This is a genomic window from Streptomyces sp. NPDC102437, from assembly GCF_044765565.1.
In the GTDB taxonomy this organism is placed as follows: domain Bacteria; phylum Actinomycetota; class Actinomycetes; order Streptomycetales; family Streptomycetaceae; genus Streptomyces.
Genome location: NZ_JBIWKI010000006.1, coordinates 225012 through 280651, shown reverse-complemented (window position 1 = coordinate 280651; position 55640 = coordinate 225012). Strand labels below are relative to the sequence as shown.

At 71.6% G+C, this 55640-nt stretch carries 54 protein-coding genes and 2 pseudogenes (2 of these 56 cut by a window edge); 27 read left to right on the top strand and 29 right to left on the bottom strand.

Going from position 1 to position 55640, the window contains the following annotated elements; translation table 11 throughout:
- A protein-coding gene (locus ACIRJP_RS11025; RefSeq protein ID WP_383772335.1) for a cold-shock protein crosses the window boundary here: on the top strand, positions 1–254 show its 3' portion. The gene continues 130 nt to the left of window position 1, outside the view; only the last 254 of its 384 coding nucleotides appear in the window; its start codon lies off the left edge, out of view; the stop codon is at positions 252–254.
- A gap of 22 nt (positions 255–276) precedes the next feature.
- On the opposite strand, the gene ACIRJP_RS11020 is transcribed toward ACIRJP_RS11025, so the two are convergent.
- From ACIRJP_RS11020 to ACIRJP_RS11005, 4 genes are read right to left on the bottom strand one after another with little or no spacing between them, the layout of a single operon-like run.
- A complete protein-coding gene (locus tag ACIRJP_RS11020) occupies positions 277–1137 on the bottom strand; it encodes a 1,4-dihydroxy-6-naphthoate synthase (RefSeq protein WP_404171082.1) in 861 nt (286 codons plus the stop codon).
- Positions 1118–1825, bottom strand: coding sequence for a futalosine hydrolase (locus tag ACIRJP_RS11015; RefSeq protein ID WP_404171079.1), 708 nt, complete (start codon positions 1823–1825; stop codon positions 1118–1120). Before ACIRJP_RS11015 ends, ACIRJP_RS11020 begins: the two co-directional genes overlap by 20 nt.
- Positions 1826–1853: 28 nt before the next feature.
- Positions 1854–2333, bottom strand: coding sequence for a DUF2771 domain-containing protein (locus tag ACIRJP_RS11010; RefSeq protein ID WP_404171076.1), 480 nt, complete (start codon positions 2331–2333; stop codon positions 1854–1856).
- A gap of 27 nt (positions 2334–2360) precedes the next feature.
- Entirely contained in the window at positions 2361–3779 is a 1419-nt protein-coding gene (locus ACIRJP_RS11005) for an MFS transporter (protein WP_404171073.1), read from the bottom strand.
- Positions 3780–4247: 468 nt separating this feature from the next.
- Between ACIRJP_RS11005 and ACIRJP_RS11000 the strand changes: the two genes are divergently transcribed.
- The 4 genes from ACIRJP_RS11000 (at position 4248) to ACIRJP_RS10985 (ending at position 10898) form a co-directional block, all read left to right on the top strand.
- Positions 4248–5183: a DUF3027 domain-containing protein gene (locus tag ACIRJP_RS11000; protein ID WP_404171070.1), complete on the top strand. Its 936-nt coding sequence runs from the start codon at positions 4248–4250 to the stop codon at positions 5181–5183.
- A gap of 439 nt (positions 5184–5622) precedes the next feature.
- Positions 5623–8889: a sacsin N-terminal ATP-binding-like domain-containing protein gene (locus tag ACIRJP_RS10995; RefSeq protein ID WP_404171173.1), complete on the top strand. Its 3267-nt coding sequence runs from the start codon at positions 5623–5625 to the stop codon at positions 8887–8889.
- Positions 8890–9096: 207 nt separating this feature from the next.
- Complete coding sequence (locus ACIRJP_RS10990) at positions 9097–9981, top strand: DUF5707 domain-containing protein (protein ID WP_404171068.1); 885 nt, start codon at positions 9097–9099, stop codon at positions 9979–9981.
- Between the two features lie 143 nt (positions 9982–10124).
- On the top strand, positions 10125–10898 hold the full coding sequence (locus ACIRJP_RS10985; protein WP_404171065.1) for a DUF5707 domain-containing protein: 774 nt from the start codon (positions 10125–10127) through the stop codon (positions 10896–10898).
- A 16-nt stretch (positions 10899–10914) separates the two neighbouring features.
- Here the strand turns inward: ACIRJP_RS10985 and ACIRJP_RS10980 are convergent, their stop codons facing one another.
- A complete protein-coding gene (locus tag ACIRJP_RS10980; RefSeq protein WP_404171062.1) occupies positions 10915–13407 on the bottom strand; it encodes an HAD-IC family P-type ATPase in 2493 nt (830 codons plus the stop codon).
- Between the two features lie 110 nt (positions 13408–13517).
- Complete coding sequence (locus tag ACIRJP_RS10975; protein WP_404171059.1) at positions 13518–13838, bottom strand: DUF2530 domain-containing protein; 321 nt, start codon at positions 13836–13838, stop codon at positions 13518–13520.
- Positions 13839–14048: 210 nt separating this feature from the next.
- On the opposite strand from ACIRJP_RS10975, the gene ACIRJP_RS10970 reads away from it, so the two are divergent.
- Positions 14049–15503 carry an NCS2 family permease gene (locus ACIRJP_RS10970; protein ID WP_404171056.1) on the top strand — a complete coding sequence of 485 codons (1455 nt, stop codon included), beginning with the start codon at positions 14049–14051 and terminating at the stop codon, positions 15501–15503.
- Here the strand turns inward: ACIRJP_RS10970 and ACIRJP_RS10965 are convergent.
- Positions 15496–15711 (bottom strand): ribbon-helix-helix protein, CopG family, encoded by a 216-nt coding sequence (locus tag ACIRJP_RS10965; protein ID WP_072485765.1) that lies wholly within the window; start codon positions 15709–15711, stop codon positions 15496–15498. The two genes, ACIRJP_RS10970 and ACIRJP_RS10965, sit on opposite strands and share 8 nt — an antisense overlap.
- A 145-nt stretch (positions 15712–15856) precedes the next feature.
- On the opposite strand from ACIRJP_RS10965, the gene ACIRJP_RS10960 reads away from it, so the two are divergent.
- Positions 15857–16297 (top strand): MarR family winged helix-turn-helix transcriptional regulator, encoded by a 441-nt coding sequence (locus ACIRJP_RS10960; RefSeq protein WP_072485764.1) that lies wholly within the window; start codon positions 15857–15859, stop codon positions 16295–16297.
- A gap of 95 nt (positions 16298–16392) precedes the next feature.
- A complete protein-coding gene (locus ACIRJP_RS10955; RefSeq protein ID WP_404171053.1) occupies positions 16393–17727 on the top strand; it encodes an MFS transporter in 1335 nt (444 codons plus the stop codon).
- Between the two features lie 74 nt (positions 17728–17801).
- Here ACIRJP_RS10955 and ACIRJP_RS10950 read toward each other — a convergent pair whose 3' ends face one another.
- Positions 17802–18386: a Uma2 family endonuclease gene (locus ACIRJP_RS10950; RefSeq protein WP_404171050.1), complete on the bottom strand. Its 585-nt coding sequence runs from the start codon at positions 18384–18386 to the stop codon at positions 17802–17804.
- Positions 18387–18486: 100 nt separating this feature from the next.
- Here ACIRJP_RS10950 and thpR point away from each other — a divergent pair, with 100 nt between their 5' ends.
- A complete protein-coding gene (gene thpR, locus ACIRJP_RS10945) occupies positions 18487–19062 on the top strand; it encodes an RNA 2',3'-cyclic phosphodiesterase (RefSeq protein ID WP_404171047.1) in 576 nt (191 codons plus the stop codon).
- A 160-nt stretch (positions 19063–19222) separates the two neighbouring features.
- On the opposite strand, the pseudogene ACIRJP_RS10940 reads toward thpR, so the two are convergent.
- The 3 genes and pseudogenes from ACIRJP_RS10940 to ACIRJP_RS10930 form a co-directional block, all read right to left on the bottom strand.
- Positions 19223–19417: pseudogene (locus tag ACIRJP_RS10940) on the bottom strand (alpha/beta fold hydrolase); the annotation flags it as partial.
- Positions 19418–19516: 99 nt separating this feature from the next.
- The gene (locus ACIRJP_RS10935; protein ID WP_404171044.1) at positions 19517–20512 is read right to left on the bottom strand and encodes an aldo/keto reductase; all 996 of its coding nucleotides are present in this window, start codon (positions 20510–20512) and stop codon (positions 19517–19519) included.
- 96 nt (positions 20513–20608) lie between these two features.
- The gene (locus tag ACIRJP_RS10930; RefSeq protein WP_404171170.1) at positions 20609–22684 is read right to left on the bottom strand and encodes an N-acetylmuramoyl-L-alanine amidase; all 2076 of its coding nucleotides are present in this window, start codon (positions 22682–22684) and stop codon (positions 20609–20611) included.
- 424 nt (positions 22685–23108) lie between these two features.
- Here ACIRJP_RS10930 and ACIRJP_RS10925 point away from each other — a divergent pair, with 424 nt between their 5' ends.
- Positions 23109–23612, top strand: coding sequence for a hypothetical protein (locus ACIRJP_RS10925; RefSeq protein WP_404171041.1), 504 nt, complete (start codon positions 23109–23111; stop codon positions 23610–23612).
- 133 nt (positions 23613–23745) lie between these two features.
- On the top strand, positions 23746–25728 hold the full coding sequence (locus ACIRJP_RS10920; protein WP_404171038.1) for a serine/threonine-protein kinase: 1983 nt from the start codon (positions 23746–23748) through the stop codon (positions 25726–25728).
- A 21-nt stretch (positions 25729–25749) separates the two neighbouring features.
- On the opposite strand, the gene ACIRJP_RS10915 is transcribed toward ACIRJP_RS10920, so the two are convergent.
- The 3 genes from ACIRJP_RS10915 to ACIRJP_RS10905 all read right to left on the bottom strand — a co-directional run bounded on the left by ACIRJP_RS10915 (position 25750) and on the right by ACIRJP_RS10905 (position 26787).
- The gene (locus ACIRJP_RS10915; RefSeq protein WP_404171035.1) at positions 25750–26157 is read right to left on the bottom strand and encodes a hypothetical protein; all 408 of its coding nucleotides are present in this window, start codon (positions 26155–26157) and stop codon (positions 25750–25752) included.
- Positions 26158–26225: 68 nt separating this feature from the next.
- Entirely contained in the window at positions 26226–26504 is a 279-nt protein-coding gene (locus ACIRJP_RS10910; RefSeq protein ID WP_404171032.1) for a type II toxin-antitoxin system RelE/ParE family toxin, read from the bottom strand.
- 4 nt (positions 26505–26508) lie between these two features.
- Positions 26509–26787, bottom strand: coding sequence for a type II toxin-antitoxin system Phd/YefM family antitoxin (locus ACIRJP_RS10905; RefSeq protein ID WP_404171029.1), 279 nt, complete (start codon positions 26785–26787; stop codon positions 26509–26511).
- 114 nt (positions 26788–26901) lie between these two features.
- Here ACIRJP_RS10905 and ACIRJP_RS10900 point away from each other — a divergent pair, with 114 nt between their 5' ends.
- Both ACIRJP_RS10900 and ACIRJP_RS10895 read left to right on the top strand, forming a co-directional pair.
- Positions 26902–27486, top strand: coding sequence for an isochorismatase family protein (locus ACIRJP_RS10900; RefSeq protein ID WP_404171026.1), 585 nt, complete (start codon positions 26902–26904; stop codon positions 27484–27486).
- Positions 27487–27606: 120 nt separating this feature from the next.
- Positions 27607–28257 (top strand): hypothetical protein, encoded by a 651-nt coding sequence (locus ACIRJP_RS10895; protein ID WP_351261811.1) that lies wholly within the window; start codon positions 27607–27609, stop codon positions 28255–28257.
- 147 nt (positions 28258–28404) lie between these two features.
- On the opposite strand, the gene ACIRJP_RS10890 is transcribed toward ACIRJP_RS10895, so the two are convergent.
- Positions 28405–29340, bottom strand: coding sequence for an oxidoreductase (locus ACIRJP_RS10890; RefSeq protein WP_404171023.1), 936 nt, complete (start codon positions 29338–29340; stop codon positions 28405–28407).
- Positions 29341–29444: 104 nt separating this feature from the next.
- On the opposite strand from ACIRJP_RS10890, the gene ACIRJP_RS10885 reads away from it, so the two are divergent.
- Entirely contained in the window at positions 29445–30047 is a 603-nt protein-coding gene (locus tag ACIRJP_RS10885) for a TetR family transcriptional regulator (protein ID WP_404171167.1), read from the top strand.
- 27 nt (positions 30048–30074) lie between these two features.
- Here the strand turns inward: ACIRJP_RS10885 and ACIRJP_RS10880 are convergent, their stop codons facing one another.
- Positions 30075–30851 carry a class I SAM-dependent methyltransferase gene (locus tag ACIRJP_RS10880; RefSeq protein ID WP_404171020.1) on the bottom strand — a complete coding sequence of 259 codons (777 nt, stop codon included), beginning with the start codon at positions 30849–30851 and terminating at the stop codon, positions 30075–30077.
- Between the two features lie 330 nt (positions 30852–31181).
- On the opposite strand from ACIRJP_RS10880, the gene ACIRJP_RS10875 reads away from it, so the two are divergent.
- A complete protein-coding gene (locus ACIRJP_RS10875; RefSeq protein WP_404171017.1) occupies positions 31182–31817 on the top strand; it encodes a TetR/AcrR family transcriptional regulator in 636 nt (211 codons plus the stop codon).
- A 47-nt stretch (positions 31818–31864) separates the two neighbouring features.
- Complete coding sequence (locus tag ACIRJP_RS10870) at positions 31865–32491, top strand: helix-turn-helix domain-containing protein (RefSeq protein ID WP_358944661.1); 627 nt, start codon at positions 31865–31867, stop codon at positions 32489–32491.
- A 23-nt stretch (positions 32492–32514) separates the two neighbouring features.
- On the opposite strand, the gene ACIRJP_RS10865 is transcribed toward ACIRJP_RS10870, so the two are convergent.
- Both ACIRJP_RS10865 and ACIRJP_RS10860 read right to left on the bottom strand, forming a co-directional pair.
- A complete protein-coding gene (locus ACIRJP_RS10865; protein WP_404171014.1) occupies positions 32515–33144 on the bottom strand; it encodes a histidine phosphatase family protein in 630 nt (209 codons plus the stop codon).
- 22 nt (positions 33145–33166) lie between these two features.
- Positions 33167–33913: a GDSL-type esterase/lipase family protein gene (locus tag ACIRJP_RS10860; protein WP_404171011.1), complete on the bottom strand. Its 747-nt coding sequence runs from the start codon at positions 33911–33913 to the stop codon at positions 33167–33169.
- Here ACIRJP_RS10860 and ACIRJP_RS10855 point away from each other — a divergent pair.
- Complete coding sequence (locus tag ACIRJP_RS10855) at positions 33912–34907, top strand: WD40 repeat domain-containing protein (RefSeq protein ID WP_404171008.1); 996 nt, start codon at positions 33912–33914, stop codon at positions 34905–34907. The two genes, ACIRJP_RS10860 and ACIRJP_RS10855, sit on opposite strands and share 2 nt — an antisense overlap.
- A gap of 90 nt (positions 34908–34997) precedes the next feature.
- Complete coding sequence (locus tag ACIRJP_RS10850; RefSeq protein ID WP_404171005.1) at positions 34998–35402, top strand: DUF4259 domain-containing protein; 405 nt, start codon at positions 34998–35000, stop codon at positions 35400–35402.
- On the opposite strand, the gene ACIRJP_RS10845 is transcribed toward ACIRJP_RS10850, so the two are convergent.
- From ACIRJP_RS10845 to ACIRJP_RS10810, 8 genes are all read right to left on the bottom strand, one after another.
- On the bottom strand, positions 35403–36014 hold the full coding sequence (locus tag ACIRJP_RS10845) for a Uma2 family endonuclease (RefSeq protein WP_404171002.1): 612 nt from the start codon (positions 36012–36014) through the stop codon (positions 35403–35405).
- A 155-nt stretch (positions 36015–36169) separates the two neighbouring features.
- Positions 36170–37288 (bottom strand): phosphoserine transaminase, encoded by a 1119-nt coding sequence (gene serC, locus ACIRJP_RS10840; RefSeq protein WP_351261792.1) that lies wholly within the window; start codon positions 37286–37288, stop codon positions 36170–36172.
- Positions 37289–37384: 96 nt separating this feature from the next.
- Positions 37385–38593: a cytochrome P450 gene (locus ACIRJP_RS10835; protein ID WP_404170998.1), complete on the bottom strand. Its 1209-nt coding sequence runs from the start codon at positions 38591–38593 to the stop codon at positions 37385–37387.
- Complete coding sequence (locus ACIRJP_RS10830; protein WP_404170995.1) at positions 38590–39870, bottom strand: cytochrome P450; 1281 nt, start codon at positions 39868–39870, stop codon at positions 38590–38592. The genes ACIRJP_RS10835 and ACIRJP_RS10830 overlap by 4 nt, the downstream gene beginning before the upstream one ends.
- Entirely contained in the window at positions 39867–40520 is a 654-nt protein-coding gene (locus ACIRJP_RS10825) for a GTP-binding protein (RefSeq protein WP_404170992.1), read from the bottom strand. Before ACIRJP_RS10825 ends, ACIRJP_RS10830 begins: the two co-directional genes overlap by 4 nt.
- A complete protein-coding gene (locus ACIRJP_RS10820; RefSeq protein WP_404170989.1) occupies positions 40501–40866 on the bottom strand; it encodes a DUF742 domain-containing protein in 366 nt (121 codons plus the stop codon). Before ACIRJP_RS10820 ends, ACIRJP_RS10825 begins: the two co-directional genes overlap by 20 nt.
- The gene (locus tag ACIRJP_RS10815; protein WP_404170986.1) at positions 40863–41285 is read right to left on the bottom strand and encodes a roadblock/LC7 domain-containing protein; all 423 of its coding nucleotides are present in this window, start codon (positions 41283–41285) and stop codon (positions 40863–40865) included. Before ACIRJP_RS10815 ends, ACIRJP_RS10820 begins: the two co-directional genes overlap by 4 nt.
- Positions 41282–42826, bottom strand: coding sequence for a sensor histidine kinase (locus tag ACIRJP_RS10810; RefSeq protein ID WP_404170983.1), 1545 nt, complete (start codon positions 42824–42826; stop codon positions 41282–41284). Before ACIRJP_RS10810 ends, ACIRJP_RS10815 begins: the two co-directional genes overlap by 4 nt.
- A gap of 294 nt (positions 42827–43120) precedes the next feature.
- On the opposite strand from ACIRJP_RS10810, the gene ACIRJP_RS10805 reads away from it, so the two are divergent.
- Positions 43121–46024, top strand: coding sequence for an FAD-binding and (Fe-S)-binding domain-containing protein (locus tag ACIRJP_RS10805; RefSeq protein WP_404170980.1), 2904 nt, complete (start codon positions 43121–43123; stop codon positions 46022–46024).
- Here the strand turns inward: ACIRJP_RS10805 and ACIRJP_RS10800 are convergent, their stop codons facing one another.
- A complete protein-coding gene (locus ACIRJP_RS10800; protein WP_404170977.1) occupies positions 46025–46435 on the bottom strand; it encodes a VOC family protein in 411 nt (136 codons plus the stop codon). It lies immediately after the preceding gene.
- Between the two features lie 101 nt (positions 46436–46536).
- Between ACIRJP_RS10800 and ACIRJP_RS10795 the strand changes: the two genes are divergently transcribed.
- Positions 46537–47565 (top strand): helix-turn-helix transcriptional regulator, encoded by a 1029-nt coding sequence (locus ACIRJP_RS10795; RefSeq protein WP_404170974.1) that lies wholly within the window; start codon positions 46537–46539, stop codon positions 47563–47565.
- A 102-nt stretch (positions 47566–47667) separates the two neighbouring features.
- Positions 47668–47839, top strand: a pseudogene (locus ACIRJP_RS10790) (MarR family transcriptional regulator); the annotation flags it as partial.
- Positions 47840–47921: 82 nt separating this feature from the next.
- Here the strand turns inward: ACIRJP_RS10790 and ACIRJP_RS10785 are convergent.
- The gene (locus tag ACIRJP_RS10785) at positions 47922–48824 is read right to left on the bottom strand and encodes a LysR family transcriptional regulator (protein WP_404170971.1); all 903 of its coding nucleotides are present in this window, start codon (positions 48822–48824) and stop codon (positions 47922–47924) included.
- Between the two features lie 196 nt (positions 48825–49020).
- On the opposite strand from ACIRJP_RS10785, the gene ACIRJP_RS10780 reads away from it, so the two are divergent.
- Positions 49021–50001 (top strand): EamA family transporter, encoded by a 981-nt coding sequence (locus ACIRJP_RS10780; RefSeq protein ID WP_404170968.1) that lies wholly within the window; start codon positions 49021–49023, stop codon positions 49999–50001.
- Positions 50002–50083: 82 nt separating this feature from the next.
- Entirely contained in the window at positions 50084–50515 is a 432-nt protein-coding gene (locus ACIRJP_RS10775; protein WP_404170965.1) for a DUF3592 domain-containing protein, read from the top strand.
- Positions 50516–50543: 28 nt separating this feature from the next.
- On the opposite strand, the gene ACIRJP_RS10770 is transcribed toward ACIRJP_RS10775, so the two are convergent.
- Positions 50544–51062: a hypothetical protein gene (locus tag ACIRJP_RS10770; protein WP_404170962.1), complete on the bottom strand. Its 519-nt coding sequence runs from the start codon at positions 51060–51062 to the stop codon at positions 50544–50546.
- Between the two features lie 194 nt (positions 51063–51256).
- Between ACIRJP_RS10770 and ACIRJP_RS10765 the strand changes: the two genes are divergently transcribed.
- The 4 genes in view from ACIRJP_RS10765 to ACIRJP_RS10750 are tightly spaced (at most 54 nt apart) and all read left to right on the top strand, a layout consistent with a single transcriptional unit that may run on beyond the window.
- Entirely contained in the window at positions 51257–52054 is a 798-nt protein-coding gene (locus ACIRJP_RS10765) for a TIGR03084 family metal-binding protein (protein WP_404170959.1), read from the top strand.
- A complete protein-coding gene (locus ACIRJP_RS10760) occupies positions 52051–53766 on the top strand; it encodes an acyclic terpene utilization AtuA family protein (protein WP_404170955.1) in 1716 nt (571 codons plus the stop codon). The genes ACIRJP_RS10765 and ACIRJP_RS10760 overlap by 4 nt, the downstream gene beginning before the upstream one ends.
- 54 nt (positions 53767–53820) lie before the next feature.
- Positions 53821–55428: an acyl-CoA carboxylase subunit beta gene (locus ACIRJP_RS10755; RefSeq protein ID WP_404170952.1), complete on the top strand. Its 1608-nt coding sequence runs from the start codon at positions 53821–53823 to the stop codon at positions 55426–55428.
- A 7-nt stretch (positions 55429–55435) separates the two neighbouring features.
- Positions 55436–55640, top strand: the beginning of a protein-coding gene (locus ACIRJP_RS10750) for a biotin carboxylase N-terminal domain-containing protein (protein WP_404170950.1). Its footprint extends 1772 nt past the window's final position; only the first 205 of its 1977 coding nucleotides appear in the window; it begins with the start codon at positions 55436–55438; its stop codon lies off the right edge, out of view.

The window sequence follows — 55640 nt, the reverse complement described above, 5'->3', positions numbered from 1 at the left end:
AGCGGGTCGAATTCGGGGTCGTCGCAGGTCAGCGTGGTGACCAGGCGCTCTCGGTGGCGGTCTTGGACCCGACCCCGTCCGTCGCGGCCGCGCAGCGCCGCAAGCCGGACGAGCTCGCGTCCATCGTGCAGGACCTGACCACCCTGCTGGAGAACATCACGCCGATGCTGGAGCGCGGCCGCTACCCCGACAAGGCGGCCGGGAAGAAGATCGGCGGTCTGCTGCGCGCGGTCGCCGACCAGCTCGACGTCTGAGAACCAACAAAAAGAGCGAAGCTCAGACGAACGACAGTGCGTCGGGGCCGAGGGGCGGTACCAACCCCTCGGCCGCCGCGCGGGTCAGCAGTCCGCGGATCGCCGCGTAGCCGTCCTCGCCCAGGTCGGCGGTGAACTCGTTGACGTACAGCCCGATGTGCTGATCCGCCACCGCCGGGTCCATCTCCTGGGCGTGGGCCAGCACGTAGGGCCGGGACGTCTCCGGGTCGTCCCAGGCCATCCGTACCGAGGTGCGCACCGAGTCGGCGAGCAGCTTCAGCGTGTCCGCGCCCAGCGAGCGCTTGGCGATGATCGCGCCGAGCGGGATCGGCAGCCCGGTCGTCTCCTCCCAGTGCCGGCCCATGTCGGCGAGGTTGTGGAGCCCGTAGTTCTGGTACGTGAACCGCGCCTCGTGGATGACGAGACCGGCGTCCACCTTGCCGTCGCGCACGGCCGGCATGATCTCGTCGAACGGCATCACGACGATCTCGCCGACACCGCCCGGCACCACCTCGGCAGCCCAGAGGCGGAACAGCAGATACGCGGTGGAGCGCTCGCTCGGTACGGCCACGGACCGGCCGGTCAGGTCCGGGTCCGCGCCCTGCCTCGTGAGGACGAGCGGGCCGCAGCCCCTGCCCAGCGCCCCGCCGCACGGCAGCAGCGCGTACTCGTCGAGCACCCACGGCAGCACCGCGTACGACACCTTGAGGACGTCGAGCTCGCCGCGCTCGGCCATCCCGTTGGTGATGTCGATGTCCGCGAAGGTGACATCGAGGGCGGGCGCACCGGGGACCCTTCCGTGCGCCCAGGCGTCGAAGACGAAGGTGTCGTTCGGGCAGGGCGAGAAAGCGATCCGCAGCGGGTCAGGATTCGTGTCGGTCATGGTGGGTCCAACCTTCCAGTACGGGTACGAGCTTCCCGAACGCCTCGGTGAGCGCCGCCAGCGCGTCGCCGATGCGCCAGGCGTCCCGGTCGCGCGGGCCCACTGCGTTCGAGACCGCCCTGACCTCCAGGACGGGCAGGCCGACGCGCTCGGCGGCCTCCGCGACCCCGAAGCCCTCCATGGCCTCGGCGGCGGCCCGCGGGTGCGCGGCGAGCAGGGCGGCGGCGCGGTCGGCGGAGCCGGTCACGGTGGAGACGGTGAGGACGGCGCCGGTGACCGCGCCGGTGGCGGCGGCCACCTCCCGTACCAGCGACCGGGGCGGGAAATGCCAGGCGCGGCCGAAGCCGAGCTCGGTGACCGGCACGAAGCCCGTCGCGGTCTCGGCGCCCAGATCCGCCGCGCCGATGCGGTCGGCCACCACCAGGGAGCCGACCGGTGCGACGCCGGCGAACCCGCCGCCGATGCCGGCCGAGATCACCAGGCCGTAGCGGTCCGAGGCCAGACCGAAGGCGGCCGAGGCCGCCGCGGCGGCCGGCCCCGCACCGCCCGCCAGGACGTCGAAGGGGCCCGCGCGGTGGATCTCCGCGCCCGGAACGGAGAAGACCGACGACGCCCCGGAAATGTCCCCGAACGCGCGCGTGACCGCGTCCCGTTCTGCTGGGACAGCGGTCACGACGAGCACACGCACGGGGAGAGCCTCCGAGGTCAGGAGGGGATCAGGAGGTCTTCTTCAGCTCGAAGTGCCAGATGCCGACGAGCTTCTTGCCCTTCGTCTCCACGATGCTGATCTGCGTCTTGTTCGTGGTCTCGCCGGTCTGGCTGGAGAAGAAGGCGCTGCCCGGGATGGACCGGTAGGTCTTCTTGTACGGCTCCTGCTCGGCCTGCTGACCGTTGATGAACAGGGTCCAGCCGTTCTCCGCGACCTCGGGGTCGACGCCGAAGCGGACCTTGTCGTCCATCGCGACCTCGACGGACTTCTCCGCCTTCTTGTTCAGGCAGCTCTGGTACACGGACGGCTTGAGCGCCTTGCCGTCGTTGTAGCAGGACGCCTCGGCGCTCACCGAGTTGCCGCCGACCGTTACGGTCGCGAGCGGCGTCGGCTTGTCGCAGGCGGAGAGGACAAGGAGTCCCGCGGACACGGCACCAAGAGCGACGCCGATTCGGCGGCCCTTACCGGAGAAGAACGCAACGGTCATGGGCCGAAGGCTATCGGTCGCTCCGGTTCATGCCACGCGGGGGTGCGGCGAGCCGCGGCGCGCCGCGCCCAGCAGACCCCGTACGGACGTTGCGGCGCCGAGGGCGAGGATGCCCGCGGCGACCGACATGCCCAGTACGCCGTTGAGGGGGAGGGCGATGCCGATGCCGCCGCCGATCACCCAGGCCATCTGGAGCACGGTCTCGGACCGGGCGAACGCGGAGCTGCGCACCTCCTCGGGTACGTCGCGCTGGATCATCGCGTCCAGCGAGAGCTTCGACAGGGCCAGCGCGAAGCCCGCGGTGGCGCTGAGCGCGGCGACCATGACCGTGCCGAAGAGGAGCGCGGCGAGCACCGCGACCCCCAGGGCCAGGGCCAGCACCGAGACGACGATCGCCTCGGGGGCGCGGGCCCGCAGCCAGGAGCCGACCGCCGTACCGGACGCGTTGCCCACACCGGCCGCGACGCCGGCGATGCCGAGCGAGACGGCGGCGCTCTGCCCGGCGAGCGGGTGCTCGCGCAGCAGGAACGCCAGGAAGAAGATCAGGAAACCGGAGAGCGCGCGGTGCGCGCAGTTTGCCTGGAGCCCGTTCAGCACGGACGGGCCCACGGACCGCAGACCGGGCCGCTTCTCCCCGTTCCCGTCCCGGCGCCGCGCCTGCCCGCCCGCGCCGCGCCCCGAGTCGCCCCGCGAGACCGCCACGCCGTGCGGCGGCACCAGCTGGGCCTTCCGCTCGCCCTTCGCCGAGTCGACCTTCGGCGGCAGCGTGAAGGCCAGCACGGTCCCGCCGAGGAAGATCGCGCACGCACCGTACAGCGGCCAGCCGGGCCCGACGGTCTGCAGAGCCGCCCCGACCGGGGCCGCCACCCCGGTCGCCAGGAGGCCGGCCAGGGTGACCCGGGAGTTCGCCTTCACCAGGGAGAAACGGGGCGGCAGCAGACGCGGTACGACGGCGCTGCGCACCACCCCGTACGCCTTCGAGCAGACCAGGACGCCCAGCGCGGCCGGATAAAGCTCCAGGCCGCCGGTGGCGACCGCGCCCGACATGGTGATCGCGAGCACCGCGCGGGCCAGCATCGCGCCGGCCATCGCGGCGCGGCGGCCGTGCGGCAGCCGGTCCAGGAGCGGGCCGATCACGGGCGCCAGGAGCGTGAAGGGTGCCATGGTGACGGCGAGGTAGAGGGCGACACGGCCGCGGGCCTCGTCCGTCGGCACGGAGAAGAACACCGTCGAGGCGAGCGCGACCGTGATCATCACGTCGCCCGCGCCGTTCACGGCGTGCAGCTCGATCAGTTTGCCGAGCCCGGACTCCCCGGCGCCATGGGCGTGCGTCGCTTTCCGGATGCCCTTGGCGGTTTCGGTGAACGGTTTGTGGAGGGCATGACCGACCGCCCGGCCCGCCCTGCGGAGCGGGCCGGAGTCCTTGTGCGACCTGGCGGAAGTCACTTCGTCATAGTGCCCCAGCCACGGTGGCGGCGAACCGGTGACGGGGCAGGGCGCGGCGCACTCCGCCCCGTCGGGCCAGTGATCCGCGCCGCCCGGCCGGGGGCTCCCCGGGGCGGCCCGCGCTGGCGGCACGGCACCGGATGCGGTGATCGCGACACCGGATACGACGACGTCACAGCACCGGATACGGCGATGTTCGGCACGGGATCCGGTGCTGTTTGGGACGGGCAGGTGGGCGGGGGGCGGCGGAGAGGGTAGCGTGCGTAGCGCGCCACCGGCGGTTGTTCTCGGCCGCGCGCCTCTCGGCGATCCCGCAGAATGGGTTGCAGAAGGTGTGCCCGAGGCAGGCAGTAACGGGTGTGGACGTCGACGCGGCCCCCAGGTCCGCTCCGCCCCCACCCGTCATGGCCGAAACCGATGGATGTGCTGGCGCGCTCGTGAGACTGGCGTAGGAGAGAAGCGAGACCTGTGAGTGCTGCGACGACGCGAAGCCGTACGGCCCGTACCCCTGTTCCCGACCGTCTGTGCGCCGAGGCGGTAGACCTGGCCCGCGCGGCGGCCGAGGAGGCAGCCGCGCCGGGCGCCGTCGGTGAGCATGTGGCCGTGGTCTCCGAGGGGGACCGGGTCGTCACGCACTTCTTCGAGTGCGAGGAGCCCGGCTACCGGGGCTGGCGCTGGGCGGTGACGGTAGCCCGCGCCTCCCGCGCGAAGAACGTCACCCTCGACGAAACGGTGCTGCTGCCCGGCAGCGACGCGCTCCTCGCCCCGGAGTGGGTGCCGTGGAGCGAGCGGCTGCGCCCCGGCGACATGGGGCCGGGCGATCTGCTGCCCACCGAGGCGGACGACATCCGCCTGGAGCCCGGCTACACCGGTGAGGACGAGCCGCCGCCGAACTCCGCGGTCTCCGAGATGTCGCAGGAGATGGCCGATCTCGTCGACGCGGAGGACGCGGAGCTGACGACCCGCCCCGCGACGACGAGCCGGGGCTCGATCGCGGCGGTCGCGGACGAGCTCGGCATGCGGCGGGCGCGGGTGCTGTCCCGGTACGGGCTGCACGCGGCGGCCGACCGGTGGGACGAGGCGTTCGGTGCGAAGACGCCCATGGCGCAGGCGGCCCCGGCCTCGTGTGTCACCTGTGCGTTCCTGGTGCCTCTGGCGGGCTCGCTCAAGCAGGCCTTCGGGGTGTGCGCGAACGAGTTCGGTCCGGCGGACGGGCGGGTCGTGTCGCTGTCGTACGGGTGCGGTGGGCACTCGGAGGCGGCGGTGATGCCGAAGCCGCCGAAGCCGACGCCGCACGCGCTGGACACGATGCAGGCGGACGAGTACCCGTTGCGGCCGGCCCGGGACTCCGGCTCCGTCCCGGTGGAGGCGGACGCGCCGACGGAGGACCTCGGGCACTCGTAGGGCCCGGCCGGGCGGTGTGGCTTCCCCGTTCCGCGGGGTGCGGGTCGCTCCGGCGAGCCGATTCCGTCCTCGAACACCGGACGGGCCGGGTGGGTGCCGCGCGGGCATGAGCGGGATGCCGGGCGGCCTCGGCGAGCCGCTTTGTCCTCAATCGCCGGACGGGCGTGATTTTCCCGCTCGTCCGGCGATTTTCCCGAGGGGCTCGGGGCTTCCCACGGGCCCGGGTCAGCCGGGCAGACCCAGCCCGTCCGGCGATCGAGGGCGCAATCCTTGCTGTGGTGGGCGGTGCGGCAGCCAAGCGCCCGGAGGCGGCAGCCAAGGGCCCGGTGACGGACGCCGGGCCGCGAACCCCGTCCGGTGTGAGGACCCGGTACCTTCGGGCGCACACTTGGCGGCACGGGCAGTGCGCAACCGGAAAGAGCGGAGTCAGAGCGTGAGCATGAATGCGACCGAGGGGGCCGATCCGTTCGGGACCGCACGGCTCCGGCGCGGAGTGCTCGACGCCTGGGGCGCCGGCCCCGCCAGGTTCCGCGAGGACGCCAACGCCGAGGAGGACCTCGCGCTCGGCGGCTACCGCGACCGCCTCGTCGTCGAGCTCGCCCAGAACGCCGCCGACGCCGCCGCCCGCGCCCAGGTCCCCGGCCAGCTCCGCCTCACCCTGCACCCGGCGACCCCGGACACCCCCGCGCTCCTCGCCGCCGCCAACACCGGCGCACCCCTCGACGCCACCGGCGTGGAGTCGCTCTCCACGCTGCGTGCCTCCGCCAAGCGCGAAGGGCACGAAGGCGCCGTCGGCAGGTTCGGCGTCGGGTTCGCCGCCGTGCTCGCGGTGAGCGACGAACCCGCCGTCGTCGGCCGGCACGGCGGTGTCCGCTGGTCCCTCGCCGAGGCCCGCGACCTCGCCGCGCGGGCGGCCGTCGCCAGCCCCGGACTCGGCGACGAACTGCGCCGCCGCGACGGCCACGTACCGCTGCTCCGGCTCCCGCTGCCCGCCGAGGGCACCGCACCCGAGGGGTACGACACCGTCGTGGTCCTCCCGCTGCGCGACGGCGGCGCCGAGGACCTCGTGGTCCGGCTGCTCGACGCGGTCGACGACGCCCTGCTGCTCACCTTGCGCGGCCTGGACGAGATCGTGATCGAGACCCCGGACACCGTACGGACGCTGCGCCGCTCCCAGCACGGCCCGTACACCCACGTCGAGGACTCCGCGCGCGGCACGAACCGCTGGCGCACCGTCACCCACCACGGCCCCGTCGAGGCCGCCCTGCTCGCCGACCGCCCCCGCGAGGAACGGCTGCGCCCGCACTGGTCGGTCACCTGGGCGGTCCCGGTCGACACGGAGGGCGCCCCGGTCCGCCCCCGCACCCTCCCCGTCGTCCACGCCCCGACCCCCACCGACGAACCCCTCGGCATCCCCGCGCTGCTCATCGCCTCGCTGCCGCTCGACACCGCCCGCCGCCACTTCGCGCCGGGACCGCTCACCGACTTCCTGGTGCAGCGCGCCGCCGACGCTTACGCCGAACTGCTCGCCGGCTGGCAGCCGGTGTCCGTCGACACCATCGACCTCGTACCGGGGCCGCTCGGCAAGGGCGAACTGGACGGGGCGCTGCGCGGAGCGATCCTGGAGCGGCTGCCGCGCGTCGCGTTCCTGGCGCCCGCCGCCCCGCGCGACACCACCGCCGAGGCGGACCGGTGGGACACCTGGGACGTGCAGGCGGAAGGCGTCCCCCAGGCGGCCACCACGGCGCTGCGGCCCATCGAGGCCGAGGTGCTGGAAGGCGTCGGCGCCGAGACGGTACGGGTGCTCGCAGAGGTCCTGCCGTGTCTGCTGCCCGCCGGGCTGGAACGCCGCAGCGAGCTGCGTACGCTCCAGGTCGCCCGGGTCCCGCTGACCGAGGCGATCGACCGCCTCGCCGGTCTGGAGCGTGCCCCCGGCTGGTGGCGGAGGCTGTACGACAGCCTGTCCGGCATCGACCCGGACCGCCTCTCCGGCCTGCCCGTACCGGTGGCCGGAACAACGGAGGCCACGGACTCCGCGACCGGGACCCCGGCCCTGCCCCGCACCACCATCGGCCCCCGCCAGGTCCTCCTCCCGCTCCCCGGCGCGACTGCCGGACCGGTGCTGGAACGCCTCGCCCGGCTCGGGCTGAAGGTCGCCCACCCGGACGCCGCCCACCCGCTGCTGGAGAAGCTGGGCGCCCTGCCCGCCACCCCGCGCGCCGTGCTGACGACCCCGCAGGTGCGGGCCGCCGTCGCCGGATCGCTGGACGCGGGCGAGATCTGGGACGAGGACGCGCTGGACGCCGACGAGCTCGCCGAGACCGTCCTCACCCTCGTCCGGGACGCCGAACTGGCACCCGGCGACGAGCCCTGGCTCGGCGCGCTCGCCCTCCCCGACGAGGACGGCGAACCGGCCCCCGCCGGAGAACTCGTGCTGCCCGACAGCCCGTTCGCGGCCGTCATGCGGGAGGGTGAACTCGCCCTCTGCGACCAGGAGCTGGCCGACCGCTGGGGCGAGCAGCCGCTCACCGCCTGCGGCGTGCTCGCCACCTTCGCCCTCGTACGGACCGCCGATGTCGTACTGGACCCGGACGAACTGGAGCCGCGCGAGGGCGACTTCGCCGAGCCCGACGACGCCGGTCTGCTGGACGCCGTGGACGTGTGGTGCGAGGACATCCTCGACCAGCTGCAATTGAATCTGCCGCCGCGCAGCGGTGACGATGAGGGGTGGTGGTCGGGTGGCGGGCGGGCCCCCGTACCGCCGGTCGCCACCGAGATCGTCGCCGTCCGCGATCTGGACCTGGTCGACGACGACGCCTGGCCGCAGGCGCTCGCCATGCTCGCGCAGCCACCGCTGCGCGACGCGCTGACCCAGCCGGTGCGGGTGCTGTTGCCGGACGGCACCACCCAGTCGGTACGCCCGTACACCGCCTGGTGGCTGCGCGACCATCCGGTGCTCGACGGCCGCCGTCCCGCCGGGCTGCGGGCCGCGGGCGGCGACCCCCGGCTGGCCGGGCTGTACGACTCCGCCGACGCGACCGGGTTCGACGACGCGCAGGTGCTGCGTGCCCTCGGCGTACGGACCTCCCTCGCCGCCCTGCTCGACGAGCCGGGCGGCGCCGCCGAACTCCTCGGCCGGCTCGCGGACGAGGACCGCCCGGTGGGACCCGTACAACTGCACTCGCTGTACACGGCCCTCGCCGATCTCGACCCGGAACAGGTCACGCTGCCGGACGAGCTGCGAGCCGTGGTCGACGGCGAGGTACGGGTCGTCGACGCGGCGGACGCCGTGATCGCGGACGCCCCCGATCTGCTGCCGCTCACCGAGGGGCTCCCGCTGCTCCCGGTCGCCCCGACGCGGGCGGCGGACCTGGCCGAGCTGTTCCAGGTGCGCCGGCTCGGCGAGAGCGTGGAGGCGGAGGTGTCGACGGAGGGCGAAGAGCACCAAGTGCCGGACGCGGTACGGGTACTGCTCGGCGCCGGGACCCCGGACGTGTACGTCGAGCACGCCGAACTGCGCGCGGGCGGCGTCGAACTGGACTGGCGCCGCACCCCCGACGGCACGGTGCACGCCGCCACCCTGGAGGGCGTCGCGGCGGGCCTGGCCTGGGCGGCGGGGCAGTGGCCGCGCCGCTTCGAGGTCGCGGCGCTGCTGGAGGACCCGTCCCGTACGGAGGAGCTCGCCCGGGACCGCTGGTTCGACTGACGGACGGTCGCGGGCAGGCAGGGCGTCGGCGCTCGCGGGCGTCCGGCTGCGCCCTCCGAGGGGATCTTCGCAAGAAGTTCATCTCGGCGTACAACCCTTCACATGCGTTGCGGGTCTGGTTTGGCGAGTCAGCAGACTCACAGTCCGAACCAGCCCCGCCCGTGGCGCCTCACGTGCCCGCGGGGCCTTTCTCCACTGGGGAAACACATGCGAATTCGTGCCACCGTGGCCGCCGTCTCCGGCGCCCTGGCCCTGTCTGCTCTGGCTGTCCCGGCCGCCCTCGCGGGGGACCACTCCGTTCCGAACCTGAACAAGCCGACGTCGGGCGCCGAGGTCTTCGGCACCGCCGCCGCGCCGGGTGCCTCGAAGGCCGCCGCGGCCACCGCCGCCGACGCCTCGGAACCCGTCATCTCCAAGGTCGTCGTCAACGGCGGCAAGGACATCGTCCTCGGCACCACCGCCAAGAAGACGATCTCCGTCTCCGTCACCGCCTCGCACCCCTCCGGGGTCGTCGACGCCTACGCCGACCTGTGGCACGGCACCAACCCGAACTCGCCGGACACCATCGACGGCGCGATCCTGCCGAACGAGGAAGCGGCGACGTGCACCAAGGTCAACGCGACGACCTCGACATGCAAGCTGACGTTCACGATCGACCCGCGCTACGACCTGTACAAGAACGCCCTGGCCGGCACCTGGCACGTCAGCGGGGCCGCGCTCGCCGGTAGCGGGGACATGGCGTGGAACGACTTCTTCGGCACCGCCCGGGTGCAGCGGCTGTCGAAGCTGACGGTCAACGCCGCTCCGGAGCCGGTGAAGAAGGGCGGGACCATCACGGTCACCGGGAAGCTGTCGCGGGCGAACTGGGAGGACCACGCGTACCACGGTTACGCGACGCAGCCCGTGAAGCTCCAGTTCCGCAAGAAGACCAGCTCCACGTACACCACCATCAAGACGATCAAGTCGAGCAGCGTCGGCAACCTGAAGACCACGGTCAAGGCCTCGGTCGACGGCTACTGGCGCTACAGCTTCGCGGGGACGTCCACCACCCCGGCCGTCACCACCGCCGGTGACTTCGTCGACGTGAAGTAGCCCCACCCGGGCCCACGCGGACCCATCGAGGCCACCCGTGGCCACCGTGAGCAGCGGGATCCCTCCACGAGGGGTCCCGCTGCTCACGCATCCGCCCTGTGCATCCCATCCGGCCCCCAAGGCCTTTCTCCACGGAGAAATCCATGCGCATTCGTGCCACTGTCGCCGCAGTCTCCGGCGCGCTGGCCCTGTCCGCCCTCGCCGTTCCGGCGGCGCACGCGGCAACGGCCGATCCCGTCATATCCAAGATCACCGTCAACGGTGGCAAGGACATCGTCCTGGGCACCACCGCCAAGAAGACCGTCACCGTCTCGGTGACCGCCTCGCACGCCTCCGGCATCGAGACCGGCTGGCTGCTCCTGTGGCACGGCAAGGACCAGGACGAGGGCATGGACGGCGCGCTGCTGCCCAACGAGGACGACGCGACCTGCAAGGCCGCGAGCGCGACCACCAGCACCTGCTCCCTCACCATCACCATCGACCCCAGGGTCGACCTGTACAAGAACGCGCTGGCGGGCTCCTGGCACGTGCTCGCGGGTGCGGAGGCCAAGGACGGCTCCAGCTACTACTCGGACTACGCCGCCACGGCGAAGATCCAGCGGCTGTCGAAGCTGACGGTCAACGCCTCGCCCGAGCCGGTGAAGAAGGGCAAGACCATCACGGTCACCGGGAAGCTGTCACGGGCGAACTGGGAGGACCACGCGTACCACGGTTACGCGACGCAGCCCGTGAAGCTCCAGTTCCGCAAGAAGACCAGCTCCACGTACAGCACGGTCAAGACGATCAAGTCGAGCAGCGTCGGGAACCTGAAGACCACGGTCAAGGCCTCGGTCGACGGCTACTGGCGCTACAGCTTCGCGGGGACGTCCACCACCCCGGCCGTCACCACCGCCGGCGACTTCGTCGACGTGAAGTAACGGCCGGAGCCGCGCGCTACACCGGGAAGCGTCGGCCGACCAGCCGCCAGGCGTACTCCAGGCCGGCCGACGCCACCACCGCGATGCCCACCGCCGCCCACGGCATCGTCGTCCCGACCAGCTTCAGCGCGAAGAACTCCTGGAGCCACGGCACCACCAGCACGATCAGGAACGCCAGCCCCATCGCCGCCACCAGGGCGATCCGCCACCAGGTGTACGGGCGGGCGATGATCGCCAGCACCCACATCGAGACCAGGAACAGCGTGAGCGTGGCCGCACTGGTCTCGGCGTCGAGGGCGCCCGGACCCGAGTAGTGGTTCCGGGCGATCAGATATGTCGTGAAGGTGGCCGCGGCGGCGATGACGCCCGACGGGATCGCGTACCGCATGACCCGGCGCACGAAGTGCGGATGGGCCCGTTCCTTGTTGGGGGCCAGGGCCAGGAAGAAGGCCGGGACGCCGATCGTCAGCGTCGACAGCAGGGTCAGGTGGCGCGGCAGGAACGGGTAGTCGACCTGTGTGCAGACCACCAGGACCGCCAGCAGCACCGAGTAGACGGTCTTGGTCAGGAACAGGGTGGCGACCCGGGTGATGTTGCCGATCACCCGGCGGCCCTCGGCGACCACGGACGGCAGTGTCGCGAAGCTGTTGTTCAGCAGCACGATCTGGGCGACGGCCCGGGTCGCCTCGGAACCCGATCCCATGGAGACGCCGATGTCGGCGTCCTTCAGCGCCAGTACGTCGTTGACGCCGTCGCCGGTCATGGCGACCGTGTGGCCGCGGGACTGGAGGGCGGCGACCATGTCCCGCTTCTGCTGCGGGGTGACCCGGCCGAAGACCGCGTTCTCCTCCATGGCCGTGGCCATGTCGTCCGGGTCGGTGGGCAGCTTGCGGGCGTCCAGGGTGTGCTCGGCGCCCGGCAGGCCCAGCTTTCCCGCGACCGCGCCGACCGAGACCGCGTTGTCGCCGGAGATGACCTTCGTGGCGACCCGCTGGTCGGCGAAGTAGGACAGGGTCTCCGCCGCGTCCGGCCGCAGCCGCTGCTCCAGCACGACCAGCGCGCTCGGTACGGCCCCGGCCGCGCTGTCCGGCCCGTCGAGCTCGCCCTCGGCGCGGGCCAGCAGCAGCACCCGCAGGCCCTGCTCGTTGAGCTGCTCGATCTCGGTGAGCGCCGGGTCGTGCTCGGGCAGCAGCACATCGGGGGCGCCGAGCAGCCAGGACGACTCCCGGCCGCCGCCCTCGTCGAACGCGGCGCCGCTGTACTTGCGGGCCGAGGAGAACGGCAGTGTCTGCGTGCACAGCCACTTCTCGCCGTCAGGGTAGGCGGCCACGATGGCCTGGAGGCTGGCGTTGGGGCGCGGGTCGGACGAGCCGAGAGCGCCCAGCACGCTCCGTACGTACGTGTCGTCAGCACCGCCCAGCGTCCGCACCTCGGTGACGTCCATGCCGCCCTCGGTGAGGGTGCCGGTCTTGTCCAGGCAGACGACGTCGACCCGGGCGAGCCCCTCGATGGCGGGGAGCTCCTGCACCAGGCACTGCTTGCGGCCGAGCCGTACGACTCCGATCGCGAACGCGACCGAGGTGAGCAGCACCAGGCCCTCGGGGATCATCGGGACGATCCCGCCGACGGTCCGCGCGATCGACCCCTTGAGGTCGTTGTCGTTGACGACGAGCTGGCTGATGACGAGGCCGATCGCGGTCGGCACCATCATCCAGGTGACGTACTTGAGGATCGTGGAGATGCCGGTGCGCAGCTCGGACTGGACGAGGGTGAAGCGGGACGCCTCCTCGGCGAGCTGGGCGGCGTAGGCCTCGCGGCCGACCTTGGTGGCGGTGAAGGCGCCGCCGCCGGCGACCACGAAGCTGCCGGACATCACGGGGTCGCCGGGCTGTTTCAGTACCGGGTCGGCCTCGCCGGTGAGCAGCGACTCGTCGATCTCCAGACCGTCGGCCTCGGCGACCGTGCCGTCCACGACGGCCTTGTCGCCGGGGCCCAGCTCGATGAGGTCGCCGAGGACGATCTCGGAGGTGGAGATCTCGGCCGAGACCCCGTCGCGCCGCACCGCGGGTTTCGCCTCGCCGATGACCGCGAGGCTGTCCAGGGTCTTCTTGGCCCGCCATTCCTGGACGATGCCGATGCCGGTGTTGGCGATGATCACGAAGCCGAAGAGGCTGTCCTGGATCGGCGCGACGAACAGCATGATCAGCCAGAGCACGCCGATGATCAGGTTGAACCGGGTGAAGACATTGGCCCGGACGATCTCGCGCACGGAGCGGGACGAGCGGACGGGGACGTCGTTGACCTCACCGCGGGCGATCCTCTCGGCCACCTCGGCGGCCGTCAGTCCGCGTGGATCCACGGCCGGGGCGGGCAGCTTCACCGGGTGGACCGGGTCGAGCTCGGCCCCGGCGTCGATCATGGCCGGACCCGGATGGCCGGGGGTGCCGGTCGTCCCGGGGATCTGCTCGCCGGTCTCTTCGCCGAAGGAATGGGATGCCCGCTGCGTCATGGTTCCGACGGTACGGGTGGATGGTCCGATTCACCCACTGGGTGGTCGGAAGATCAGACCAGGGGAGGAGGAGTGGTGGTCCTGTGGTGCTACTCGGCCGGTGACGGGCCCTAAGGGCTGGCAGGGCTGCCCGGCCCTCGGCTGGTGGCACCCTTCGCGGTGTCGCCCGGAAACTCGGCGGCAGCAGCGGCGGCCGCCCGCTTGATCGCGGCGTCACGTCCCCGTACGTACCAGATGCCGATCAGGCCGAGCCCCGCACCGGCGAGACAGGTCCACACCCACCACAGGTGGCCGTGGTCGTCGAACCAGTTGTAGAACGGGAGCTGGACCAGGAAGAGGACGAACCAGAGGATCGTGCCGCCGGTGATGGTGGCGACGACGGGCCCCTCCAGGGGCTCGGGTGCCTCGTGCTTCGGTGTCCACTTCGCCATGACCTCAGTGTATGGGGCCCTTGTGCGGCCCCGTGAGGACGGCGGTCCCGAAGCCTGCGCGGCCGGGCGGCCCAAGGGTCTACGCGCGGAGATAGCGATCTTCGCCTTATGTATTCATACTGAATCTGCTTAAGGCTGACTCGAATTATTCGTGTAAAAGTCCAAAGCTGACCACTTTCTTCCCCCCTCTACGTACGACTGAGGTCATACATGTCCCCCTCGGCCACCGCTCCGGTCGACGCCGAGCAGCCCCCGGCTTCCCAGCCACAGGGCCGCCTGGACCGGTTCTTCAAGATCTCCGAGCGGGGGTCGTCGGTCGCACGCGAAATCCGTGGTGGATTCGCCACGTTCTTCGCGATGGCGTACATCATCGTGCTGAACCCGATCATCCTCGGCAGCGCGCACGACATCAATGAGCACTACCTCAACCATGGCCAGCTGGTCACGGCGACCGTGATCACGGCGGCGTTCTCCACGCTCCTCATGGGTGTCATAGGCAACGTGCCGATTGCGCTGGCCGCCGGTCTCGGCGTCAACACCGTCGTCGCGCTCCAGCTCGCACCCCGGATGACCTGGCCCGACGCGATGGGCATGGTCGTCCTCGCGGGCATCGTGGTGATGCTGATGGTCGCGACGGGCCTGCGGGAACGCGTGATGCACGCCGTACCGATGTCGCTCCGCAAGGGCATCGCGATCGGTATCGGCCTCTTCATCCTGCTGATCGGCCTGGTCGACTCCGGCTTCGTCTCCCGCATCCCGGACAAGGCGGAGACCACCGTCCCGCTCCAGCTCGGCAGCGACGGCCACCTCAACGGCTGGCCCGTCCTCATCTTCGTCATAGGTGCGCTGCTCACCCTCGCGCTGATCATCCGCAAGGTGTCGGGCGCGATCCTGATCTCCATCGTGGCGATGACGGTCCTCGCGCTGATCGTCAACGCGGTCGCCGGCCTGCCGGACGGCGCCTGGGGGCTGACCGTCCCGAAGTGGCCGGGCAATCCGGTCGCGACCCCGGACTTCGGGCTGCTGGGCAATGTCAGTCTGTTCGGAGGCTTCCAGAAGGTCGGCGTCCTGACCGGCATCCTGTTCGTCTTCACCGTGCTGCTGTCCTGCTTCTTCGACGCGATGGGCACCATCCTCGGTGTCGGCGACGAGGCGAAACTGACGGACAAGGACGGCAACTTCCCCGGCATCAACAAGGTGCTGTTCGTGGACGGCATCGCGGTTGCCGCGGGCGGTGCGAGTTCCGCATCGGCGGGCACCTGCTTCGTGGAGTCCACGGCGGGTGTCGGCGAGGGTGCCCGCACCGGCTTCGCGAGCATCGTGACGGGCCTGCTGTTCACGGTGGCGCTGTTCCTGACGCCGCTGGCGACCATGGTCCCGTCGCAGGCGGCCACCCCCGCGCTGCTGGCGGTGGGCTTCCTGATCATCTCGGGCTCGGTGCGGGACATCGACTGGAGCGACTACACACTCGCCGTCCCGGCCTTCCTGGCCATGGTGATGATGCCGTTCACGTACTCGATCACCAATGGCATCGGCATCGGCTTCATCGCCTTCTCCGTGCTGCGGGTGGCCGCCGGGCGCTGGCGCGAGGTGCCGGTGCCCATGTACGTGGTCTCCGCCGTCTTCGTCTTCTACTACGCGATGCCGGCCCTCGGCCTCACGTGACCTCTTCGGCCCTGATCCCCGCGGTCCCCTCCGGGCCGTAGAACCTCTCCGTCTCGTCGACGGCCGCCTTGAAGCGCTCGTCGAAATCATCGCGAATGAGCGTCCGGACCACATAGTCCTGGACGCTCATTCCGCGTTTGGCGGCATGCTGCCGGAGCCGGTCGAGCAGCTCACCGTCTATCCGCAGGCTGAGCACAGTCGATCCCATGGCAAGCAGGGTTACGGCCCACCGGGTCGTTTCGCGTTACTTTCCGGAGCCGACTCACTCGTTCGGGTGATCGATTGGGCGAAGCGCCACTTCCCCGTGTAACACGAATGGTCTTTAGGGCAGCTAATGAGTTACGCTAATGAACATGCCTGACCTGATCCACGACGGCGACAGTGCGGCCGCCGTGAGCTCCCTTCGCTCCGCCGTGATGCTGCTCAGCCGGCGCCTCAAGCACCAGCGCGTCGACGAGTCGCTGAGCCCCACCGAGATGTCGGTGCTCGGCACGCTCGCCAGGTGCGGCTCGGCCACGCCGGGCGAACTGGCCCGCAAGGAGCATGTGCAGCCTCCGTCGATGACCCGCATCGTCGCGCTGCTCGAAGCGAAGGGGCTGGTCAGACTGGAACCGCACCCCGATGACCGTCGCCAGAAGGTGGTCAGCCAGACCGAGCAGGCCGAGGCCATGCTCGAAGAGAGCCGCTCCAAGCGGAACGCCTGGCTGACCGCCCTCGCCGAGGGCCTGGACGAGGACGAGTGGGAGACGCTGCGCAAGGCGGCACCCGTGCTGGAGAAGCTCGCCCACCTGTAGCGGCACGGGCCGCGCCGGTCCACAGCCGGCGCACCGCCCGCACCGCCGTACCCCGTCAGTCAGCGAAACGTATACGCCCGAGGAGGCGAACCCTTTTGAGTACGGGATCCGGAGCAGACTCCGCCCCCGCACCGACTTCCACCCACGAGAGCAAGCCCGGCGGGACCTTCTCGTCGCTGAAGATCCGTAACTACCGCCTGTTCGCCACGGGCGCCGTGATCTCCAACACCGGTACCTGGATGTCCCGCATCACGCAGGACTGGCTCGTCCTGAGCCTCACCGGGTCCGCCGCCGCCGTCGGTATCACCACGGCCCTCCAGTTCCTCCCCATGCTTCTGTTCGGCCTCTACGGCGGCGTCATCGCGGACCGCCTCCCGAAGCGGAAGCTGCTCCTCGTCAGCCAGGCGGCGCTCGGCCTCTGCGGGATCGCCCTCGCGGTTCTCACGCTCTCCGGTGTCGTCCAGGTATGGCACGTCTACCTCATCGCGTTCCTGCTCGGCATGGTGACGGTGGTCGACAACCCGGCCCGTCAGTCCTTCGTGTCCGAGATGGTCGGACCCGCTCAGCTGCGCAACGCGGTCAGCCTCAACTCGGCGAACTTCCAGTCCGCCCGGCTCATCGGCCCGGCCGTCGCCGGTGTCCTGATCACCACGGTCGGCAGTGGCTGGGCCTTCATGTTCAACGGTCTGTCCTTCGCCGCCCCGCTCATCGGCCTGCTGATGATGCGTACGAGCGAGCTGCACAAGACCACCGTCGTGCCCCGCGCCAAGGGCCAGCTGCGGGAGGGCCTGCGTTACGTCTCCGGCCGCCCCGAGCTGATCTGGCCGATCGTCCTGGTCGGCTTCGTCGGCACGTTCGGGTTCAACTTCCCGATCTGGCTGACGGCCTTCGCGGACGAGATCTTCCACGGCGGCGCCGGGATGTACTCCTTCTTCAACATCCTCATGGCGGCCGGCTCCCTCGTCGGCGCCCTGCTCGCCGCCCGCCGCCGTTCCTCCCGGCTGCGGATGCTGGTGGCCGCGGGAACGGCGTTCGGTCTGCTGGAGATCATCGCGTCCCTGTCGCCGTCCGTCTGGCTCTTCGCGATCCTGCTGGTCCCGATCGGCATGATCGGCCTGACGACCAACATCAGCGCGAACACGAGCGTCCAGATGGCCGCCGACCCGGCCATGCGCGGCCGGGTCATGAGCCTGTACATGATGGTCTTCGCCGGCGGTACGCCGGTGGGTGCCCCGATCGTCGGCTGGATCAGCGACGCCTACGGGGTCCGTACGGGCATGGCGGTCGGCGGCGCGTTCTCGCTGGTGGCCGCACTCGGCGTCGGCTTCATGCTGGCCCGCGTGGGCGGCCTGCGCCTGCGCGTGGACCTGCGCCCCGGCCGCCCGCACGTCCGGTTCGTCCCCCGGGAGGAGCTGGCCGCGGCGGCGTGAACGCCGTCCGACGAGGACCGTGGCACGGCCCCGACCGGTGAGCACCGGTCGGGGCCGCCGTGTGTCCGGGGGCGTCAGTCGCGGGGGAAGTCGGCGGTCTCCAGGGTGAGTCCCACGACGGTCGAGGTGAGATCGACCGGCGTGCCGAAGTCGAGACTCAGCATGCTGCGGTACTCGTCCTCCTTCGGAAGCGTGTGGAGGTGCCACGTACCGGTGTACGGGTCGACGATGAGGTACACGGGCACACCGGCGGTGGCGTAGGTGGCCTTCTTCGACCCGTAGTCGTTGGCGGCGGTGCTCTTCGAGATCACCTCGGCCACGAACTCGATGTCCTGGTAGCGGCACTGGCCGTCGGCGTCCTCGGTGGCACCTTCGGTCAGTGCGACGACATCGCAGGCGAAGCCGTTGAGCAGCCCCGGGAAGTCAATGCGCACATCGGACAGCAAGCGCTCGCGGGGGTATCTGGCGCGCAACTGCTCGATGATGTCGAGAATGATTCGCCAGTGTGTGCGCCGTTGCGGCGACGTGTAGATGTTCCCCTCGACGATCTCGACCTTGAATCCCTCGGGGGTGGGCTCAAGCCACTCGAACATCATGTCCAGAGTGCGCTTGTCGCTGCTGTCGGCCATCTCGATCCTGTCGGTCTCCACGACAGTCATCGTGGCGCTCCTCCCCGCTGCCGCGCGGGCGCGGGCAGCCGCGTAGTACAACGATACGTACGGAGCCCTGGACACGCCGGTACGGTGCGACACTCGGCGCATGAGCCGTCTCAGACTCTTCGTCGCCGTGCTGCCGCCCGCCCCCGCCGTCGAGGAACTGCGCCGCGCCGTCGCCCCGCTGCACGCGTTGCCCGAGGCCGAGCGGCTTCGCTGGACCGGGGTGCCCGGATGGCACTTCACGCTGGCGTTTCTCGGGCCCGTGGACGAGGAACTGCTGCCCGAGCTGGAGGAGCGCCTCGCACGGGCCGCCCGCCGCACCGAGCCCTTCCCGCTCCGCATCCACGGCGCCGGCCGGTTCGGCGGGCGGGCCCTGTGGGTGGGGGCCGCGGGCGCACTCGACACGCTGCGGCTGCTCGCCGAGCGCGCGGACGCCGCCGCCCGCCGCTCCGGCATCCCGATGGACCAGCACCGCGCCTACCACCCCCACCTCACCCTCGCCCGCAGCCGCCGCGCCGAGGTCGACCTGCGGCCCTGCGTCGAGGCGCTCGGAAGCTTCGAGGGCACCGGGTGGGAGGTCGGTGAGATGGCGCTCGTACACAGCAATCTGCCGGACTCCGGGGTGCCGGGCGAGCGGCCCAGGTACGAGGTGGTCGCATCCTGGTCGCTGGGTCGCTGAGACCGGCGGTTACGCTCGAAGGGTGGATCCGAAGACCAGAAACCGCATCATGGCGGCCGTGCTCGTGCTGATGTTCGTCGTCGTCGCCGTGGCGGCCGCCGTCGGGGCGTGACCCGGCCGACCCGTTCGCGCACCCCCTCCGCCCCTCCCCTCCTCGGGCCGCGAGGGCCCGCGCGGCCTCCTCGGCGAACGCCTGCGGGTTGTCCAGCATGATGTTGTGCCCGCAGTCCGGGACCGCCACGACCCGCACCCCGTGCCCGACGAGCCTCTCCTCGCCCGGCAGCGGGCCGTCGGCCGACGGGCGCAGGAACGTGCGTGGGATCTTCAGCTCCAGCAGGAGTTCCCGCATCGGGGGCTGGACGCGTCCTGTACCGGGTACGGGAACGGGCCGCCGCCCGCCCCGTCGGAGGCGGGGACGGCGGCGGCCCGTCGGAGGGGCCTCACGAGGAAACCCTCACCAGGCGAATGCCTCCGGCGAAGGCCCCGGGCCCGGGAAGATCTCGTCCAGCGACGCCAGCAGCTCCGCCGAGAGGTCGAGCTCCAGCGCCCGCAGCGCCGAGTCCAGCTGCTCCTGGTTGCGCGGCCCGACGATCGGCCCCGTCACCCCCGGCCGGGTGAGCAGCCAGGCCAGGCCGACCTCGCCCGGCTCCAGACCGTGCTTGTCGAGCAGGTCCTCGTACGCCTGGATCTTCGCGCGCTGCGCCGCGTCCTTCAGCGCGTCCGCGCTGCGGCCCGAGGCCGAGCGTCCGGCCGTGCCCTCGCGCTCCTTCTTCAGCACACCGCCCAGCAGTCCGCCGTGCAGCGGGGACCACGGGATGACGCCGAGGCCGTACTCCTGCGCGGCCGGAATGACCTCCATCTCGGCACGGCGCTCGATCAGGTTGTAGATGCACTGCTCGCTGACCAGGCCCAGCGAGCCCCGCCGGGCGGCCAGTTCATTGGCCTGGGCGATCTTGTAACCGGCGAAGTTCGACGAACCGGCGTACAGGATCTTGCCCTGCTGCACCAGGACGTCGATCGCCTGCCAGATCTCCTCGAAGGGGGTGTTCCGGTCGACGTGGTGGAACTGGTAGAGGTCGATGTAGTCCGTCTGGAGCCGCTTCAGCGAGGCGTCGACGGAGCGCCGGATGTTCACGGCCGAGAGCTTGTCGTGGTTGGGCCAGGCCTCGCCGTCGGCGCCCATGTTCCCGTACATCTTGGTGGCCAGGACCACCTTGCCGCGGCGCTCGCCGCCCTTGGCGAACCAGGTGCCGATGATCTCCTCGGTGCGGCCCTTGTTCTCGCCCCACCCGTACACATTTGCGGTGTCGAAGAAGTTCAGCCCCGTGTCCAGCGCCGCGTCCATGATGGCGTGGCTGTCCACCTCGTTGGTCTGCGGGCCGAAGTTCATGGTGCCGAGGACGAGACGGCTGACCTTGAGCCCGGTGCGTCCGAGCTGTGTGTACTCCATGGGGACCAAGCCAACGCCTTCGAGTCCGCTCGAAGCAAGGGTGGCCGTACGGGACTGCCCCCGGCAAAGGGGCCGGGGGCAGTCTCTTGGTGCGGGCTACTTCAGATACACGATGCCGTCGGTGGTGACCGTCGGCCGGCCCGAGGTGGCGACGACGACGATCTTGACGGTGTGCTTGGCACTGGACGACCAGCTCTTCGTCCACAGCGCGTCGCGGTACTTGGTGGTGCTGGACTTCAGATCCACAGTGGACACCTTCACCCCGTCCACATAGACGTACGCCTGGCCGGAGGTGGTCGCCCGGGACGCCACCAGGGCGACCGAGCGGCCGGTGAACGTCCAGCTCAGCGAGGCACCCTTCGACGAGCTGGAGTACGACTTGCCGCCGAGGTAGCTCGACGAGGACCGCGTCGTCCACGTGCCGGACTTCGTCGCCGAGCTCTCCTGCACGATCACCGGCGTACCGGCGACCGAGGCCGTGGCGGTGTTGCCCGCCCGGTCGTACGCCTTCATGGACCAGGTGGTCGACACCCCGGACTTGGCGGTGTGCGAGGCGCTGGTGGTCGTCGGGCCGTAGGTCTTGGCCACCGGTGCGGTGAGCCGGACCTCCTTGAGCGAAGCGGCGTCGGTGGCCTTCCACTTCAGGGTGAGCGGGACGGCCGTGGTGTTCACCGTGCCGGTGCGCAGCGCCAGGTTCGGCTTGGTGGAGAACGTGGGCGCCGTCTGCTCGGCGACCACGGTGGCCGCCGCCGACGTGGTGACCTTGCCCGACTGGTGGGTGGCGCGGACCTGCACCTGGTGGGTGCCGACGGCGAGGGTGGCCGGCGCGGAGGTGGCGGTGCCCGCGGTGGTGGCCACGGACTTGCCGTCGACCAGCAGCTCGTACTTGGAGACGAACGCGCTCGGCGTGCTCGCCGACCAGCCCACGGTGATCGCGGACCTGGTGTAGTACGTCGTGCCCGAGAGCCCGGCGCCGGTCACCGACTTGACGGCCAGCCCGGTGACGGGGCCCGCGGCGAGATCACGGATCGACTTCAGCTGCCCGTACAGCATGTTGCCGGGGCACTGGGTGTTGAAGCCGTCGCGGTGCCCGGAGATCTGCTTGAAGGAGTACTTGGTACCGGCGGTGAACTTCGTGCCGAAGTAGTTGCTGCCGGTGGCGCCCGCGGTGAGCATGGTGCTGCCCGCCGGGTCGCCCTTGTACTGGCCGAGCTTCCACGCGGCGACCCGGGCCACCGCCGTGGTCACCGCGCTGGGCGCGGTCGCGTCCGTGTAGGTGCCGATGACCGCGATACCGGCCGACTCGCGGTTGAAGCCGTAGGTGTGCGCACCGAACACCGGCCGGTCCACACCGCCCTTACGGCCCTCGAAGACCGTCCCGCACTTGTCGACCAGGAAGTTGTAGCCGATGTCCTTCCACTTCTCGCTCAGGACGTGGTACGCGTACAGGCTGCGCACCACCGCCGCGGAGTCGGCGCAGGAGTAGTTGTTGCTCCCCGCGGTGTGGTGGACGAACACGGCCTTGACACCGTCCAGGTACTCCGGCGCCTCCGGGCTGATCGACTCGTCGGCGCCCCAGCCTGCCCGCGAGACGATCGGCGGCTTCGGAACGGTCGACGGCGGCGCGGGCGGCAGGGTCTCGGCCGGGGAGGAGCTCGGTGACGCCGAGGGGCTCGGGCTCGCCGGGGGAGTGGGCTCCTCGGTGGCCGGTTCGGACGGGGCCGGCGACTCCGGCTCGGACGGTGTGGGCTCGGCGGACGGCTCCGTGCCGTCGCCCGGCGTGGCCGCCGGGTCCGACGGGGCCGGTTCCACCGGGTCGGTGGAGGGCGTGGCCGAGGGGTCCTCGGCGGGCAGGTCGGCCGCGAAGGCGGCCGGTTCCGCGGCGGTCGAGCCGCCCCGGCCCGGATCCACGGTGTCCAGCCGCAGCCCCGCGGGCAGCTTGGCGGAGACCTTGCCGCCCGCGTTGATCCGTACCTCCACACCGTTGGAGGGCCCCACCCAGCGGGGCTCGGTGCTCCCTCTTACGCCGGCCCGGCCGGTCTCCGTGCGCCCGTCCAGGTCGGTTTCGAGCGGCACCCAGGACGTCCAGTTCCCGTCGGCCGCGGACTTGGTGCGGACCTCCACGGCTCCGGTGACCTTGGCCGCCGGGTCGGTCCAGGTGATGCCCAGCATGCTGAACGGTGCGGTGTCCCGCTTGCCCAGGACGGCGGACGTGCCGTCGTCGCCGACCTTCAGCGAGGTGGCGCGCACATCGGCCTTCGGCGGGCCGGACTTGGCGTCGGTGTCCACCGAGGAGTTGCCCGTCACCCCCTCGAAGACCAGGACACCGGCGACGGCCGAGGTCGCCACGGCGGCCGTGACCCAGATTCTTCGCTTCGAGAAGGGCTGATCGGTGATTCTGCGCTTCGATCTCAAGTCGTACCCCAGGGATCGTCTTCGATGTTCGTTCCATGAACCGCTGGGGCAGGCGACGGCACAGGTCACAGGTGACCGGTGGGGGGTACGAGTACCGGCGCGCGCATACAGCGGAAGCACAGCTTCCCATGCCCGTACGACAGCCCGGCACTGCCCCCGGGCCAGGCGTAGCCTGCTTCCCGTGACTTCCGTACCGCGCGTTCTTGCCGTACTCGACGAGCTGCTCCACGAAGCGACCCCCGACCGGCGCGGGGCCCTGTGGCAACTGGCCGAACAGGGCCGCGAATTGGACGCCAACCTGGTACGTCTTCCGCCCGGCGGCCAGGTCGGTGAGCACCAGGAGGACGTACTGGACGTCCTCCTGGTCGTCGTCGCGGGCGACGGCCGGATCGACGCCGGGGACGTTTCGCTGGAGTTGACCCCGACCACCGTCGCCTGGCTGCCCCGCACCTCCCGCCGCGCCCTCGCGGCCGGCCCGGACGGCCTCACCTACCTGACCGTCCACCGCCGCCGCCCCGGCCTCACCATCAGGTCCGCGGCAGCCCCGGCCGTCCCCGCACCCTCGTACGAGGGCGGCGAGGCGCCCTGCATGCTGGACCTGGTCTGCCCGGGATGCGGCCGGCTCTCGCGGGACCCCGAACCGGTGTTCTGCAGCCGGTGCGGGGAGCGGTTCACGGACGGGTGATGAGCACGGCCGACGGGGGCGGCGGCGGTCCGGAAGGCGCTCCCGAAGTGACCGAATCACAAGTGCTGCGAGCCGCTTCGGGGTATGACCGAGCGTCTAGGCTGTTGCCTCCATGTAGTCCACAGGGGGTCGCATGCACAGCGAGGGTAGGGCCGGTCGCGATTCGGACCACGGGCAGTCGCGGCCGGAGACCGAGCCTGCGTCGGAGCCGTCCCGGGCGCCGGAACAGCCGGCGGCCCCCGCACCGCACCATGTGATCGACGGACGTTACGAGTTGCTGCACAGCCTCGGGCGCGGTGGTATGGGCGAGGTCTGGGATGCCCTGGACACCCGCCTGGACCGGCACGTCGCGGTGAAGGGCTTGCTCGGCCGGGACGCCGTCGGGGCGGCCACGCAGGAGCAGATGATGCAGCGGGCCCGGCGGGAGGCCGCGGCCATCGCCAAGATCAAGCATCCCAACGTGGTGGCGGTGCATGACCGGGTCGAGTCCGGCAACCAGGTCTGGATCGTGATGGACCTGCTCGACGCGCGTTCGCTGGCGGACCTGATGCGCGCCGAGCATCGGCTGCCGGTGCGGCGGACGGCCGCGATCGGCCTCCAGGTGCTGAGCGGGCTGCGGGCGGTCCACGAGGCGCGGGTGGTCCACCGCGATGTGAAGCCGGCCAACATCCTGTTCGCCAAGGAGGACTTCGCGATCCTGGCGGACTTCGGGATCGCGACCTTCGACGGTGCCGCCCCGCTCACCAGGGCCGGTGAGCTGATCGGCACGTTCAAGTACCTGGCGCCCGAACTGCTCGCCCAGACGGCGCAGGAGAACACCGCGACACCCGCCTCCGACCTGTGGTCGCTGGGCGTCACGCTGTACGAGATGGTCGAGGGCAGGCACCCCTTCGACCGGCCGAACGAGTACGAGGTCCTGGTCGCCGCCTGCCAGTCGGATCCTCTGCCGATGGAGCACGGCGGGGACCTGGCCGAAGTCGTGGGCCGGCTGATGCACAAGGATCCGCGCCGCCGTCTGAGCGCCGGGAGCGCGGAGGAGATGCTCCGGCAGATCCTCCACGACTCCGCCGCGAAGCCCGACCCCGTGCCGGTACCCGTGCCCGCCCCCGTGCCCGCCCCCGCTCCCGCCCCCGCCCCGGTGCCCGTCCCCCCTCAGGCATCGCCCGCGCCGCCCCGGCCGCCGAAGAAGGGCGTCCCGGGATGGCAGAAGCTCTCGGCGGTCGCGGTGTGCGCGGCGTTGGTGGCCGGTCTCGGGTGGCTCGCCGTGGAGCGGATGCAGGGGGACGGTACGTCGGAGGCGGGCAGCCGCCCGCGCGGCGGCTCCCGGGCCGACCCGTACATCAAGACGCACCCGGTCCTGAAGGTGGGCGTCAAGGCCGATCAGCCCGGACTGAGCGAGAAGACCAGGAACGGCACGTACCGCGGGTACGAGATCGACGTGGCCTATGCCATCGCGCGCGACATGGGCTACAGCCGCGACCGGGTCATCTTCGAGCCCGTGAGCAGCGAGAACCGGAGCACGATACTGCAGAAGGGCGATGTGGATCTGGTCATCGCCACCTACAGCATCACGGAGGAGCGCAAGCACGCGAAGGCGCCCGACTACAGTGTCGCGTTCGCCGGGCCGTACTACGTGGCCAGCCGGAGCTTCATGGTCCGCAGGAAGGCGAAGGCGGGGGCGATCGACGACTCCAGGATGCTGCGGAACAAGCAGTTCGAAGTGTGTACCGCCAGGAGCTCGACGTACGAGTCATGGCTGCCCAAGGCGGGCTACAACATGACGGAGTCGCTGCCGAACGGCTACGACCGTTGCGTGCGCGACCTGTTGGACCCGGCGTCGTCGGTCTACGCGGTGAGCACGGACGACGTCATCCTCGCCGGCTTCGTCAAGGACAAGCCCGCCGAGCTGAAGCGGCTGGACAGCGGTCCGGGAGCGGAGGGCTACGGCGTCGCGATGAAGCCGGACGAGAAGGGTCTGAAGAGGGAGGTGTGTTCGGCACTGAAGAAGATCATGACCGACGGTGTCTGGGAGCAGCTGTACGCCGACCACCTCGCCCCGCTGCTGAACCGGAAGAGCCCGCCGAACAAGCCGAAGCTGGCGGAATGCCCGTCCTGACGCACTGATCCCCGGACCGGTTCAGCGGTCGACCGCCCACGCCGCGTCGGCCGGGGGCCGGCCGGTGGCGAGGATGTGGCGGACGATCCGAAAAGCCTCGGCGAGCGGCACGGTGTCCGCGTCGGGGTACTCGTCGGCCTGCCCGTTCGAGAGGACGAACCCGTCGCTCCAGTCCTTTGCCCCGGGGTCCGTGGCGTGCTCGCCCGGGTCGCCGGGGTGATCGAGCAGCATCACCGTCGCCCGCTCGGAGTTGCTCACGACGAACAGTGTCCGTCCCGACGAACTCTCCAGCAGCGATTCGAGCTTCCCGTCCGCGATCCTCGCCCGGAGCACCTCCGTCACCGAGCCGACGGACACGGCGACGGCGTCACCGACAAGGCTCCACGACTCCACTGCCCCGACCGTCCCCGTCTCCGCCGCATCCGTCATGCCGGGACGATGCCACACCGCGTCCCGGGGCGCGGTCCGCGGTGTCCTTCGAGGGCTGTCGGCTGCTGCTACCGGTTGCGGTAGACCTCGCGGCGGTGCCCGACCGTCAGTACCCAGAGGATCAGCCGGCCGTCCTCGATCGTGTAGACGGCGCGGTAGTCGCCGATTCTCAGCCGCCACCGATCGGAATGGCCCTGGAGCGCCTTGATGTCGAAGGTCGTGGTGTCGCCTCCGTCCAGCGCCTTCTGAAGTTCGCTGAGCCGGATGAGGATGCGTAGCGCGTCCTGGCGGGGAATCTTCAGCAGGTCCCGTTGCGCGTGCGAGGTGAATCGCGTGACGTGTCCCATGCGCTCAGGGTGCCGATCGGAGGAGAGCGGCCATTTCCTCCATGGAGACCGAACCGTCCAGACCCTCGGACTCGGCTTCGTCGGCCAGTCGGTTCAGCCACTCGTCCTCGTGCTGCTCCGCGGCCTGCTTCAGGCGCAGGTACTCGTCGATATCGACCAGCACGGCTTCCCGCCTGCCGCGGCGCGTGATGATCGTCGGGGTGTCGTCCCGGCGCGCACGGTCTATGACATCGGCGAGGTGACGGCGAACCTCCGCCATGGATTCGATGACAGGCTCACTCATGTTGCGAATGTATCAGATGTACACCTGTTACGCACTGGCAGGAAGAGCGCACGCCCTGCATCACGGCTCCAAAACGGGTGGAGGCGCACCGGCGCCGGCGGACATGATGACGGCATGAGCGATCGCGCACTTCCCGTACAGGCACTGCTCGTTGTGGACGTCCAGGCCGACGCGGTCGTCGGTGAACGGGCGGTGCCCGGCGCGGACCGGCTCGTGGACCGGACGGCGGGGCTGATCGCGCGGGCGCGGAGGGGCGGGGCGCTCGTCGTCCATGTGCAGAACGACGGGCGGCCCGGGGCGGGGGACGAGCCGGGGACGCCCGGCTGGGAGCTTCACCACCGCGTCGACGCCTCGGACACGGAGGTCGTGATCCGCAAGCTCAGGGACGACGGGTTCCACGGAACACCGCTGGGCTCCCTGTTGAGCGACGCGGGGGTGCGGGCGCTCGCCGTCTGCGGCGTGATGTCCGAGATGTGCGTACAGGCGACGGCCCGTACGGCGCTGGAGCTGGGGTACCGGGTCGTCATGCCGCACGACGCGCACGCGACGCACGACATCCCGGCCGCGCCGGGGATCAGCGGCCCCGTCCCGGCAGCCGCGGTCTCGCGGGTCGCCGAATGGGCCCTCGGCAGCGATCTGGAGGTCGTGGCGCGCGCCGAAGACGTGGAGTTCGCCGCTCCGGTCCCGCAGGGAGGCTGAATCCGCCGGAGCGGGAACCGCGGTGCCCGGTCCTGTCGTCATCACGCGCGCGCCACCATGCGCGGGCCACGCCGAGTGCTTGTGCGGGCCGCGCCACATACCCGAACTCCAAGGAGCAGCATGAGAGTCAACGGCAGCACGCACCCCCACGGCGGCAGCCGAAGCAGCACCGTTTCCCCCGCGCGACGCGGCTCTCGCAAGGCTCTCCTGAACGGCTCGAAGGCGGTGCTGGCCGTCGCACTCGTCCTGGGGGCGGCCACCGCCTGCCAGAAGTCGTCGAGCGACGGGACCCATGAGGCCAAGGACTGGAAGGTCGGCGACTGCGCCGGTCCCGACAGCAGCAAGAAGGACGCCTACCAGCCGCTGGACTGCGACGACTCCAAGGCGACGCTCAAGGCCCTGGAGATCAAGGACGGCGCCATGTTCGCCGACTCGATCCAGTGCCCGGCCGGCACGGACGCGATCATCTCGGTGAAGGTCTCCTTCGGTTCCGGCGACGCGAGCGCCGGCATACCCAGCAAGACCATCTGCGGCCGCAACCTGAGCGGCGACCATCCCGGTGACGCCGGTGCGGGCGGCGGGCAGCTGGTGAAGGGCGACTGCGTGAACGACCAGGCCAAGGAGGTTGCCTGCGCCGGTGGCGGCAGCGGTGTGAGCAAGGTGCTCGACCTGACGAAGACCGCCGAGGAATGCCCGTCCGGCAGCGAGCCGCTGGAGCTGTTCCCGAGCCCGGGACGGCCGTACGACGCCATCTGCACCGGCAAGGCCTGAGCGTACGGAACAACGCCGCGGCCGGTGAAGCACGCGCTTCACCGGCCGCGGGGCATCGCGGTGCATGAGGGCACAGGGCCTCTCGTTCGGATCAGGCCAAGCTCGCGTGTCCCGCTCCCTGATCCGGCCTGATCCGAACGAAAGACCCTAGACCGACGCCGGGAACGTGAACCGGACGCCGGTCAGCCGCTCCGACAGCTCCCACAGACGGCGGCCGGTCCCGGCATCCGCCGCCTCGGGGGACAGCCGTACCCGGGTCGGCCCGCCGCGCAGCTCGGCCGGGCCGTCCGGTCCGATGAACTCGCCGCCCCGCGCGTCCGGGTGGGTCGCCGCGTACAGCTGCGGCAGGGCGCCGCGCGCCGGGGTCTGGGCGAGCGGGGTGAGCAGGCGGCCGTACAGCAGCTTCACCAGGCCGACCGGTGCGCTCGTCTGAAGGCCGGTGGAGGTGTAGCCGGGGTGGGCGAGCAGGCTGAGCACCGGGCTGCTGGACGCGGTCAGCCGCAGGTGGAGCTCCCGGCCGAAGACCGCGTTGGCGAACTTCGACTGGTTGTAGAAGCCCATCGGCGAGTACCTGCGCTCGCCCGAGAGGTCGTCGAGGAAGAGCCGTCCCTGCCGGTGGTTGGCCGAACTCACCGTGACCACACGGGGATCGCGCCCGGTGGACAGCAGGTCGAGCAGCAGCCCGGTGAGCGCGAAGTGGCCCAAGTGGTTGCAGGCGAACTGGAGTTCATGGCCCTGCGCGCTCAGTGACCGGGGCGGCGCCATCACCCCCGCGTTGTTGACGAGCATGTCCAGTCGTGGGTGTTCGGCGTGCAGGCGGTCGGCGAAGGCGCGGACCGATTCCAGGTCCGCCAGGTCGAGCCGGCGTACCTCCAGGCCGGCGTCCGGCTGTCCGGCGGTGATCTCCTCGGCCGCCCGGCGGCCCTTCTCCTCGTCGCGTACGGCGAGGATCACGTGCCCGCCCCGGAGGGCGAGCGCCCGCGCGGTCGCCAGGCCCAGACCGCTGTTGGCCCCGGTGACGACGGAGACCCGGCCGGTCTGGTCCGGGATCTGCTCGGTGGTCCACTGCTGTTGCCGTGTCATGTGACACACGTTGCCTCTACTGGCACTCAGTGTCAAGAAGCGTCCGAGTGTCATGCAGGGCATGGGGTTACGATTGATGGGTGAGCTCCCGCCCCGAAGTGACCATGGCCCAGCGCAAACGCCTGCTCGTCTCGGGCGAGCTGACCGAAGCGGCGCTGCAGCTGCTGGCGTCGAAGGGGTTCGACGCGGTCACCGTCGACGAGATCGTCACCGCCGCCGGTGTGTCCAAGCGGACGTTCTTCCGGTACTTCGCGTCCAAGGAGGACGTGGTCGTCCAGTTCCTGGCCGACATGGGCGCGGGCATGCGCGAGGAGCTGGCGGCCCGCCCTGCCGGGGAGCGCCCGTCCGTGGCGCTGCTGCGCGCCGTCTCGGTCTCCTTCGCCGCCTGTTCCCACCCCGACCACGCGGAGCGGGCGCTGCGCGTGGTCCAGCTGATCCTGCGTACGCCCGCCCTGCGGGCACGCTTCATGGAGCGTCAGGCGCAGTGGCGTGACGATCTGACGGCGGAGCTGGCGGACCGGTCGGGGCTCGGGCCCGACGCTGATCTGTACCCCCAGCTGGCTGCCGGAATGGCGCTGGCCGCCTTCGACGCCGTGCTGCGGCGGTGGAGCGACAGCGATGGCGCAGAGGACCCGGCCACGTTGCTGGACCGGGCCTTCGCCGTGATCGCCCCGGCACTGGACGCGGGCGGTGCTGCGGCTTCCTGATGCCGGGGCCGGGCGGGTCCGGGCCGGTCAGGCGGGCCGGGAGGGCTCTGCGGCGGGCCGGCGGAACAGGGCCGTCCAGAGGAAGGGTTCGCCGAAGAGCGGGGAGTCGGACGGCTCGTCGTGCATCCGGCGGAGCTCGATCTCCGTCAGACCGGAGAAGATCCGGCGCAACGACTCCGGCGTGTAGGCGAGTCCTCCTTGGAGCCCGCCCTGAAGTCCGCCCCGGCCGTAGAAGGCCTCGTCGGGGAGTTCGGAGCCCATGCCGCCCTCGCCGGACGCGAAGCAGGTGAGGGCGAAACCGCCGCCGGGGGCGAGGACCCGGTCGAGCAGGGCGAGGTAGCTGATGCGGCGGTGCGGCGGCAGGTGGTGGAAGCAGCCGGAGTCGTGGACCAGGTCGTACGGGCCGGACAGCGTCGGCTCCTTCGCCGCGAGTTCGAAGACGTCGCCGTGGTGGAACCGGACCTCCGCCCCTGCCTCGCGGGCACGGTCCGCCGCCCAGGCGAGGGCCGACGGGGACAGGTCCACCGCGTCGACCTCGAAGCCCAGGGACGCCAGATGGATGGCGTTGCGGCCGGGCCCGCAGCCGAGATCCAGGACGCGGCCGGGGGCGATCAGCCCGCGCTCGACGTACGAGACGAGGTTCTCGTCCGGCTTCGCCACGAAGAACGGCACGGGCTTCTCCCGGTCCGCGTAGAAGCCGTCCCACCAGGAGCCCGCGGCGGCCGTCCACCGGTCGGCGCCCCGTGCGAAGAGGCCGTCCATGAGCCGCAGTACGTCATCCGTCGAGCGTATGTTCCGGTCCATGTGGACCCCCTTTCCACCTGGGGAAATCGTAGATTCACAAGGCGGCGCAGCCCAGTTGGGCAGAGCCCGGCGGAACCGCCCGGCGGTGGCCTGGCAGGCGGGAGTGACGGGGCCGACAACCCCGCTCGCACGGTCCCGTCACGGGCGCGGGGGCGCCTGCGCCGAGGCGTGAAGAGGCAGCTCTCGCGCCCCCCGAGGGTTGTTTCTTGGGGAGTTCCCGAGGCAGGGGTCCCCGGGAAGTGATGGAGTCCTCAGTGCGTGGCGGACCCACCACCGGCCGAGGTGAGCGGGAAGAGTGGGGGCAGCGGTACGGACGACGAAGGAGGACCGATGACGGGTGTCGTGGCGAGCCGGCGGAACGGGGTCGGGCAGCCCATGGAGCTCCTGGGGGCCCGGGACCGACTCCTGCGGGCGGGGCGCGAGTTGTTCGGTGCGTACGGGTACGCGCGCACCGGGGTCGAGGAGTTGTGCGCCCGCGCGAAGGTGCCCACCCACGTCTTCCAGCAGGAGTTCCTCTCCCGGGAGGTGCTGCTGATGGCGCTCTATGACGAGGTGGCGACGCACGGGCTGCGCGCGGCCGAGAACGCACTGATGGCGGAGGGCATGGAGGACTGCCCGACGACGGAACGGGTCCGGCGGCTCTTCGAGGCCTACGTGAAGGCGGTCACCGAGGACAAGTGCGCGGCCAGGGTGGCCTTCGTCGAGGTGCTCGGGGTGAGCCGGGAGGTGGACAACCACCTCGCGACCTGGCGGGCGATGTGGATCGAGTTCCTGACGTCCGAGGCCGAGCGGGCCGTGCGCCGGGGCGAGGCGGTGGCCAGGGACCACAAGGTCACCGTCACGGTGCTCAACCACTCGGTGGACGAACTCATGGCCCACCACGGCCGCCGCCCCCGCCAGGTCGACGCCGAGTGGCTGACCGACGAGCTGACCCGGCTCTCGCTGGCCATGATCCTTTCGTCCTGACGCGCCCGGTTGCCGAGTCGGCAAACAGTGCGGACATGATGGGGCCCATGGCAGACGGCGCGGAGCACGCGGAACGACCGGACGACGACGAGATCACGACCGTCCTGACAGGCGTCGGGCCACGCCTGCGGGCCCTGCGCCAGGAACGCGGCACGACCCTGGCCCAGCTCAGCGAGACGACCGGGATCTCGCTGAGCACCCTCTCGCGCCTGGAGTCCGGCGGCCGCAAGCCCACGCTCGAACTGCTGCTGCCGCTGGCCAAGGCGTACGGGGTCCAACTGGACGAACTGGTCGGCGCCCCGGCCACCGGTGACCCGCGCATCCACTTCCGCCCCTTCACCCGAGACGGCATGACGTTCGTGCCGCTCACCCGGCACCTGGGCGGGCTGCACGCGTACAAGCAGATCCTGCCCGGCGGCCGAGGGTCCACGGGACCGCTGGAGCAGCGGGTGCACGAGGGGTACGAGTGGCTTTACGTGCTGGCGGGGCGGCTGCGGCTGCTGCTGGGCGAGCACGATCTGGTGCTCACGGCCGGTGAGGTCGCCGAGTTCGACACGCGTACGCCGCACGCGTGGGCGAGTGCCGGGCCCGATCCGGTCGAGTTCCTCAGCCTGTTCGGGCAGCAGGGGGAGCGGATGCACGTGCGGGCCCGGCCCTCTTCGAACGACGGTTAGGGCCGGTCCGGGAAGGCTCCGGCTCAGACCTGGAGTTCCGGCGGGAAACCCGTCCAGCACAGCTCGTCGGGCAGATGCCGCATGTCGTTGGAGACCAGGACCGAAGCCGGGCGGCCCGGGGCGTAGCGGATCACCGTCAGTGAGGCATTGCCGTGGTTGAGGCCGAGCCAGCGCCACTTCGGTGCGTCCATGGCGTCCCGCATCAGCCAGGACACCAGGAAGCTGTGGGTTACGACGAGTTCGTGGACATCCTCGTCGCCCTCCGGCGGACCGGTGAGCTCCGTCAGGGCTCGGCTTGCCAACTTTGGCCCCCGCACCCGCTCTTCGGCGGTGCACGGTTCCAGGAACCGTATGAAGCGGTCGGCGCTGTCGGCGGGCAGCTCCGCCCGGTCCGGGAAGTGCGGAACGTAGTCGTCGGCCGTCTCGGCGACCTGGACGGTCACGCCGTCGAGCTGTTCGCCGATCAGCTTCGCCGTCTCCGCGGCCCGGGTCAGCGGCCCGTGGCGCACCACCGAGATCGGGCGCTCGCGCAGCCGCCGGCCGAGCAGCTGGGCCTGGCGGCGGCCGGCCTCCGTCAGCGCGCTGCCGTCGTCCTCCCCCGCCGCCTCGCCGTGCCGGACGAGATAGAGGTACCGGGTGGCCGTTCCTGTCATGCCAGTTCCCTTTCGTGACGGCTCATGGCCGGGGAGTGTACGGACCGCCCAGCCCCCACGCCTGATGCATCGCGTCGGCGAACGCGCCCGCCAGCGCGTGCTCGCCGGTCGGCCCGGGATGAGTACCGTCGTAGGTGTCGTCGTGGATGTCGTACCCCGGGGGGCGGGAGGCCAGCAGGACCGGGGACATCGCGTCGTCCAGGTCGGCGGCGGCCTTCGCCAGGAGTTCGTTGAAGCGGTCGCACTCGGCCGCGAACGGGGCGTCCGACTCGGCCCGGATGTTCGGTATCACGGGCATGAGGACCATCTTGACGTGCGGGTTGGCGGTGCGCGCCGCCGTGATGAACGCCCGCGCGTTCAGGGCGGTCTGGTCGCTGTCCGTGTAGAACCCGAGGTCTATCAGGCCGAGCGAGACGAGCAGGACGTCCGTGCCGTGTCCGGCCACCGTTTCGGCGATGACCGGGGCCATGTGCAGCCATCCCTCGCCCCAGCCGGCCAGGTGGGCTCGGGCCCCGGCGGGGAAGTCCGGCGCGCCGTACTCGTGACTGACGGGGGCGCCCGCCGTCGTGTCGTACAGCGCGCTGCGCGGCCCGACGATCGCGAACGGCGCACCGAGGGCGGAGGTGAGGTGCTGCCACATCCGGTAGCGCCAGGTGAAGTCGCCGGCGCAGCCGATGGTCATGGAATCGCCGACAAACGTGAACCGCATGGCGTCATCATCGCGGATCACTCCTGCCGCCTGCGACGTGACGATGGACACTTGTGCCATGCGTTCGTACCTGACTGTGTCCGGAGCCGCCGCGCTGCTCCTCCTGTTCGCCGGGGCGGTCCCGGCCGTGGCCGACGACGGGGCCGACCGGAGCTTCACGATCGAGGACCCCCGGATCACCGAGTCCAGCGGCCTCGCCGCGAGCCGCGCCCACCCCGGCATCTACTGGACGCACAACGACAGCGACGACGGGCCGTACGTCTACGCCGTCGACTCCCGGACCGGGAAGACCGTCGCGACCATCACCATGAAGGGGGTGGGCGAACCCCGTGACGTGGAGGCCATCTCGCTGGGACCGGACGGCGATCTGTACGTCGGTGACATCGGCGACAACCTGAACGGAAGCTGGGACCACGTCTGGATCTACCGCTTCCCGGAACCGAAGGAACTGAAGGACGCGACGGTCCGGGCCACCCAGTTCGACGTGAAGTACGCGGACGGCCCGCGCAACGCGGAGGCGCTGATGGTCCACCCGAAGAACGGACGCGTCTACATCGCGTCGAAGAACGAGGACGGTGGCGGGCTGTACGAGGGCCCGGAGAAGCTGACCACCGGCGGCGCCAACGTCTTCCGGCGAGTGGGCGAGGTGCCGTGGGTGACGGACGGGGCGTTCTCGCCGGACGGCAAGGAGCTGGTGCTGCGCTCCTACTTCAGCGCCCGTGGCTACGCCTTCGAGAACGGCAGGCTCGGCGCCGACCACGCGGTCTCGGCCCCGCTCCAGCGGCAGGCGGAGTCCGTGACGTACACGGCGGACGGCTCGGCGCTGATGTTCGGCTCGGAGGGGAAGCAGAGCGATGTGGAGCGGGTGGACGTGGAGAACGGCGGGGGCGGTGGCGGGCAGTCGCCGTCCAGGGGCGGCGACTCGTCGGCCTCGTCCGCCGGGGCGGGGAGCGGGGGCTCAGGGGATGTGAAGGGGACGACCCTGACCGGGGTGCTCGTGCTCGCCGGGATCGGGTTCCTGGTGTTCATGGGGCGGCGCCGGAAGGGGAACTGAGTGAGTGGACCCCGGGCGTTGTCAGTGGTGGATGTGAGAGTGGACCACGCACGGACAGCGCGTACGAACAGCACTTGCGGAGGGCACCTCATGGGCACTTGGGACACCGGCCATTTCGACAGCGACAGCGCCGCCGACTTCTCCGGGGCGATCGACGACAAGCCGGAGGCGGAGCGGGAAGCGGTGATCCGTGACGCGTTGACCGTCGCGATCGAGGCGGACTACCTGGACAGCGACGAGGGCGCTCCCGCCGTCGCGGCCGCCGCGCTGGTCGCCTCCCAGTGTCCTGGCGGTGAGCCGGTGACCACCCCGTACGGCCCGGACAATCCGCTGCCCGTCCTCGCGACGGACCTGCGCCCCCTCGCGGTGAAGGCCCTCGACGCGGTGCTGGGCGAGAATTCGGAGCTGCGCGAGCTGTGGGAGGACGGAGGGGACAAGGAGTGGGCCCTGGGCATAGCCCGGCTCCGGGAGGTGCTGGTGGCGGCGGCCGGGTGATCAGGCGCGGGGGCGGCCGGCCTTGATCAGCGCGTCGACATCGAGGGTCACCGGGGCGCCGATCGACTCGGGGAGCGTGACGGTCTGCCCGGGGGCGTACACCTGGTGGCTCTCGTAACCGCCGCCCATGGGCTCGGTCAGGACGTGCACCCGCCCGTGCCTGCGGTCGATGATCATGTACACCGGGATCTTGGCCTCGGAGTAGGCGGCGACCTTGTTGCGCAGGTCGTTGTTGTAGTTGCTGGAGGTGACCTCCAGCACGAGGCGGAAGACGGCGGGGTCGTAGCAGTTGTTCGCGGTCAGGTGCTCGTCGAAATCGGCGTCGACGATCGCCAGGTCGGGGATGGCGTAGTCCTCGGGGCCGCCGGGGAGCCACAGGCCGACCCCTTGGAGGACGCAGGTCTCCTCGCCGTGAAGGCCTGCGGCCAGGAAGAGAATCATGAGCGTGGTCAGCGCGCTGGCATGCCGGCCGTCCGGGGGTGGGGCCCCGGTGATGACGCCTCCGATGATCTCGACACGGCAACCCGGGTTCTGCTCCGTGAGCCTGTCGGCCATGGCGAGCAGCGATTCCGGCTCACCGTCACAGGGGTGCTCGACTGCTGCTGCAGACATTGCGGGCCTCCTGAAGGAGTGATGTCGAGGTCATCATCGTAGGCCGGTCCGGTCGCCGACGCCCGAAGGCTGTTCCGCCACCCGACCGAGTGAACGAGGAAGGGCCCCGCGCAGACGGCGCGGAGCCCTTCCTCGTGCGGTGAAACTGTTGCTTGTTACAGCTTCTCGATCACGTAGTCGATGCAGGCGGTCAGCGCCTGGACGTCCGACGGATCGATCGCCGGGAACATCGCCACGCGCAGCTGGTTGCGGCCCAGCTTGCGGTACGGCTCGGTGTCGACGATGCCGTTGGCGCGCAGGGCCTTGGCGACGGCGGCGGCGTCGATCTCGTCCGCGAAGTCGATCGTGCCGATGACCTGCGAGCGCTTCGCCGGGTCGGTGACGAACGGGGTCGCGTACTTCGACTCCTCGGCCCAGCCGTACAGGTTCTGCGCCGAGGCGGCCGTGCGGCCGGTGGTGAAGTCCAGGCCGCCCTGGGTGTTCATCCAGGTCAGCTGCTCGTTCAGGAGGAACAGCGTGGCCAGGGCCGGGGTGTTGTACGTCTGGTTCTTCAGGGAGTTGTCGATCGCCGTGGGCAGCGAGAAGAACTCCGGGATGTGCCGGCCGGAGGCGTGGACGCGCGCGGCGCGCTCCAGGGCCGCCGGGGAGAAGACGCCGATCCACAGGCCGCCGTCGGAGGCGAAGGACTTCTGCGGGGCGAAGTAGTAGACGTCCGACTCGGTGATGTCGACCGGCAGTCCGCCCGCGCCGGAGGTGGCGTCCACCAGGACCAGGGAGCCCTCGTCGGCGCCCGCGACGCGCTTCACCGGAGCGGCGACACCGGTCGAGGTCTCGTTGTGCGTGAAGGCGTACACGTCGACGCCCGCCTCGGCCCGCGGGTCCGGGTGGGTGCCCGGGTCGGAGGCGATCACGGTCGGGTCGGCCAGCCACGGGGCGAGCTTGGCGGCCTTCGCGAACTTCGACGAGAACTCGCCGAAGTTGAGGTGCTGGGACTTCGTCTCGATGAGTCCGTGCGTCGCGATGTCCCAGAAGGCGGTGGAGCCGCCGTTGCCCAGGATCACCTCGTAGCCCTCGGGGAGGGAGAAGAGGTCGCGCACGCCCTGACGCACCGCGCCGACCAGGTTCTTGACCGGGGCTTGGCGGTGGGACGTACCGAGAAGAGACGTGCCGGTGGCGGCGAGCGCGTCGAGCGCCTCCGTCCGCACCTTGGAAGGACCGGCGCCGAAGCGTCCGTCGGCGGGCTTGATGTCAGCGGGAATCTGGATATCGGCCACGAACCGGAGCGTAGTGCCTCCCGGACACGGCCGAGCACCGTGTCCGTCGGATGAGACACCCGTGCCGATCCGTGGACGGCGTACGGGGAGTGCCGGTCAGCCCAGATCCACCGGCAGGTCGTGCAGGTCGTTCTGGGTGACGATCGGCTTGTTCCGCAGCTCGGACGCGGGTACGGCGAGCTTCAGCTCCGGGAACCGCTCGTACAGCGCGGGCAGTGCCACGCCCGCCTCCAGCCGGGAGAGCGCCGCACCCGGGCAGACGTGCGGGCCGTGGCCGAACGCGATGTGCCGGTTGGGGGAGCGGGTGACGTCGAAGTCACCGGCCGTCGGACCGTGCTGCGCCTCGTCGCGGCCGAGCGCGCCGAAGGAGACGATCAGCGCCTCGCCCTTGGGCAGGACCTTGTCGCCGACCTCGACGTCCTCGGTGGCGAACCGGATCAGGACGTGCGACGTGGGGGTGTTCCAGCGCAGGGTCTCCTCGATCACGTTCTCCCACGGCACCTGACCGCCGAGCACCTGCTCGCGCTGCTCGGGGTGGGTCTGGAGCGCGACGACCGCGTTCACGATCAGGCTGATCGTGGTCTCGTGACCGGCCGCGATGATCAGCTGGAGGGTGTTGACGATCTCCTCGTCGGTGAGCTGGTCACCGTTCTCGGAGGCCGCGATCAGGGCGCTGGTGAGGTCGTCGCCCGGGTTCTTCCGCTTGCCGTCGACGATCTTCGTGAACAGCTCGCCGAGGTCCGCCATCATCTGCGGGACCTCCGTCGGCGGCGTCTGCGTCGAGAAGAACTTCTCGAACAGTTCCTTCAGCCGCGGGTGGTCCGCGCTGTCCACGCCCATCAGCTCGCTGATCACGTTCATCGGCAGCGGGTAGGCGAACTCCGCCTTCAGGTCGACCGGCTCGCCCTTCGGCAGCGCGGCCAGCCGGTCCAGGCTCGCCGTGGTCAGCGCCTCGATGCCGGCGCGCAGCCGCTCCACCCGCTTCACGGTCAGCGCCTGCGCGACCAGGGTGCGCAGCCGACGGTGGTCGGCGCCGTCGACCGTCAGCATGGAGCGGCCCGGGTTGGCGAGGCCGATCAGCGGCCAGTCCATCGGTATCTCGCCGCGCTGCCAGGCGTTCCAGACGTTGATGTCCTTCACGATCCGGCTGTCGGTGAGCAGCTGCCGCGCCTCGGCGTGGTGGGTGACCGCGTAGCAGTGCACCCCGCCGGGCAGTTCCACCTCGGCGAGCGGGCCCGCGGCGCGCAGCCGGGCGCTCTCGCCGTCGAGGTCGGTGACGAAGGGGTCGAGCGCGATCCGGGTCATCTCTGGCCTCCGGTTGTGGTTCCCGTGGTGGGTCCGAGCGCGAGGGTGGGAGTGAAGGTCAACGGCAGGTCGGTCAGGCCCCGCAGCCACGGGGACGGGCGCCGGGTGAGCTGTCCGGCGGGGACGGCGAGGTCGATGTCCGGGAGCCGGTCGAGCAGTACCTCGATGCCGGTACGGGCGATGACCTCGGCGGTCTCCTGGGCGGTGAACGGGCAGCGGTGCTCGCCGTGGCCGAAGGAGAGGAACGCGTTGTTGCCGCCGGTCATCTCGGAGCCGTCGGTGCGGACCTGCGGGTCGGCGTTGGCGGCGGCGATGCCCAGCACCAGCAGGTCGCCCGCCTGGATGTGGCGGCCGCCCAGGCGGGTGTCGCGCGAGGCCCAGCGGCCCGCGATGTTCTGCGACGGGGTGTCCTCCCACAGGACCTCGTTCATGGCCTCGGCGACACTGTGCCGGCCGCCCGAGAGGGAGGCGGCGAACCGGTCGTCGGTGAGCATCAGCCGCAGCGAGTTGCCGATCCAGTCGGCGGTGGGCTGGTGGCCCGCGGCCATCATGACCATCAGGTCCTGGGCGATCTCCTCGTCGGTGAAGTGGCCGCGGTCGGCGATCATCCGCGAGGCGACGTCGTCGCCCGGTTCGGCGTGCTTGTCGGCCAGCAGCTGGAACATGGAGGACGCGAGGTGCTGCTGGCCGGCCAGTGCCCGTTCCCGGCCGTCGATCATGTCGTTGAGCGAGCCGACGAGCGCGTGGCCGATGACGTCGCTGAAGCCGTAGATCTTGGCCAGGACGCGGGCGGGCAGCAGCATCGCGTACTCGGCGATGATCTCGGTGCCGCCGGTGGCGCAGAACTCGTCGATGAGGGCGTCGGCGAACTCCTCCGCGTACCGCTTGAGCGCGAACGGGTCGACGGCCTCCAGCGCGTCGCTGATCATCGCGGCGCGTTCGGTGTGCCGGGGGCCGACCGTGTACAGGATCGACGGCTGCTTGCGGCCGATCATCGGCAGCAGCGGCCAGTCGGCGGGTATGCGGTCCCACTGGTTCCACAGCTCGGAGTCGCGGCTGAACAGCACCGGGTCGCCGGTGACCTGGTGCAGTTCGCGGTAGCCGATCACGAGCCAGGCCGGGATGTCGCCGTCGAGGATGATCGGGGCCACGGCCCCGTGGTCGCGGCGCATCTCCCGGTAGAGCCCGATCGGATCGGTCTGGAACCGGGGGCCGGAGAGAGGCACGCGGCCCTGGGAGACGGGGCAGCCGGAGGATGGTGCCGGGGGCTGGGTCACGGGGTGGGCTCCGGGGTCATCTCCGGCGCGATCTCCGGACGGGCGGCGGTGGAGCGGGCGGCGGCCCCGCCCCGGGAGAGGGTGTGGAGGTACTCGACCAGCGTGATCAGTACGTACTTGCTGGACGAACGGTCCCGGGCATCGCACTCCACCAGCGGCACGTCGTCCGAGAGGGCGAGCGCCTCCCGTATCTGCTGCTCGGTGTGGAGCGGGCCGCCGAAGTCGTTGCAGGCCACGATGAACGGCGTGCCGTGGTGCTCCAGCCGGTCGATCGCGTACCAGGAGTCGGCGAGCCTGCGGGTGTCGACGAGCACGACGGCGCCGAGCGTGCCGGAGAACAGCCGGTCCCACAGGAACCAGAAGCGCTCCTGGCCGGGGGCACCGAAGAGGTAGAGCACGGAGCGTTCGTCGAGCGAGATCCGGCCGAAGTCGAAGGCGACGGTCGTGGACGTCTTCGACTGCACGCCGTCGAGGTGGTCGACGGCCTCGCCCGCGCGGGTCATGGTCTCTTCCGTGTTCAGCGGACGGATCTCACTGACGGAGCGGACCATGGTGGTCTTGCCGACGCCGAAGCCGCCGACGACGACGATCTTCAGTCCGTTGTCGGCCGTCGCCCGCAGGGCGGCACGGTCAGAGGTTGCGGAGTCCAACGAGCACCTGTTCCAGGATGTCGGGGTCGGGGAGCCGGTCCGCGACACGGGCGGTTCGGGGGTGACGGGCGCTGATCCGTCCGGTGTCCAGCAGATCGGACAGCATGATCCGGACGATGCTGACGGGCAGGCCGAGGCCCGCCGCGATCTCCACGACCGCGGTGGGCAGCCTGCACATCTGCAGGATCGTGACGTGCTCCGACTGCATGCCGGGGGTCGGCTCGCACTCGGAGACCACCAGCGTCACCAGGTCGAACGCGTCCGAGTCGGACCGGCTGCGCCCTCCGGTGAGGGTGTACAGCCGGTCCGGATCGTCGTCCCGGCCGGGGCGGCGGGGGCGGATCATCCGGCCGCGTCGGCGTCGGCGGCGGAGCGGGGCGGGGCGCTGAGGTGCTCGCCGAGCTGCTCGACGAGCTCGCTCATGTTGTGGCCGATGAGGCCGACGTCGGAGTCCTCGGAGGCGACGACCGCGAGATGGGCGCCCGCGCCCGCCTCGACGATGAACAGCACGCCGCCGTAGAACTCGGCCATCGCGGACCGTACGCCGCCGGTGCCGTCACCGAACTCGACGGACGCGCCGTGCGACAGGCTCTGGATACCGGCCGAGATCGCGGCCAGCTGGTCGGCCTGGTCGACGGAGAGCTCGGGGGTGCGGCACAGCTTGAGGCCGTCCCGGGACAGGACGAGGGCGTGACGAGTGCCGGGGGTGCGCTCCAGGAGCCCCTCCAGCAGCCAGTTGAGCTTCTCGTCGGTGGTGGCGGTCATGGGGTGTTGCCTTCTTCCGGGAGCGGGGAGTTGGCCCGAACAGCCTGGCGGAAGCTGCTGAAGCGGGCTGCTTGTTCCTTGGGGTCGGAGGTGCGGGGCCGGGGGGTCGTGGCGCCGTCGGTGTGGGCGTTCGCGCGGGCCTCGGCGGCGGCGAGGGTACGGCCGCGGGGGCGCTTGGGCAGTCCGCTCTCGCCGAACCGGGGGAGGTTGCCGGTGGTCTCGGAGGCGGGGTCCACCGGGGCGGGGGTGGCCGGTTCGGTGGGGGCCGGGGTCTGCTGGGCGTGGGCCGTGGCGGCGGCTGTCGTGGTCGCCGTCGTGGTTGTCGTGACCGCCGGCGCGGTGCCGTGCGAGGGCTCCGGTTCGGGTACCGGCCGGGGCGCCGGTTCCGGTTCCGGGGCCGTGGCCGGGGCGGGGACGGGGGTTCGGGTGAGGAGCTCCTGCGGGAGCATCATCAGGGCGCCCGTGCCGCCGCGCGCGGAGGGCCGGAACGAGACGGTCAGACCGTGCTTGCGGGCCAGCCGGCCGACGACGGCGAGGCCGAGCCGGGTGCCGGACAGCCCCGTCAGGTCCTGGTCGGTGGCCGACACCGCACGCTCGGCGCGGCGCAGCTGTACATCGCTCATGACCAGGCCGCTGTCCTCGACGGTCAGGACGATGCCGGCCGGCACCTCCTCGACGTACACATGGACCTCGGCGGTGGGCGGCGAGAAGTTGGCGGCATTGTCGAGGAGTTCGGCGAGCGCGTGCATGACGCCCTCGGCGGCGTGCCCGGCGACCGCGACATCGCTGGTCGAGTGGAGCCGCACCCGCTGGTAGCCGCTGATCCGGCCCATCGCGCCGCGCAGGATCGACTCCATCACGATCGGCTTCGCCCAGCGCCGCCCGGAGCGGGCGCCGGTCAGCACGGCGATGGAGTCGGCGAGCCGGCCCGCCTGGGCGGTGCGGTGGTCCAGGTGGAGCAGATCGCCGAGCACGTCCTCGGCGGCGTGCCGGTGCTCCATCTCGCGCAGGTCGGCGAGCATGCTGGTGGCCAGGGCCTGCATCCGGCCCGCGGCGTTGGCGCAGGCGGCGACCGCGGCGGAGCGCTCGGTCTCGCTGCGGGTCGCACGGGCGGTGAGCCGCTGGTTCGCTGTGGTGAGCCGCTCGATCTCGGCAGCGGCCTGCGCGGTGATCCGGGCGGTCTCGGCCTCGGCCGCGGACCTGAGCCGTGCCGTCTCGGCCGCCGCGGCGGACTTGATCCGGGCGGTCTCGGCGGTGAACCGCTGGCCCTCGGCCGCCGAGGCGGAGACGAGGCGGCTGATCTCCCCGGTGAACCGCTGGGTCTCCGAGGCGAGCCGGGCGCGCAGACGGCCGGTGTTGGCGCGGGCCTGTACGGCGGCGGCCACGGCGGCCGACAGCAGCACGGCGGCTGCACCCGCCCCCCAGGCCAGCTCGGGCCGTGCCGAGTCGGGGGCGGCGGCGACCGCCCACAGACACAGGGATCCGGTGACGGCCAGCGATATCAGCAGGGCCACTGCGGTCGGCCGGGATGAGGGGCTCAAAGAGGAGTCCTTGGGAGCGGACGGGAACGGACGGATCGGGCAAGCGGGACGAACTGAATCGCCCGGATCGGGGCAGTTCAGGACATCGAGACGGAACGCGGAAACTGGAGCTGACAATTCCAAGGTAAGTCCTGGTCACTATATGAGAATTGACGCTCTCTTTGGGAAGAGCTTGTGGCGTTCTTTGTTACGTATGTGACTACGCGTCCGACGTATTCCGACGTATTGACGTATTCAGGGGAAACGTGCGGCGCCGGACGGCCGAGTGGCCCGATCAACGGCATCCTGGGCCGCATGGCCGCACAACAGAATCCGACGGAACGCGCCGAACTCGCACAGGCCCTGCGCGCCGCGGTCCGCGGCGAGGCCGACTTCGGCACCACCGCCCGCGCGTTGACGACGATGGACGCCTCCAACTACCGCCGCGTACCGCTCGGCGTCGTCTCCCCGCGCGACGCCGACGACGTGGCCGCCGCCCTCGCGGTCTGCCGCACGCACGGAGTGCCCGTGGTGCCGCGCGGCGGCGGCACCTCCATCGCCGGGCAGGCCACCGGCACCGGCGTCGTACTCGATCTCACCCGCCACCTGCGCCGGATCGTCGAACTGGACCCCGCAACCCGCACCGCCGTCGTCCAGCCGGGCGTGATCCTGGACGATCTGCGCGCCGCCGCCGCCCCGCACGGCCTCACCTTCGGCCCCGACCCGTCCACGCACAGCCGCTGCACGCTGGGCGGCATGATCGGCAACAACTCCTGCGGCGCGCACTCGGTCGCCTGGGGCACCACCGCCGACAACACGCACACCCTGACCGTGACCCGCTACGGCGGCGACACCCTGCGCCTGGACCGGGGAACGCTCCCCGAGGCCCTGCCCGGCCTCCCCGAACTCATCCGCACCCACCTCGCCCCGCTCCGCACCGGCTTCCCCGAACTCCCGCGCCGCATCTCCGGATACGCACTGGACGCACTCCTGCCCGAGCGCGGCCCCGACCCCGTCCGCGCCTTCTGCGGCAGCGAGGGAACGCTCGGCGTGGTGACGGAGGCGACCGTACGACTGGTCGAGGCACCGGCCGCCCGCGCCCTCGCGGTCCTCGGCTACGCCGACGAGGCGGCGGCCGCCGAAGCCGCCCCCGGCCTGCTCCCGCACCACCCGCTCACCGTCGAGGGCATGGCCGCCGACCTCGTACGGGAACCGGCCGGGCTGCCGCGCGGCGGAGCCTGGCTCTTCGTCGAGACGGGCGGCGCCACCCCGGTCGAGGCGCGGGCGCACGCCGAGCGCGTCCTGCGGGCGGCCGACGCCCTGGACGGGACCGTCGTCACCGACCCCGCCGGGCAACGGGCCCTGTGGCGCATCCGCGAGGACGCCGCGGGCACCGCGACCCGGATGCCGGACGGCACCGAGGCCTGGCCCGGCTGGGAGGACTGCGCCGTACCGCCCGCCCGTCTCGGCCCGTACCTGCGCGACTTCCGCGCCCTGCTCGCCGAGCACGGACTGCGGGGCAGCCCGTACGGCCACTTCGGCGACGGCTGCATCCACGTCCGGATCGACTTCGACCTGCTGAGCCCGCCGGGCGTCGCCCGCTTCCGCCGCTTCTCCGAGGAACTCGCTGACCTGGTCGTCGCGCACGGCGGCTCACTGAGCGGCGAACACGGCGACGGCCAGGCCCGCGCCGAACTGCTCCCGCGCATGTACGGCGACGAACTGGTGGCCCTCTTCTCCCGCTTCAAGGACATCTGGGACCCGGACGGCGGCATGAACCCCGGCGTCCTCGCCCGCCCCGCCCGGCTGGACGAGAACCTCCGCTTCGAAGTGCTGCCGAGGCGCCCGGTGGACGTCGCGTTCGGCTATCCGCACGACGGCGGCGACTTCTCGGCGGCGGTACGCCGCTGCGTGGGCGTCGCCAAATGCCGTACGGCCCGGCCTGCGGGCACCGGCGTGATGTGCCCGTCGTTCCGGGCGACCGGCGAGGAGGCCCACTCCACCCGGGGCCGGGCCCGGCTGCTGCACGAAATGCTCGCGGGCGAAACGTTCGAGGAGGGCGAGGCGGGCGAGGCGGGCGGGGTGATCACGGACGGCTGGCGCTCGACGGAGGTACGGGACGCCCTTGATCTCTGCCTCTCCTGCAAGGGCTGCCGCAGCGACTGCCCGGTGGGCGTCGACATGGCCACGTACAAGGCCGAGTTCCTCCACCACCACTACCGGCGGCGACTGCGCCCGGCCGCGCACTACTCGATGGGCCGGCTGCCGCTGTGGCTGCGCCTGGCCGACCCGTTCGCCCCCGTCCTCAACGCCCTGGCCCGGATGCGCCCGCTCGCCGCCCTGGCCAAGCGGTTGGCGGGGATCGCCCCGCAGCGCACGATCCCCGTCCTGGCGCGGCAGACGTTCACCCGGTGGCTCGGCCGGCACCGGGGCAAGGGGACGGCGGTCCCCTCCGACGGCCACGTGGTCACCGTCTGGCCCGACACCTTCACCAACCACCTCTCGCCCGAGGTGGGGCGGGCAGCGGTCCGGGTCCTGGAGTCGGCGGGACGCCGGACGCTGCTGCCCGGCCGGGCGGTCTGCTGCGGCCTCACCTACGTATCCACGGGCCAACTGGACAGGGCCCGCAAGGTCATGCGCCGCGCTCTGGACCGGATGGGCCGGATGGACCGCTCCCCGGACGACCCGCTCGTCGTCCTCGAACCGAGCTGCGCCGCCACCCTCCGCACCGACCTGCCCGAACTCATCCCCGACGACCCGAGAGCCGCCGAACTGGCCGCGTCGGTAAGGACATTGGCCCAGTACCTGGAGGAGTACGCCCCCGACTGGCAACCGCCCCGCCTGAACCGCCCGGTCACCGGCCAGACCCACTGCCACCAGCACGCGGTCCTGGGCGACGCGGCGGAGCGCCGACTGCGCGAACGGGCGGGACTGAACGGCGAGTTGAGCGGCGGCTGCTGCGGCCTGGCCGGAAACTTCGGCTTCGAACGGGGCCACTGGGACGTATCGGCGGCCTGCGCGGAGGAGAGCCTGCTGCCCTCGGTACGGGCATCGGAACCGGGAACGGCCTTCCTGGCGGACGGCTTCTCCTGCCGGACCCAGCTGGAGCAACTGGGCGGCGTACGGGCACGGCATCTGGCGGAACTTCTGGCGGAGGGACTGGAAGAGGATCTGATGGAGGGCGGCGCCGGGGAGGGGAGCGGGCCGGCGGCTGGGTGACTAGGAGGCGTGGCGCGACGCGAACCTCTCGACGGCCTCCGGAGTGACAGGCGTGAAGAAGTTGACGAGGTTTCCGTCAGGGTCGCGGAACAGCAGCGCGCGGTTGCCCCACGGCATCGTCGTCGGCTCCTTGACGAAGTCGGTGACGAACCCGGTCAGGTTCCGGTGGATGCGGTCCACGTCGTCGACGAGGAACTCGATGATGACGCTGCTGTTCGCCGCCGGCCGGGCCGACCCCGGGGCGAACAGCGGGACGGTGCGGTCGCTGCCGATCGCGAGCGTGGCGTGGGGCAGGCGCAGCTCCGCGAAGTCCTCGGTGGCCCGGTCGGCCGGCACCCCGGTGGTCCGCTCGTAGAAATCCACGAGGCGTGCGACGTCGGCGGTGATGATGCGGATCGAAACGAAATCCATGAAGTCTTCCTTGGTCTGCTCGATCGAAGGTGTTGTTGCCCGTCACAACGTAGGACCAATAGAGGACAGAATCCGCCCGCTTTCGGGCGTAGGCTGGGGCCATGCCCCGCCCCACCGGCCGTGTCCTCACTCTGCTGGAGCTGCTCCAGTCCGGCGGCACCCGCACTGTGGCCGAACTGGCCGACCGGCTCGGCGTCGACGGCCGCACCGTGCGGCGGTACGTCGAGCACCTGATCGACCTCGACGTGCCCGTGGAATCGATCCGTGGCCGCTACGGCGGCTACCGGCTCGGCCCCGGCTACCGTCTGCCCCCGCTCATGCTCGCCGAGGACGAGGCGCTGGCCGTGCTGCTCGGCCTGGCCGCCGGCCGCCGGGCAGGACTGCCGGGGGCGGGGAGCACAGCGGGTGAGACGGCGTCGGCCAAGATCCGGCGGGTGCTGCCCAAGCACGTGGCCGGCCGACTCGCCGCGCTCCTCGATTCGCTCGCCTTCACCGACCCGTCCCGCCCCGCCGCGGCGCCCGCGCCGGTACCCGACGCGGAGGTCCTGCTCACGCTCGCCGACGCGGTGCGCCACCGCCGGCCGGTCTCCCTCCGGTACACCGATCGCTCCGGCCACCGCAGCGAACGCACGCTGCACGCCTACGGCATCGTCGCCCACGAGGGCCGGTGGTACGTCACCGGCGCGGCCCCCGGAGCGGGCGCGGCCCCCGGAACAGGTGAGGACTCCGGAACCGGTGAGCAGCGGACCTTCCGGCTGGACCGCATCACGGACGCCAGGCCCCTGCCCGGTTCCTTCGAGGCGCCGACGGACCACGACCCGGCGCGGCAACTGCTGGCGGGGTTCGCCGCCGCGGAGTACCGCCACGAGGTGGTGCTGCGGGTCCGGGCGACGGTCGCGCAGATCCGCGCCCACCTGCCCGCTGCCGTCGCCGAAGTGACGGAGCTCGCGCCCACGGCCGACGAGGGTGAGCAGTGGCTGAGGGTCGAGCTGCGGGCCGAGCGTCTCGACTGGCTGCCCCCGGTGCTCGCCGCGCTCGACCGGCCGTTCGTCATCGAGCGCCCGAGCGAACTCCGCGCCCTCGTCACCGCCTTCGCCGGCCGCCTCGCCTCCCACGCCCTGCGAACCTGACGCCCCGACCGGAGCCCGAGCTTCGGGAGTCGGGTTTCGAGTTTCGGGATTCGGGGGCCGGGATCCGGGCGTCGGGATTCGAGCGGTGCCTTACAACCGGTTCTGGCCCTGGCCCAGCTCGGCCGGGCCGATTCCCGCCTGGCCCTCTCGGCGGCGGACTGCGCGACACTGGAGCAGATGGCTGCCGAGTGGTTCGCGCGTGGCGTGGACGCCGACTACCTGACGCACGCGCTCACCGCCGGGCTCCCCGCGTCCGTCGGCTCCCCCTTCGGCTTCGGCAGCGCTGAGCTCCCGCTCGCGGAAGTGACGACGCCTGCTGGGCGGGTGCCGGGTAGCCCGTCCGCCACGGGCGGGGATCAGCCGCCGGTGGAGTCCTGGCGCAGGATTTCGTGGGCGAGGGCGGTGAGGGCCGGTAGTGCGGGATGCCCCGGAACGTCCCGCCGGGCGAGCAGGACGGGTACGGACGGGGCGTCGACCAGCGGGCGGTAGGCGACCCCGGAGTGCGGATGCATGCCGGCGGTGGACGCGGCGGAGACCCCGACCCCGCGGCCCGCCGCGATGGCGGTCAGCCAGTCGTCGGTGTTGGCGACGGTGAGAGTGGCCGTGGGCCGGCCGCCCGGCGGCCACAGGTCGATGGTGGTGGTGCCGGAGACGGTGTTGAGGACGACGGTCTTGTCCGCCAGATCGGCGAGCCGGAGCGTGGCGCGGTCGGCGAGCGGGCCGTCCGCCGCCACCGCCGCCACCCGGTCCTCGTCGAACAGCACCTCGGTGACGAGGCCGGGGGCCTCGACGGGTCCTCGCAGCAGCGCGGCATCGACCTCGCCCCGGGTCAGCCCGGCGGTGCGGTCGTCGATCCGCAGCAGTTCGAGCGGGGTCTGCGGATACAGCTCCTGCCAGCGGCGCAGCAGCGGCGTGGTGTACGGGCCGAACGCCGACCAGGCGTGCCCGAGCCGCAGCGGCCAGTGGCGCAGCCCGCCGGGATCGAGCGCCTCGTCGAAGGCGGCGACCGCGGCGGCGGCCTTGTCCCGGAAGGCGACGCCTTCGGGGGTGAGGACGAGATGGTGGGTGGACCGGTCGACGAGGCGGATGCCGAGATGCCGCTCCAGGGCGGCGAGCGTGCGGGAGACCGCGGGCTGCGTGAGGCGGAGCCGGGCGGCGGCGCGAGTGACGTTGCCCTCGTCGGCCACGGCGAGGAAGGCGCGCAGATGCCGTACTTCGATGCCGCGACCAGTGCTTTGTCCGTAACGCCCCATGCTCATGCGCGGGGAGCATAACCGGAGCTCGGTCGACATTTCACGTGCCACGCGGAGGTACCTACCGTAAGAGGACGTACCGCACGGGCGCAGCGCACGGAAAGAGGACGTACCGCACGGGCACAGCGCACGAATGTGGTGCAGTATTTTAGATCGAACAGTTCATTGTATTGAACCGTCGGATTCGGGAGGAACACCGCAGGTGAACGACCAGCGCAGTGCAGCAGGAGCCGCTGCGGCCATGGAGCGGGCCACAGCCGTCGCCGTACCCGAGGCGGCCTCCGCCCTGGGCGACGCGGCGGGCCCCGCACGCCTCAAGGGCCGGGGGGCGGCGCTCGCCCCGGTCGCGCTGGTGGTCGGCGGCTGTCTCTCCGTCCAGTTCGGCTCCGCGGTCGCGGTGCTGCTGATGCCCCGGGCCGGTGCGCTCGGCGTCGTCACCCTGCGCCTGGCCGTGGCCGCGATCGTCCTCATGGTGGTCTGCCGCCCGAAGCTGCGCGGCCACTCGCGCGCCGACTGGGGCACGGTCCTCACCTTCGGGCTGGCCATGGGCGGCATGAACACGCTCTTCTACCAGGCCGCCGACCGCATCCCGCTGGGCGCGGCCGTCACCCTGGAGGTGCTGGGGCCGCTCGCCCTCTCGGTGTTCGCCTCCCGCCGCCTGATCAACGTGGTCTGGGCCGGGCTCGCGCTGGGCGGCGTCGTGCTGCTGAGCGGCGGAGGGCTCGACCGCCTCGATCCGGTCGGCGCCGCCTACGCCCTGGGCGCCGGTGTCATGTGGGCGACGTACATCGTCTTCAGCGCCCGCACCGGCCGGCGCTTCCCTCAGGCGGACGGGCTGGCCCTGGCCATGGTCGTCGCTGCGGTGCTCTCGCTGCCCCTCGGCATCCTGGAGTCGGGCTCGAAACTGCTGGTCCCGTCCACGATCGGCCTGGGTGCGGCGGTGGCGCTGATGAGCTCGGTGCTTCCGTACACCCTCGAACTCATGGCGCTGCGCCGACTGCCCGCGCCCACCTTCGCGATCCTGATGAGCCTGGAACCGGCGATCGCGGCCACGGCCGGCTTCCTGATCCTGGACCAGGCCCTGACGACCACCGACGCGCTGGCGATCGCCCTGGTCATCGGGGCGAGCATGGGCGCGGTGCGGAGCCAGACGCGGCGCGGGATGCCCCGCAAGCGCGCCTGATGTCGCGGGGCGGGCCCTTGTCGGCCCGTCCCGCGCACGGGATCATGGCGGACCGTTACGCGAGATCCTGCCGGGGGAGCCCATGATCGTCGTCGCCGCCGTCTATTTCGTCGTCGCCGCGGGCGCGGCGGTGGTGTCCGGGAGGAACCTGGACCGTCACCTCCAGGGCCCCCGGCTCCGGGCCGCCTGGGCCGAGGGCCTCACCGCCGAGGCCCGGTGCACCGCTGTGCGCACCGAGGAGGCCCAGGACGCGGAGGGCGGCTACGTCCTGCACACCCACCCCACCCTGGAGTTCCGTACCGGCGACGGGCGCACCGTCAGCTTCGAGGAGCGCCAGTCGCGGCTCGTCCCGGCCGAGGGCGACTTCGTGACCGTCCACTACAGCGCCGCGAACCCCGAGGACGCGACCACCCGGGCCCCGTCCTTCGGCATGCGTCACGCCAGGACCGTGATCACCGCGGCGGGCTGCTCCTTCGCCCTGCTTTCGGCGGTCGTCATCGCCGTGGTCGACTGACCCGCCGGTCCCCCGGCCGCGTCCGTCCTCAGTTCGGATTGACGGTGTCGAAGTAGAGGGTGTCCGTCGCCGCGTCGAGGAAGAACCGCCCCTTCGTCAGACCTTCAACCGGGCCGGGGCCCAGGAGCAGCGCGTCGTAGGAGGCGCTGGTCATCCACCGCGCGTGCGCGGGCAGGAACTCGGACAGCACGTCCGGTACCCCGTGCGGCGCGGCCGGCCCGAAAGCGTGCGCCGGGTCCGCCACGGTCCGGGCCGCGGCCCCGGCGGGCAGCCGGGCCACGCCCACCACCCGGTAACGCGGGTCCGGGCTCGGCAGGAACTCGCGATCCTTCGCGTCCCGGTCGTACGCCAGCCAGTGCGCCCCGCTCAGCCGCCCCGCCTCGCCGAACCTGCGCCGCAGCGGCGCGAGGTCCGTCCGGACCCGCTCGCGGTCCGGCACGGGACCGTCGGTGGACGCGTACACCGTTCCCCCGACCGCGGCCACCGCCGCCACGCCGATGCCCAGCGACAGCCAGGCGCGACGGCTCGGCCCCCTCGAACGCTTCATCTACGTCGCCCCCGCGCGTCGTGTCGTCGATGGTGAAGAGCGTAACGCCGCGCGGCCCGGCGCCCGTTGCGGGCGTACGGAGTCAGTCAGGGCCCCGAGGAACTCTCACGCAAAATAATGCAAGCATGCTTGCTTGTTTATCGGTCCGCTGTCATGCTCCTGGGCACACCGCCACGCCCCGAGGGGAGCGCACCGTGTCCGATGTCGCAGCCGTGATCGGTGATCTGCGCGACGAGAGCGAGGAACTCGACGGTCTGGTGCGGGAGTTGAGCGCAGGCCAGTGGGCCGCCGCGACCCCCGCCCCCGGCTGGAGCATCGCGCATCAGATCGCCCATCTCACCTGGACCGACGAGGTCGCGCTGCTGGCCGCCACCGATGCCGAGGCCTTCGCGGGGGAGGTGGCCAGGGCCATGGAGGCGCCCGAGTCCTTCGTCGACCGGGGCGCCGAAGAGATCGCCGCCGCCCTGACCCCGGAGGCGTTGCTCGCACGGTGGCGGGCCGGGCGGGAGCGGCTGGAGGCGGTGTTGCGCAGGGCCCCGGCGGGCACCCGCATCCCCTGGTACGGGCCGCCGATGAGTGTCGCGTCCATGGCGACCGCCCGGATCATGGAGACCTGGGCGCACGGCCAGGACATCGCCGACGCCCTCGGGGTCACCAGGACCCCCACCGCCCGGCTGCGGCACATCGCCCGGATCGGGGTGCGGGCCCGCGACTACGCCTATCTGGTACGGGGGATCAAGGCGCCCGAGGAGGAGTTCCGGGTAGAGCTAGAAGCCCCGGGCCACGGGCCGGTCGTCTTCGGGCCCGAGGGCGCGCCGCAGCGGGTCACCGGCCCGCTCGTCGACTTCTGCCTGCTCGTCACCCAGCGCGCGCACCGCGACGACCTCGCCGTCCGGGCGGTCGGGCCCGACGCCGACCAGTGGCTCGACATCGCCCAGGCGTTCGCCGGGCCCGCCGGACCGGGCCGCGCACCCCGGGGAGAAGGCAAGTGACCGCACCACTGCGGATAGGCAACGCCTCCGGCTTCTACGGCGACCGCTTCGACGCCATGCGCGAGATGCTCACCGGCGGCCCCCTCGACGTCCTCACCGGGGACTACCTCGCCGAACTGACCATGCTCATCCTCGGCCGGAGCAGGCTCAAGGACCCCACACGCGGCTACGCCACCACCTTCCTGCGCCAGCTCGAAGAGGGCCTCGGGCTCGCCCACGAACGCGGGGTGAAGATCGTCGCCAACGCGGGCGGACTCAACCCGGCCGGACTGGCCGACGCCGTACGGGAGCTGGCACGGAAGGTCGGCGTCCCGGTGCGCGTCGCCCATGTGGAGGGCGACAGCCTCCCCGTGCCCGAGGGGTTCCTCACCGCCAACGCCTACCTCGGCGGCGCCGGGATCGCCGCCTGCCTCGACGCGGGCGCGGACATCGTCGTCACCGGGCGGGTCACCGACGCCGCCCTCGTCACCGGACCCGCCGCCGCCCGCTTCGGCTGGGGGCCCGGCGACCTGGACGCGCTCGCCGGGGCCGTCGTCGCCGGGCACGTCCTGGAGTGCGGCACCCAGGCCACCGGGGGCAACTACTCGTTCTTCCGGGGCCACGACCTGCGTCGGCCCGGCTTCCCCATAGCCGAGATCCACGCCGACGGCTCGTCCGTCATCACCAAGCACGACGGCACCGGCGGTGTCGTCGACCTCGGCACCGTCACCGCCCAACTGCTGTACGAGACCGGCGGTGCCCGGTACGCCGGACCGGACGTCACCGCCCGGCTCGACACCGTACGGCTGACCCAGGACGGACCCGACCGGGTCAGGATCTCCGGCGTATGCGGCGAGGCCCCGCCACCCACCCTCAAGGTCGGGCTGAACCGGCTCGGCGGCTGGCGCAACGAGGTCGTCTTCGTGCTCACCGGCCTCGACATCGAGGCCAAGGCCCAGCTGGTGCGGGAACAGTTCGCGGACGCGCTCGCCCGCTCCGGCGCCGAACCCGACGAGGTGCGGTGGGAGCTGTCCCGGACCGACCGGGCCGACGCCGCCACCGAGGAGACCGCGAGCGCCCTGCTCCGGCTCGTCGTCCGCGACCGGGACCAGGAGACCGTCGGGCGCGCGGTCTCCGGCGCCGCGATCGAGCTGGCGCTCGGCAGCTACCCCGGCTTCCACGTCACCGCCCCGCCCGGCAAGGGCGCGCCGTACGGGGTGTTCGAGGCCCGGTACGTACCGGCCGGCGAGGTCCCGCACATCGCCGTGCTCCCCGACGGGCGGAGCCTCGCCCTGGCCCCTGCCGCGACGACCCAGCCGCTCCGGGACGCCGAACAACCACCGCTGCCCGCACCCCTGTTGGGCAACGGGCCCACCCGGCCCGCCCCGCTCGGCCGGATCGCGGGCGCCCGCAGCGGCGACAAGGGCGGGGACGCCAACGTGGGCGTGTGGGCCGTCGACGACGACGCCTGGCGGTGGCTGGCCCACGAGCTGACCGTCGAACGGTTCCGGGAACTGCTGCCGGAGACCGCCGGACTCACCGTCGTGCGCCACCTCCTGCCGAACCTGCGCGCCCTGAATTTCACCGTTCACGGGCTGCTCGGCGAGGGCGTCGCCGCCCAGCACCGGTTCGACCCGCAGGCCAAGGCGGTGGGGGAGTGGCTGCGCTCCCGGCACCTGCCCATTCCCGTATCGCTGCTGGAGACCGCGCACGCGCCGGAGGCGCACGCATGACCGCGCACGTACCGGAGGCGCACGCATGACCGTCCACGTACCGGAGGCGCACGCATGACAGTCCTGCCCACCGCGCTCGACACCGCGAGCCCCGAATACGCCGCCAACCGCACGGCCATGCTGGCCAAGCTCGACGAACTGTCCGGCGAGCACACCAAGGCGCAGGCGGGCGGCGGCGAGAAGTACATGGCACGGCACCGCTCGCGCGGCAAGCTGCCGGCCCGCGAGCGGATCGAGCTGCTGATCGACGAGGACACCCCGTTCCTGGAGCTGTCGCCGCTCGCCGCCTGGGGCAGCGATTACGCGATCGGCGCCTCCCTCATCACCGGGATCGGGGTGATCGAGGGCGTGGAGTGCCTGATCACCGCCAACGACCCGACCGTACGCGGCGGCGCCTCCAACCCCTGGACCCTGAAGAAGGCCCTGCGGGCCAACGAGATCGCCTTCGCCAACCGGCTGCCCTGCGTCAGCCTCGTCGAGTCGGGCGGCGCCGACCTCCCCTCGCAGAAGGAGATCTTCATCCCCGGCGGGGCGCTGTTCCGCGACATCACCCGGCTCTCCGCGGCCGGCATCCCGACCGTCGCCGTCGTCTTCGGCAACTCGACCGCGGGCGGGGCCTACGTGCCCGGCATGTCCGACCACACCGTCATGATCAAGGAACGGTCCAAGGTCTTCCTCGGCGGACCGCCCCTGGTGAAGATGGCGACCGGCGAGGAGAGCGACGACGAATCGCTCGGCGGCGCCGAGATGCACGCCCGCACCTCCGGGCTCGCCGACCACTTCGCCGTCGACGAGCAGGACGCGCTGCGCCAGGCCCGCCGGATCGTCGCCCGTCTCAACTGGCGCAAGGCACACGCCGATCCGGGCCCGGCCGAGCCGCCCAAGTACGACGAGGACGAGCTGATCGGCATCGTGCCCGGCGACCTGAAAGTGCCCTTCGACCCCCGCGAGGTCATCGCCCGGCTCGTCGACGGCTCCGACTTCGACGCGTTCAAGCCGCTGTACGGGACCAGCCTGGTGACCGGCTGGGCGAGGCTCCACGGCTACCCCGTCGGCATCCTCGCCAACGCGCAGGGCGTGCTGTTCAGCGAGGAGTCGCAGAAGGCCGCCCAGTTCATCCAGCTCGCCAACCAGCGCGACATCCCGCTGCTCTTCCTCCACAACACCACCGGCTACATGGTCGGCAAGGAGTACGAGCAGGGCGGCATCATCAAGCACGGCGCGATGATGATCAACGCGGTGTCGAACTCGAAGGTCCCGCACCTGTCCGTGCTGATGGGCGCCTCGTACGGGGCCGGGCACTACGGTATGTGCGGCAGGGCCTACGACCCGCGCTTCCTCTTCGCCTGGCCCAGCAGCAAGTCCGCCGTCATGGGCCCGCAGCAGCTCGCCGGGGTGCTGTCCATCGTCGCCCGCGCCTCCGCCGCCGCGAAGGGGCTGCCATACGACGACAAGGCTGCCGAGGCCGACGCCGGACTGCGCGCCATGGTCGAGCAGCAGATCGAGTCCGAGTCACTGCCCATGTTCCTCTCCGGGCGGCTGTACGACGACGGCGTCATCGACCCGCGCGACACCAGGACCGTCCTGGGGATGTGCCTGTCCGCGATCCACACCGCCCCGGTCGAAGGCGCCCGCGGCGGCTTCGGCATCTTCCGGATGTGAGGAAGACATGATCAGCACCCTCCTCGTCGCCAACCGGGGCGAGATCGCCTGCCGGATCTTCCGCACCTGCCGGGCGCTCGGCATCGCCACCGTCGCGGTGTACTCCGACGCGGACGCCGACGCGCTCCACGTACGGGAGGCCGACACCGCCGTACGGCTGCCCGGCGCCGCCCCGGCCGACACCTATCTCCGCGGCGACCTCGTGGTGCGCG

Coding starts and splice junctions, on each gene's coding strand:
- ACIRJP_RS10965 (WP_072485765.1), bottom strand. CDS start 15,711: ATGGGATCGACTGTGCTCAGCCTGCGGATAGACGGTGAGCTGCTCGAC.
- ACIRJP_RS10795 (WP_404170974.1), top strand. CDS start 46,537: ATGCCCCGCCCCACCGGCCGTGTCCTCACTCTGCTGGAGCTGCTCCAG.
- ACIRJP_RS10880 (WP_404171020.1), bottom strand. CDS start 30,851: ATGGACCGGAACATACGCTCGACGGATGACGTACTGCGGCTCATGGAC.
- ACIRJP_RS10970 (WP_404171056.1), top strand. CDS start 14,049: ATGTCCCCCTCGGCCACCGCTCCGGTCGACGCCGAGCAGCCCCCGGCT.
- ACIRJP_RS10855 (WP_404171008.1), top strand. CDS start 33,912: ATGCGTTCGTACCTGACTGTGTCCGGAGCCGCCGCGCTGCTCCTCCTG.
- ACIRJP_RS11010 (WP_404171076.1), bottom strand. CDS start 2,333: ATGACCGTTGCGTTCTTCTCCGGTAAGGGCCGCCGAATCGGCGTCGCT.
- ACIRJP_RS10950 (WP_404171050.1), bottom strand. CDS start 18,386: ATGACTGTCGTGGAGACCGACAGGATCGAGATGGCCGACAGCAGCGAC.
- ACIRJP_RS10775 (WP_404170965.1), top strand. CDS start 50,084: ATGATCGTCGTCGCCGCCGTCTATTTCGTCGTCGCCGCGGGCGCGGCG.
- ACIRJP_RS10860 (WP_404171011.1), bottom strand. CDS start 33,913: ATGGCACAAGTGTCCATCGTCACGTCGCAGGCGGCAGGAGTGATCCGC.
- ACIRJP_RS10850 (WP_404171005.1), top strand. CDS start 34,998: ATGGGCACTTGGGACACCGGCCATTTCGACAGCGACAGCGCCGCCGAC.
- ACIRJP_RS10930 (WP_404171170.1), bottom strand. CDS start 22,684: ATGCTGGGCATCACCTGGACCGACCCGGCGGCCAAGGTCACCGGAGCC.
- ACIRJP_RS10785 (WP_404170971.1), bottom strand. CDS start 48,824: ATGAGCATGGGGCGTTACGGACAAAGCACTGGTCGCGGCATCGAAGTA.
- ACIRJP_RS10875 (WP_404171017.1), top strand. CDS start 31,182: ATGACGGGTGTCGTGGCGAGCCGGCGGAACGGGGTCGGGCAGCCCATG.
- ACIRJP_RS10770 (WP_404170962.1), bottom strand. CDS start 51,062: ATGAAGCGTTCGAGGGGGCCGAGCCGTCGCGCCTGGCTGTCGCTGGGC.
- ACIRJP_RS10845 (WP_404171002.1), bottom strand. CDS start 36,014: ATGTCTGCAGCAGCAGTCGAGCACCCCTGTGACGGTGAGCCGGAATCG.
- ACIRJP_RS10835 (WP_404170998.1), bottom strand. CDS start 38,593: ATGACCCGGATCGCGCTCGACCCCTTCGTCACCGACCTCGACGGCGAG.
- ACIRJP_RS10890 (WP_404171023.1), bottom strand. CDS start 29,340: ATGACACGGCAACAGCAGTGGACCACCGAGCAGATCCCGGACCAGACC.
- ACIRJP_RS11020 (WP_404171082.1), bottom strand. CDS start 1,137: ATGACCGACACGAATCCTGACCCGCTGCGGATCGCTTTCTCGCCCTGC.
- thpR (WP_404171047.1), top strand. CDS start 18,487: ATGAGCCGTCTCAGACTCTTCGTCGCCGTGCTGCCGCCCGCCCCCGCC.
- ACIRJP_RS10905 (WP_404171029.1), bottom strand. CDS start 26,787: ATGAGTGAGCCTGTCATCGAATCCATGGCGGAGGTTCGCCGTCACCTC.
- ACIRJP_RS10815 (WP_404170986.1), bottom strand. CDS start 41,285: ATGACCGCCACCACCGACGAGAAGCTCAACTGGCTGCTGGAGGGGCTC.
- ACIRJP_RS10935 (WP_404171044.1), bottom strand. CDS start 20,512: ATGGAGTACACACAGCTCGGACGCACCGGGCTCAAGGTCAGCCGTCTC.
- ACIRJP_RS10980 (WP_404171062.1), bottom strand. CDS start 13,407: ATGACGCAGCGGGCATCCCATTCCTTCGGCGAAGAGACCGGCGAGCAG.
- ACIRJP_RS10990 (WP_404171068.1), top strand. CDS start 9,097: ATGCGAATTCGTGCCACCGTGGCCGCCGTCTCCGGCGCCCTGGCCCTG.
- ACIRJP_RS10960 (WP_072485764.1), top strand. CDS start 15,857: ATGCCTGACCTGATCCACGACGGCGACAGTGCGGCCGCCGTGAGCTCC.
- ACIRJP_RS10910 (WP_404171032.1), bottom strand. CDS start 26,504: ATGGGACACGTCACGCGATTCACCTCGCACGCGCAACGGGACCTGCTG.
- ACIRJP_RS10870 (WP_358944661.1), top strand. CDS start 31,865: ATGGCAGACGGCGCGGAGCACGCGGAACGACCGGACGACGACGAGATC.
- ACIRJP_RS10805 (WP_404170980.1), top strand. CDS start 43,121: ATGGCCGCACAACAGAATCCGACGGAACGCGCCGAACTCGCACAGGCC.
- ACIRJP_RS10895 (WP_351261811.1), top strand. CDS start 27,607: ATGAGAGTCAACGGCAGCACGCACCCCCACGGCGGCAGCCGAAGCAGC.
- ACIRJP_RS10865 (WP_404171014.1), bottom strand. CDS start 33,144: ATGACAGGAACGGCCACCCGGTACCTCTATCTCGTCCGGCACGGCGAG.
- ACIRJP_RS10900 (WP_404171026.1), top strand. CDS start 26,902: ATGAGCGATCGCGCACTTCCCGTACAGGCACTGCTCGTTGTGGACGTC.
- ACIRJP_RS10920 (WP_404171038.1), top strand. CDS start 23,746: ATGCACAGCGAGGGTAGGGCCGGTCGCGATTCGGACCACGGGCAGTCG.
- ACIRJP_RS10985 (WP_404171065.1), top strand. CDS start 10,125: ATGCGCATTCGTGCCACTGTCGCCGCAGTCTCCGGCGCGCTGGCCCTG.
- ACIRJP_RS10915 (WP_404171035.1), bottom strand. CDS start 26,157: ATGACGGATGCGGCGGAGACGGGGACGGTCGGGGCAGTGGAGTCGTGG.
- ACIRJP_RS10800 (WP_404170977.1), bottom strand. CDS start 46,435: ATGGATTTCGTTTCGATCCGCATCATCACCGCCGACGTCGCACGCCTC.
- ACIRJP_RS10885 (WP_404171167.1), top strand. CDS start 29,445: ATGGCCCAGCGCAAACGCCTGCTCGTCTCGGGCGAGCTGACCGAAGCG.
- ACIRJP_RS10995 (WP_404171173.1), top strand. CDS start 5,623: ATGAATGCGACCGAGGGGGCCGATCCGTTCGGGACCGCACGGCTCCGG.
- ACIRJP_RS10755 (WP_404170952.1), top strand. CDS start 53,821: ATGACAGTCCTGCCCACCGCGCTCGACACCGCGAGCCCCGAATACGCC.
- ACIRJP_RS10975 (WP_404171059.1), bottom strand. CDS start 13,838: ATGGCGAAGTGGACACCGAAGCACGAGGCACCCGAGCCCCTGGAGGGG.
- ACIRJP_RS10820 (WP_404170989.1), bottom strand. CDS start 40,866: ATGATCCGCCCCCGCCGCCCCGGCCGGGACGACGATCCGGACCGGCTG.